This window comes from Treponema denticola (genome assembly GCF_024181405.1).
In the GTDB taxonomy this organism is placed as follows: Bacteria; Spirochaetota; Spirochaetia; order Treponematales; family Treponemataceae; genus Treponema_B; species Treponema_B denticola_D.
Genome location: NZ_CP051302.1, coordinates 749,731 through 807,104, shown reverse-complemented (window position 1 = coordinate 807,104; position 57,374 = coordinate 749,731). Strand labels below are relative to the sequence as shown.

Annotated in this window: 58 protein-coding genes and 1 pseudogene (2 of these 59 only partly in view); 23 read left to right on the top strand and 36 right to left on the bottom strand. The window is 37.5% G+C overall.

Annotated elements, in window-relative coordinates:
* The 8 genes from HGJ18_RS03690 to HGJ18_RS03655 form a co-directional block, all read right to left on the bottom strand.
* A protein-coding gene (locus HGJ18_RS03690; protein WP_253697723.1) for a DUF6056 family protein crosses the window boundary here: on the bottom strand, positions 1-688 show its beginning. 827 nt of this gene lie to the left of the window's left edge; the window shows 688 of its 1,515 coding nt (coding positions 1-688); its start codon is at positions 686-688; its stop codon lies beyond the left edge, outside the window.
* 68 nt (positions 689-756) lie between these two features.
* Positions 757-1,710: a glycosyltransferase family 2 protein gene (locus HGJ18_RS03685; protein WP_253697722.1), complete on the bottom strand. Its 954-nt coding sequence runs from the start codon at positions 1,708-1,710 to the stop codon at positions 757-759.
* Positions 1,703-2,116 carry a GtrA family protein gene (locus HGJ18_RS03680; RefSeq protein WP_253697721.1) on the bottom strand — a complete coding sequence of 138 codons (414 nt, stop codon included), beginning with the start codon at positions 2,114-2,116 and terminating at the stop codon, positions 1,703-1,705. Before HGJ18_RS03680 ends, HGJ18_RS03685 begins: the two co-directional genes overlap by 8 nt.
* A 63-nt stretch (positions 2,117-2,179) precedes the next feature.
* A complete protein-coding gene (locus tag HGJ18_RS03675; protein ID WP_253697720.1) occupies positions 2,180-2,389 on the bottom strand; it encodes a nucleotidyltransferase domain-containing protein in 210 nt (69 codons plus the stop codon).
* 29 nt (positions 2,390-2,418) lie between these two features.
* Entirely contained in the window at positions 2,419-2,838 is a 420-nt protein-coding gene (locus tag HGJ18_RS03670; RefSeq protein WP_253697719.1) for a nucleotidyltransferase substrate binding protein, read from the bottom strand.
* A 30-nt stretch (positions 2,839-2,868) separates the two neighbouring features.
* On the bottom strand, positions 2,869-3,345 hold the full coding sequence (locus HGJ18_RS03665; protein ID WP_253697718.1) for a hypothetical protein: 477 nt from the start codon (positions 3,343-3,345) through the stop codon (positions 2,869-2,871).
* The gene (locus HGJ18_RS03660) at positions 3,333-3,641 is read right to left on the bottom strand and encodes a nucleotidyltransferase domain-containing protein (RefSeq protein ID WP_253697717.1); all 309 of its coding nucleotides are present in this window, start codon (positions 3,639-3,641) and stop codon (positions 3,333-3,335) included. Before HGJ18_RS03660 ends, HGJ18_RS03665 begins: the two co-directional genes overlap by 13 nt.
* A gap of 273 nt (positions 3,642-3,914) precedes the next feature.
* Complete coding sequence (locus HGJ18_RS03655; protein ID WP_253697716.1) at positions 3,915-5,639, bottom strand: cation:proton antiporter domain-containing protein; 1,725 nt, start codon at positions 5,637-5,639, stop codon at positions 3,915-3,917.
* Between the two features lie 109 nt (positions 5,640-5,748).
* Between HGJ18_RS03655 and HGJ18_RS03650 the strand changes: the two genes are divergently transcribed.
* Together HGJ18_RS03650 and HGJ18_RS03645 are read left to right on the top strand one after the other, a co-directional pair.
* Complete coding sequence (locus HGJ18_RS03650; RefSeq protein WP_253697715.1) at positions 5,749-5,988, top strand: hypothetical protein; 240 nt, start codon at positions 5,749-5,751, stop codon at positions 5,986-5,988.
* 23 nt (positions 5,989-6,011) lie between these two features.
* On the top strand, positions 6,012-6,677 hold the full coding sequence (locus HGJ18_RS03645) for a DUF8091 domain-containing protein (RefSeq protein WP_253697714.1): 666 nt from the start codon (positions 6,012-6,014) through the stop codon (positions 6,675-6,677).
* Between the two features lie 139 nt (positions 6,678-6,816).
* On the opposite strand, the gene HGJ18_RS03640 is transcribed toward HGJ18_RS03645, so the two are convergent.
* Entirely contained in the window at positions 6,817-7,557 is a 741-nt protein-coding gene (locus HGJ18_RS03640; RefSeq protein ID WP_253697713.1) for a flagellar filament outer layer protein FlaA, read from the bottom strand.
* 21 nt (positions 7,558-7,578) lie between these two features.
* Positions 7,579-8,289: a flagellar filament outer layer protein FlaA gene (locus HGJ18_RS03635; RefSeq protein ID WP_253697712.1), complete on the bottom strand. Its 711-nt coding sequence runs from the start codon at positions 8,287-8,289 to the stop codon at positions 7,579-7,581.
* 206 nt (positions 8,290-8,495) lie between these two features.
* Between HGJ18_RS03635 and HGJ18_RS03630 the strand changes: the two genes are divergently transcribed.
* The 5 genes from HGJ18_RS03630 to HGJ18_RS03610 are packed head-to-tail and all read left to right on the top strand — an operon-like array spanning position 8,496 to position 14,623.
* Positions 8,496-9,734 carry an HD domain-containing protein gene (locus HGJ18_RS03630; RefSeq protein ID WP_253697711.1) on the top strand — a complete coding sequence of 413 codons (1,239 nt, stop codon included), beginning with the start codon at positions 8,496-8,498 and terminating at the stop codon, positions 9,732-9,734.
* Positions 9,735-9,789: 55 nt separating this feature from the next.
* Complete coding sequence (locus HGJ18_RS03625; RefSeq protein WP_253697710.1) at positions 9,790-10,491, top strand: late competence development ComFB family protein; 702 nt, start codon at positions 9,790-9,792, stop codon at positions 10,489-10,491.
* On the top strand, positions 10,491-11,306 hold the full coding sequence (gene purQ / locus HGJ18_RS03620; RefSeq protein WP_253697709.1) for a phosphoribosylformylglycinamidine synthase I: 816 nt from the start codon (positions 10,491-10,493) through the stop codon (positions 11,304-11,306). Before HGJ18_RS03625 ends, purQ begins: the two co-directional genes overlap by 1 nt.
* Positions 11,307-11,340: 34 nt before the next feature.
* The gene (locus HGJ18_RS03615) at positions 11,341-12,660 is read left to right on the top strand and encodes an SH3 domain-containing protein (RefSeq protein WP_253697708.1); all 1,320 of its coding nucleotides are present in this window, start codon (positions 11,341-11,343) and stop codon (positions 12,658-12,660) included.
* A gap of 4 nt (positions 12,661-12,664) precedes the next feature.
* Positions 12,665-14,623: an ABC-F family ATP-binding cassette domain-containing protein gene (locus tag HGJ18_RS03610; protein WP_253698312.1), complete on the top strand. Its 1,959-nt coding sequence runs from the start codon at positions 12,665-12,667 to the stop codon at positions 14,621-14,623.
* Positions 14,624-14,688: 65 nt separating this feature from the next.
* Here HGJ18_RS03610 and HGJ18_RS03605 read toward each other — a convergent pair whose 3' ends face one another.
* The 14 genes from HGJ18_RS03605 to HGJ18_RS03545 all read right to left on the bottom strand — a co-directional run bounded on the left by HGJ18_RS03605 (position 14,689) and on the right by HGJ18_RS03545 (position 29,933).
* A complete protein-coding gene (locus HGJ18_RS03605) occupies positions 14,689-15,312 on the bottom strand; it encodes a DedA family protein (RefSeq protein WP_366793397.1) in 624 nt (207 codons plus the stop codon).
* Between the two features lie 10 nt (positions 15,313-15,322).
* Positions 15,323-17,275 (bottom strand): NAD(+) synthase, encoded by a 1,953-nt coding sequence (locus tag HGJ18_RS03600; RefSeq protein ID WP_253697707.1) that lies wholly within the window; start codon positions 17,273-17,275, stop codon positions 15,323-15,325.
* On the bottom strand, positions 17,276-18,283 hold the full coding sequence (gene lgt / locus HGJ18_RS03595; protein ID WP_253697706.1) for a prolipoprotein diacylglyceryl transferase: 1,008 nt from the start codon (positions 18,281-18,283) through the stop codon (positions 17,276-17,278).
* 15 nt (positions 18,284-18,298) lie between these two features.
* Positions 18,299-20,485 (bottom strand): FapA family protein, encoded by a 2,187-nt coding sequence (locus HGJ18_RS03590; protein ID WP_253697705.1) that lies wholly within the window; start codon positions 20,483-20,485, stop codon positions 18,299-18,301.
* A gap of 11 nt (positions 20,486-20,496) precedes the next feature.
* A complete protein-coding gene (locus HGJ18_RS03585; protein WP_253697704.1) occupies positions 20,497-21,639 on the bottom strand; it encodes a nucleotide-binding protein in 1,143 nt (380 codons plus the stop codon).
* Positions 21,630-22,028 (bottom strand): hypothetical protein, encoded by a 399-nt coding sequence (locus tag HGJ18_RS12845; protein ID WP_366793394.1) that lies wholly within the window; start codon positions 22,026-22,028, stop codon positions 21,630-21,632. The genes HGJ18_RS03585 and HGJ18_RS12845 overlap by 10 nt, the downstream gene beginning before the upstream one ends.
* Positions 22,029-22,078: 50 nt before the next feature.
* Positions 22,079-23,962, bottom strand: coding sequence for an alpha-amylase/4-alpha-glucanotransferase domain-containing protein (locus tag HGJ18_RS03580; protein ID WP_253697703.1), 1,884 nt, complete (start codon positions 23,960-23,962; stop codon positions 22,079-22,081).
* A 91-nt stretch (positions 23,963-24,053) separates the two neighbouring features.
* Entirely contained in the window at positions 24,054-24,593 is a 540-nt protein-coding gene (locus HGJ18_RS03575) for a hypothetical protein (RefSeq protein ID WP_253697702.1), read from the bottom strand.
* The gene (locus HGJ18_RS03570) at positions 24,590-25,183 is read right to left on the bottom strand and encodes a hypothetical protein (protein WP_253697701.1); all 594 of its coding nucleotides are present in this window, start codon (positions 25,181-25,183) and stop codon (positions 24,590-24,592) included. The genes HGJ18_RS03575 and HGJ18_RS03570 overlap by 4 nt, the downstream gene beginning before the upstream one ends.
* Positions 25,184-25,675, bottom strand: a complete 492-nt coding sequence (locus tag HGJ18_RS03565; protein ID WP_253697700.1) for a hypothetical protein — start codon at positions 25,673-25,675, stop codon at positions 25,184-25,186. It lies immediately after the preceding gene.
* Entirely contained in the window at positions 25,668-26,702 is a 1,035-nt protein-coding gene (locus HGJ18_RS03560) for an RnfABCDGE type electron transport complex subunit D (protein ID WP_253697699.1), read from the bottom strand. Before HGJ18_RS03560 ends, HGJ18_RS03565 begins: the two co-directional genes overlap by 8 nt.
* Entirely contained in the window at positions 26,699-27,985 is a 1,287-nt protein-coding gene (locus tag HGJ18_RS03555) for an SLBB domain-containing protein (RefSeq protein WP_253697698.1), read from the bottom strand. Before HGJ18_RS03555 ends, HGJ18_RS03560 begins: the two co-directional genes overlap by 4 nt.
* Entirely contained in the window at positions 27,982-29,439 is a 1,458-nt protein-coding gene (locus HGJ18_RS03550) for a hypothetical protein (RefSeq protein ID WP_253697697.1), read from the bottom strand. Before HGJ18_RS03550 ends, HGJ18_RS03555 begins: the two co-directional genes overlap by 4 nt.
* A 5-nt stretch (positions 29,440-29,444) precedes the next feature.
* Positions 29,445-29,933 carry a divergent PAP2 family protein gene (locus tag HGJ18_RS03545; RefSeq protein ID WP_253689720.1) on the bottom strand — a complete coding sequence of 163 codons (489 nt, stop codon included), beginning with the start codon at positions 29,931-29,933 and terminating at the stop codon, positions 29,445-29,447.
* A 61-nt stretch (positions 29,934-29,994) separates the two neighbouring features.
* On the opposite strand from HGJ18_RS03545, the gene HGJ18_RS03540 reads away from it, so the two are divergent.
* Complete coding sequence (locus HGJ18_RS03540) at positions 29,995-30,897, top strand: pseudouridine synthase (RefSeq protein ID WP_253697696.1); 903 nt, start codon at positions 29,995-29,997, stop codon at positions 30,895-30,897.
* Positions 30,898-31,036: 139 nt separating this feature from the next.
* On the opposite strand, the gene HGJ18_RS03535 is transcribed toward HGJ18_RS03540, so the two are convergent.
* From HGJ18_RS03535 to HGJ18_RS03525, 3 genes are all read right to left on the bottom strand, one after another.
* A complete protein-coding gene (locus tag HGJ18_RS03535; RefSeq protein WP_253697695.1) occupies positions 31,037-32,872 on the bottom strand; it encodes a methyl-accepting chemotaxis protein in 1,836 nt (611 codons plus the stop codon).
* A gap of 231 nt (positions 32,873-33,103) precedes the next feature.
* A complete protein-coding gene (locus HGJ18_RS03530; RefSeq protein WP_253697694.1) occupies positions 33,104-35,413 on the bottom strand; it encodes a heavy metal translocating P-type ATPase in 2,310 nt (769 codons plus the stop codon).
* Complete coding sequence (locus HGJ18_RS03525) at positions 35,414-35,767, bottom strand: ArsR/SmtB family transcription factor (protein WP_002668756.1); 354 nt, start codon at positions 35,765-35,767, stop codon at positions 35,414-35,416.
* A gap of 143 nt (positions 35,768-35,910) precedes the next feature.
* On the opposite strand from HGJ18_RS03525, the gene HGJ18_RS03520 reads away from it, so the two are divergent.
* The 6 genes from HGJ18_RS03520 (at position 35,911) to HGJ18_RS03495 (ending at position 39,114) form a co-directional block, all read left to right on the top strand.
* A complete protein-coding gene (locus HGJ18_RS03520) occupies positions 35,911-36,528 on the top strand; it encodes a V-type ATP synthase subunit E (protein ID WP_010699289.1) in 618 nt (205 codons plus the stop codon).
* Positions 36,529-36,531: 3 nt separating this feature from the next.
* Positions 36,532-37,083 carry a DUF2764 domain-containing protein gene (locus HGJ18_RS03515; protein ID WP_253697693.1) on the top strand — a complete coding sequence of 184 codons (552 nt, stop codon included), beginning with the start codon at positions 36,532-36,534 and terminating at the stop codon, positions 37,081-37,083.
* Positions 37,084-37,157: 74 nt separating this feature from the next.
* The gene (locus HGJ18_RS03510) at positions 37,158-37,802 is read left to right on the top strand and encodes a YoaK family protein (RefSeq protein ID WP_253697692.1); all 645 of its coding nucleotides are present in this window, start codon (positions 37,158-37,160) and stop codon (positions 37,800-37,802) included.
* Positions 37,803-37,859: 57 nt separating this feature from the next.
* The gene (locus tag HGJ18_RS03505) at positions 37,860-37,970 is read left to right on the top strand and encodes a type II toxin-antitoxin system HicA family toxin (RefSeq protein ID WP_253697691.1); all 111 of its coding nucleotides are present in this window, start codon (positions 37,860-37,862) and stop codon (positions 37,968-37,970) included.
* Entirely contained in the window at positions 37,967-38,356 is a 390-nt protein-coding gene (locus HGJ18_RS03500) for a type II toxin-antitoxin system HicB family antitoxin (protein WP_002671421.1), read from the top strand. Before HGJ18_RS03505 ends, HGJ18_RS03500 begins: the two co-directional genes overlap by 4 nt.
* Positions 38,357-38,364: 8 nt before the next feature.
* Positions 38,365-39,114 carry an elongation factor Tu gene (locus HGJ18_RS03495; protein WP_366793575.1) on the top strand — a complete coding sequence of 250 codons (750 nt, stop codon included), beginning with the start codon at positions 38,365-38,367 and terminating at the stop codon, positions 39,112-39,114.
* 18 nt (positions 39,115-39,132) lie between these two features.
* Here the strand turns inward: HGJ18_RS03495 and HGJ18_RS03490 are convergent, their stop codons facing one another.
* The 4 genes from HGJ18_RS03490 to HGJ18_RS03475 all read right to left on the bottom strand — a co-directional run bounded on the left by HGJ18_RS03490 (position 39,133) and on the right by HGJ18_RS03475 (position 41,284).
* Positions 39,133-39,558, bottom strand: coding sequence for a hypothetical protein (locus tag HGJ18_RS03490; RefSeq protein ID WP_253697689.1), 426 nt, complete (start codon positions 39,556-39,558; stop codon positions 39,133-39,135).
* 22 nt (positions 39,559-39,580) lie between these two features.
* Positions 39,581-40,063, bottom strand: a complete 483-nt coding sequence (gene coaD / locus HGJ18_RS03485; protein WP_253697688.1) for a pantetheine-phosphate adenylyltransferase — start codon at positions 40,061-40,063, stop codon at positions 39,581-39,583.
* Between the two features lie 153 nt (positions 40,064-40,216).
* Positions 40,217-40,363 (bottom strand): hypothetical protein, encoded by a 147-nt coding sequence (locus HGJ18_RS03480; RefSeq protein WP_253697687.1) that lies wholly within the window; start codon positions 40,361-40,363, stop codon positions 40,217-40,219.
* Positions 40,364-40,378: 15 nt separating this feature from the next.
* Positions 40,379-41,284: a hypothetical protein gene (locus HGJ18_RS03475; protein ID WP_253697686.1), complete on the bottom strand. Its 906-nt coding sequence runs from the start codon at positions 41,282-41,284 to the stop codon at positions 40,379-40,381.
* A 260-nt stretch (positions 41,285-41,544) separates the two neighbouring features.
* On the opposite strand from HGJ18_RS03475, the gene HGJ18_RS03470 reads away from it, so the two are divergent.
* The 7 genes and pseudogenes from HGJ18_RS03470 (at position 41,545) to uvrB (ending at position 49,969) form a co-directional block, all read left to right on the top strand.
* Positions 41,545-41,862, top strand: a complete 318-nt coding sequence (locus HGJ18_RS03470) for a BrnT family toxin (protein ID WP_253697685.1) — start codon at positions 41,545-41,547, stop codon at positions 41,860-41,862.
* The gene (locus HGJ18_RS03465) at positions 41,834-42,106 is read left to right on the top strand and encodes a BrnA antitoxin family protein (protein WP_253697684.1); all 273 of its coding nucleotides are present in this window, start codon (positions 41,834-41,836) and stop codon (positions 42,104-42,106) included. The genes HGJ18_RS03470 and HGJ18_RS03465 overlap by 29 nt, the downstream gene beginning before the upstream one ends.
* Positions 42,107-42,122: 16 nt before the next feature.
* Positions 42,123-42,608, top strand: a pseudogene (locus tag HGJ18_RS03460) (HD domain-containing protein); the annotation flags it as partial.
* 84 nt (positions 42,609-42,692) lie between these two features.
* Positions 42,693-44,561, top strand: a complete 1,869-nt coding sequence (locus HGJ18_RS03455; protein ID WP_253697682.1) for a hypothetical protein — start codon at positions 42,693-42,695, stop codon at positions 44,559-44,561.
* Between the two features lie 63 nt (positions 44,562-44,624).
* Entirely contained in the window at positions 44,625-46,496 is a 1,872-nt protein-coding gene (locus tag HGJ18_RS03450) for a ribonuclease catalytic domain-containing protein (protein WP_253697681.1), read from the top strand.
* 13 nt (positions 46,497-46,509) lie between these two features.
* Entirely contained in the window at positions 46,510-47,979 is a 1,470-nt protein-coding gene (locus tag HGJ18_RS03445) for an NAD(P)H-hydrate dehydratase (RefSeq protein ID WP_253697680.1), read from the top strand.
* 1 nt (position 47,980) lies between these two features.
* Positions 47,981-49,969: an excinuclease ABC subunit UvrB gene (gene uvrB / locus HGJ18_RS03440; protein WP_253697679.1), complete on the top strand. Its 1,989-nt coding sequence runs from the start codon at positions 47,981-47,983 to the stop codon at positions 49,967-49,969.
* A 125-nt stretch (positions 49,970-50,094) separates the two neighbouring features.
* Here the strand turns inward: uvrB and HGJ18_RS03435 are convergent, their stop codons facing one another.
* From HGJ18_RS03435 to HGJ18_RS03420, 4 genes are all read right to left on the bottom strand, one after another.
* Entirely contained in the window at positions 50,095-50,478 is a 384-nt protein-coding gene (locus HGJ18_RS03435) for a VOC family protein (protein ID WP_253697678.1), read from the bottom strand.
* A gap of 37 nt (positions 50,479-50,515) precedes the next feature.
* Positions 50,516-51,097 carry a CDP-alcohol phosphatidyltransferase family protein gene (locus tag HGJ18_RS03430; RefSeq protein ID WP_253697677.1) on the bottom strand — a complete coding sequence of 194 codons (582 nt, stop codon included), beginning with the start codon at positions 51,095-51,097 and terminating at the stop codon, positions 50,516-50,518.
* A 24-nt stretch (positions 51,098-51,121) separates the two neighbouring features.
* Positions 51,122-51,700 (bottom strand): TetR/AcrR family transcriptional regulator, encoded by a 579-nt coding sequence (locus tag HGJ18_RS03425; protein WP_002668724.1) that lies wholly within the window; start codon positions 51,698-51,700, stop codon positions 51,122-51,124.
* A 262-nt stretch (positions 51,701-51,962) separates the two neighbouring features.
* Complete coding sequence (locus HGJ18_RS03420) at positions 51,963-54,692, bottom strand: valine--tRNA ligase (RefSeq protein WP_253697676.1); 2,730 nt, start codon at positions 54,690-54,692, stop codon at positions 51,963-51,965.
* Positions 54,693-55,038: 346 nt separating this feature from the next.
* Here HGJ18_RS03420 and HGJ18_RS03415 point away from each other — a divergent pair, with 346 nt between their 5' ends.
* On the top strand, positions 55,039-55,572 hold the full coding sequence (locus tag HGJ18_RS03415) for a nitroreductase family protein (RefSeq protein WP_366793384.1): 534 nt from the start codon (positions 55,039-55,041) through the stop codon (positions 55,570-55,572).
* Positions 55,573-55,683: 111 nt separating this feature from the next.
* Here HGJ18_RS03415 and HGJ18_RS03410 read toward each other — a convergent pair whose 3' ends face one another.
* Positions 55,684-56,988: an NCS2 family permease gene (locus HGJ18_RS03410; RefSeq protein ID WP_253697674.1), complete on the bottom strand. Its 1,305-nt coding sequence runs from the start codon at positions 56,986-56,988 to the stop codon at positions 55,684-55,686.
* A 183-nt stretch (positions 56,989-57,171) separates the two neighbouring features.
* Here HGJ18_RS03410 and HGJ18_RS03405 point away from each other — a divergent pair, with 183 nt between their 5' ends.
* Positions 57,172-57,374: the 5' end (the start) of a hypothetical protein gene (locus HGJ18_RS03405; protein WP_253697673.1), read on the top strand. It continues 1,165 nt past the right edge of the window; only the first 203 of its 1,368 coding nucleotides appear in the window; the start codon lies at positions 57,172-57,174; the stop codon falls past the right edge of the window.

Genomic DNA, 57,374 nt, shown 5'->3' with positions numbered 1-57,374 from the left:
CAGCAAACATTGCAATCACACCAACAAAATACCAAATAGGCAAAGTTTCTTTTCTTACAAAATAAGAATAAACCATTAAACAAATCTGCAAAAAAACAAATACTATACCAAATTCAGTTGACCACCCTGCAAGAAATCCTATAAAAAGCAAAAAAATAGTTTTAAAAATTTTATTAGTTTTAACATGATTGTTCTTATTTGTAATTATCCTCTGCCAATAAAATCGATAAGGTAAAATCCATAATAAAATTAATAACCACGCCCATAAATAATTAAAACTGCCAGCAGCCCAATAAAAAAAAGAACCAAAACATGAACTATTGTCAATAAGCAAAAAAGCAATCAAAATCAAAAGTACAGAAAAGTCTTTAAAGCAAAATTCCGGCTTTCGTGCAAAAATGAGCAAAAATACAAGAAAAATCACAGCCGTTCCAACAATAGCATTTATCGGTGCATAAAATGGAGTTGTTGCTAAATATGAACCTAAGGAAACTCTTAAAAGCTCCCCAAAACGGCCGTTCCAGTTATTATACACATTAACAGCAGCAGTCAAGCCGCCAAATCCGGTCCCCATATCGTCACTCTGAGTTGGAAAAATTGCATTTAAAAAATATAAAAAAAGAAAAACACCAATAAAAAAAAGGAAAATCCCATAATTTTTAAAAAAAATCTTCTCTTGTGGTAACATCAATTAATTCTCCTTAATATATCAATTAATCCAAACCAATAACAAAACTCACAAAATAAATAAACATACTACAAAACTGTCTCTATAAAATATTTAGGTCTATGCTTAGTTTCCAAATATATTTTACCTATATATTCACCAATCACGCCAATAGACATTTGGAGTAAGCCTCCTATCCCCCAAATTGAAACAGCTATGGTTGCCCATCCAACAACCGTGTGTCCGTTAAAGTATCTAACTAAAAAATAAACTGATAGCGCAATGCTTATAAAAAAAATACAAACACCTATAGTAAAAATAATCCTCATAGGCTTAATCGAAAAAGATGTTATACCTTGAAATGCAAGAGCAAGCATCTTCTTTAGCGGATATTTACTCTCACCTGCAAAACGCTCTTTTCTTTCATAGTATACAATATCCTGTTTATAACCTATTGTAGGAATTATACCTCTTAAAAATAAATTAACCTCTCCATATTCATTTAAAGCCTCAAGAGCTGTTTTACTCATCAAGCGATAATCAGCATGATTAAATATAATTGATTTAGGATCATCCGAAAATAATCTTAATATTTTATAAAAACCTTCAGCAGTAAATCTTTTAAAAAACGAATCTTTTTTTCTTGAAGATCTCACACCAAAAACTATATGAGCTCCATCTAAATACTTTTCAACCATCTTATCAATTGCGTCTACATCATCCTGTAAATCTGCATCAAGAGAAATTACGGCATCAGAATATTCCTTAGCAGACATCAACCCTGCAAGAACAGCATTTTGATGACCTCTATTCTTCGAAAGCTTTACCCCTTTAAATATAGCATTTGTTTCATTCAACCTTTTTATAATATCCCATGTATCATCTGTAGAGCCATCATCTACAAAAACAATATAACTTTTTGAAGATATTTTTCCACATGAAACAAGATATTCTATTTTATTCCTTAAAATATCGGCAGTAATTGGAAGAACATCATGTTCATTATAACAAGGAACCACAAGAGAAAGAATCGGACTATTCATCATTGCCTCCGGATTTAAAAACCAATAGTCTTTGTCCTAGATAGTTTAAAACCGTATAAAGACATACACCGCAAAACATTGCAATATTATCCTTAATATTTTCACTCTGACTTATAAAAATCTTATATATAATCCATTTTGCAAAAACATAAGCTAAAACATAACAGATTGCAAGATTTAAAATGAAAACTAAAACTTGTATAAGAGATCTGTCTTTATTTTTAAAAGTGAAATATTTATTTAAAAAGAAGCTGACTATTCCTCCGGCAATGTAATTGCAGGCAGATGAAACCCAGTAAGACCAATGTGCAAGGTTATACAATATAAACATAAGTCCCGCCCCCACAAGGGTATTTACCATTCCTACAATAAGGAATTTACCAAGTTTAATATCAATCAATTTCATAAACTTAATTTTCTTTACTTTAACACCACACCGTACTTATCAATATACTCTTTCAAATCAGGGTTAGTAATATCCGCATAAATTATGACATCGGCTAAATAGTGAATAAGGCGAAAAAAATTCAACATTCTTCAATGCTATATCTATATCGCTTCTTTCGGTATTGGTACCCATTGCGCGGGAACCGAAAACTATTCCCTCTCCACTTTTAATGTATTTTTGTAAAATACCTATCAATATTTTTTCTTGAGCTTCCGTTAATCCAAACTTCATACAAGATACCGATCTTTATAGCAGCCCTACTATATTTCAGTCTTAAAATAATTGTACATTTTCAACATTTCAGGATAAAACGTTTCTTTTATATTTTTTAATATTTCAGGAAGTTTTAAAGAATCGTAGGTATGACTCATAAGATTTCTGCTGTTTGTCATCTCAATCCAAACATCAATATCATCTATATATTTACTCTTATAAGCGTCCTTAAAAACATACTTAGGCGATATTCTTTCAAAACTAATGCCATCAAACTCCATCTTATCCCTTAGAGTTTTCCATGCAAGTTCAAAAGTATATTCAAACCGCTGTACAATTCCCTCCTGAATAATAGCCTCATATTCGGATAAATTATCTTTCGACTCAACAATTTCTTTTAAGAGCAAAAAAGCTTTTTCAAAATTTTGAAACCGCTGTTTCCAGCGTATATTTTCGGTATTGGTCATTATATATTATTATAAATCTTCCTTACAAATTCAACTTCCAATTAAATCGCCGGCTGCTTTTATAAGAGGCTGATACAAGGTATAAAAACGTTCCCAAGAAAAAAAAAGGAGGTTTATAGCTTCAACAAAATCTTCTTCCCGCTCGGGATACTCGTGGGCAAGATTATTCCTAAGAGTCCTAAAAAACTGCCAATCATTTACGGAAGACAATAAGCCTAATTTTTCAAGTCTATTAAGTATATCAATAAATGCTAGGGCTCTATCATCGTTTTCTAAGGCCTCGTAGAGAGCAGGAATTAATCTCAGTCCGATACAATCTTGTAATTTTGCAAACCTGTATAAAAATTGATCTAAAACGGCAACCCTATCATCACCAAAAGAATTTATACTGTTTTTGGTAAGGGGAAAAGAAGGTTTTAAAATTTCTAAAGCTTTTAAAATTCTCGCTTCGTGTTTTTCACACTCGTGTTTTGCAGAAATAAGCTTTAATCTCTCTACTTCTCCCATAAAATAATTCCATCCCGATAGGCGTTTTTTACGATAAGCCTTTTATCCTCTACCCCGCATGAAGTGATAAGATCAATCCGCTGTTCTCCTAGCTTGGCTTGAATTTCGGCTAATGCATTAATCTTTTCAGTAAACGCCAAAGAAGCGGCGGAAGGAGTTTCAACCAAGATGTCTATATCTCCGCCTTTTTTACCGTCATCAGCACGGGAACCGAAAAGAATTATCTTAAAAACTTCAGAAAAATTATTACAAATAGTATTTACTATAATATCTTTCGACCTTTCATCTAAACGCATAACGGCCCTATACTATTTACTTAAAAAATATCCTTTACAGTCAGCTTGAAAGAGTTCTGCACATAAAAAAGCTTTTTTTTCAAAAGAGCATAAAAAACCTTTGCTTTTTTATATTTTTTATAAAAAAGCTCATCTTAAAAAAATGACCAGCCGCCTGCAAAAGATCGCCGAAACAGATTCCAATGCCGGAAAAACTTCAATACTTCGTGATAATACAACAAAAAACAAATATTTTCAATAGGTTACAAGCTATTTAAAACAAAATGCCTACATTTAGTCCAAACCATAGGCATTTTTATGCAGTTCTATTATTTTTCCGTGTAAAAAATGATCTACAGCATCTTTTTCAGCCATACCTAAAGGCTCGCCATTATCCCCGATTATAGGAATAGCGTAGGTATCTTTTTCGGTATAAAGTTCATATAGATCTTTTAGACCTGTTTTTTGAGAGCAGACAATATCGGCAGGCTGCATTATGTCCATGGCAAAAACACAGTCATAGATAGCAGTCATTGTCAAGGCTTCTTTTAAATGTTCCAAACTTATTACACCTGTAAGCCTTCCGTCATCACCTTTGACCGCATAATTTAGGTTCGGACTATGGCTAAAAGAATTTATTATCACATTTAAGGGCATATTTTCAGAAATGATGGCAGGAGATTCGGGAGAACATATAGCCTTGCCGTTCAACATAACATCCCCAAGAGATAATGTAGTAATCAAATCCTCTTCGGTAACATCAAGCCCGCATTCTCCCGATTTTTTTACCCCGTATTTTACAAAAATAGGTCCGGCCAGTTGAACTATAAAGGTTGTGGCCGTAACTATAAGCAGGATTGTAGGCCCTATGGTATCCGAAAAATCCTGACCTGCCGAAATTGAAAGGCCGATGGCAACACCGGCCTGACTTAACAGGCAAAACGGCAAGTATTTCTTTACGGTTTCAGGCGCTTTTGTAAGAATGGAACCTAAAATAGCACCTATTGTCTTTCCGCATGTGCGTAAAATAACATATAAAAGAGCCAAAAGGCCTACAAAGGGCGTTACATTCCAAATGTTCAATTTTGCCCCAACCAAAACGAAAAAAAGCACATAGATGGGAGGGGTAAAATTTTCTACTAAAGTAAAAGTGGAACGGGTTTTTGCAGGAGCAAAATTAACCATAAAAAAGCCTAAGGCCATTGCAGCTAAGATAGTATCCAGACCAAGAAGATAAGCAATACCGGTAGAAAGAAGGAGGCTGCCCAATGAAAAGCCCAAAATTCTGCCTGAATCCGTCATCATATTTCTGATAATCAAACTTAGCAAAAAGCCTATCAGGCTTCCCAAACAGATAGATCCGAAAATATTATAAAGAAGTAAAAGGATTTGTTTTCCGAAACTTGCCGTTTGAGCTCCCAAAAGAGAAGCAGCTATTGAAGAAGCAAGGGCATATAACACAAGGGCAACGGCATCATCCATTGCAACAATACCTAGAACAGTAGTTGTTAAGGGGCCTTTTGTTCTGTTTTCGCGTAAAACATCCGTAGTTGCCGCAGGAGCCGTCGCAGAAGATATGGAGCCCAAGATTAAGCCTAAAGAAATGGAAGCGGCAAAATTCTTTGTAACAAAATATGCAACAAGGGAAATTACGATAGATACAGTTATAAAAGGAACTATGGACTCAAAAATCAATATACCGACAAACTGGGTTCCATATTTTTTGATTACCTTGGTTTTTAACTCCCCTCCTATTAAAAAGCCGATAAGAGCTAAAGCGATACTCGATAAGGGATCCAAGGCAGTAATTATTTGAGCCGATAAAATCTGAAAACCGGACTGCCCTATTATTATGCCGATTACAATATAACCTACAACCTGAGGAATTTTTAGTTTTTTAAAAACAGTTCCTCCAAGAGCACCTAAAAGCAATATTATGCCTAAAAGTAAAATAAGATTTGTATTTTCAAGCCGTGAAAAGTGCATAAAAGCGGGAAGGAATTCAGCCAATTTATTCATATCCGTAAATACTACCCCTTTCAAAAAAAAATGTAAATAAGATAACGGAAGAAAAAGTAAAATTTTCAACTAAATTGACAAGGACTTAAAAAGAGTGTAAACTCCTCCTATGACCCTGTATGAATATTATATCGTTTACCCTGACGGAGAAAAGCAAGAAATAGGAGGCCCCATATCCATAGGAGCCTTTTTAGACATCAACGGAAACGAGCTGCCTCATCAGCTTCCTACAAATAAAATGATAGTTTATCAAGTCCAAGGAAAGCAGACAATAGAAGAAAGAGGAATAGTACAAACCGTATATATCCTTGAGCAACTTGATGCTGAAGAGCTTTTAGACTATGTTTAAAAACTGAAAACTCTTTACAACAAATGATAAATACCTATAACGAAAGCGATTTGCACAAAAGTCTAAAAGAACATTTTTGCCCAAAAAACGGAAAAACAGAACAGCCGCTTTTAGGAAGCATTTGTGATATTCTGTGCAATGGGGAACAAGTAATAGAAATACAAACTTCAAATCTAAGTGCCCTAAGAGTAAAGTTAGAAAAATTTTTACCTTCTCACAAGGTTTTAATAATCTACCCTATAGCTGTCGATGCCTATATACAGGTCTTAAATGAAGACGGCTCAACAAGACACAGGAGAAAAAGCCCTAAACACGGCTCATTTTTTCAAATTTTTAGAGAGCTTTCCGGCCTTTATCATCTGATAGATAATAAAAACTTGAGTTTTAAACTTGTATATATAAGCTGCGAGATTATAAAAGCTGATACAGGGCCTAAAAAAAGAAGGGCTTACCGCCCCGGAATCATAAATAAAAAACTCATCGAAATACACAGCACTGAAGATTATAAGAATATGAAGGCTATATGCAAAAAGGTCTTAGACCTTCTTCCCGAAGAATTTACAAACCAAGACATAAAAAATATCGGAGCAAAAAAATATACTTCTTATACAAGCCGGTTTTTATGCAAGGCAGGACTGACAAGCTCTGAAGACAAAAAAGGAAGGTTTAAACTTTATAAAAAGATTTAGATTAAAGGATACCTATAAAACTCTTTTACCGACTTGCAGCCTTTAGTAAAAATAAAAAAAGGTTAAAAACATCCGAAGGAGTTTTTAACCTTTTTATGATAAAACTTAAAGTTTCAAGGTAAAATTATCAGGTATAATTTTACCAGTTATCAGACATATCGTCCTTATCGCGCATATCAACTTCGTATAAGTCGCTTACAACGCGAAGGTCATCAAAGTAGATGTAATAATGACCATAGGCCTCTTCAGGATCACATTCAATTCGGAAACCTACAATCTTAAGCCCCATGCTTGTGCCGTAGTGATAATCCTTTTGGATGATACCTGTCTTTCCGGCAGAGTTCTGCGGGGGAATAGCGACAGTCATAAGCTTCCAACCGGAATGATTTAGTTTTCCAACATAAAGCTCAAATCTTTTTCCCCAAAAATCTTCTACTATTAATTTCATTGTGTGGGGATAACTTCGGCCTACAACCCAAACACTTGCAGTTTTTGCGATTCCTTCTACAGGGAGAGCCTTTGTTGCATGAACTTCAAAGGAGTTATAACCGCGTCGATAAAAAGAAACCTTTACACCAAGAACTTTTTCATCTGGAAGTTCAAGTCCTTCCTCTGCAGGAATAGGCTTCTTATTCAGAGGATTACCGTTAAAAAGTCTGGCGCGTATTACACCTTCATCGGCAGACATCATTGCGTACCAAGTACCTTCACTTTCAAATTTTTCAATAGAAACTTCTTTAATTCTCTGCTCTGCAGTATCAACGCCGACTTTATTAGGATCGGCAGCATCTATTGTAGAAAAATCATTATTATTTTGCTGGGCAAAAGAAAATGCAACAAAACCTACCAAAAACAAAATTATAGCTATACTCTTTTTCATTATCTAACCTCCACGCTGAACCTATTCGGTTTTTTCACCGTCAAAAGATTGATCAGCCAATTCGTAGCCGTCATAAGAATCGACATAGACATCCGTCAGGGCTTTAAATTCATCAAAAAATATCTTAAATGAATCAACTCTTTCAAAAGGAGCAGTTCTGATTCTAAAAGCTACAAAAGTCATCTTATTTTTATTTCCAATATATCTGGATGCCTGAGGTATATTTGTAGGAACAGTCACATGCATATTTTTCCAACCTTTAAAGTTAACATAACCTAGGGGGAGAACATGAGTCCTTCCTTCACAATCCCGAACGAGAATTTCTATGTTATAATAATATCCGGCACCCCAAACCCACATATCCAATCGGTGAACATTTCCTTTAAAGGGAATTTCATAGGGTTTACCGTCTTTGGAGGGAACAACATCTACCCAGTTATCACCTTTTCGGTTAAATTTAAACTCAAGCCCAATAAATTTAGCTTTTTCAGCATCATCATGCATTACCTTTACTGCATGAGGCATTCCGTTAAGATATTGAACCTTGGGATATCCCTCAGTAATAAATTTACTTCCAACAGCCTGATAAGCCCAATCTTGGCCGTCAGGATTATCAAATGTATCGACCATATAAGTTTGATAATTAATCGAACCTTGCTGCGCCGTTAAAGGTGCAAAAGCGAACAACAACATTAAAGCAATGCCCGCAAAAACTAAACCGCCATGTTTCATTTATAACTCCTTTTGTTTCGTTTCAAACTCTGTGTTGTATTATATTGTAAAAAACATTATTTGTCAAACAAAAAACAATATTTTCTACAAAAAATAAGAACACATAGTGAGTATCGGCAAATTCAATCCGTTTCTACAGGGGTATTAAATATAAAATCCCTGTTATCGACATTATACCAAATTTATGTTAGAATATCAATTACCTTATGACCGAATTAACCGATTTTTCAAAGCCTATCCGCGATCCCATATGGAAGCACATATGGATGAATGATGAGTTATATGCCGTAACAAAGACAGACTCTTTTATGCGTTTATACAATATAAAGCAGCTGGGCCCTGCAGAACTTGTTTACCCCGGTGCAAGTCATACGAGAGCAGGACACAGCATAGGAGTTTACAACATAGCCCTAAAAATGCTCAATATTTTGTTAAAAAAAGGAGCGGATTCTTGGGTTTCAAAAGAAGGAGCTATGTCTTTTTTAACGGCAGCCCTACTCCATGACCTAGGCCACTTTCCTTTTACTCATTCTCTTAAAGAATTAAAGCTAAAAGAGCATGAGGAACTTACCGGAGAGCTTATCTTAAAAGAGCCTTTACGTTCTGCAGCAGCCAAAACAGGTGCAGACCCTGAGCAGACGGCCGCTATAATAACAGGCAAAGGCAAAGAGGACTCGGAAACCGTTTTTTTTCAAAAACTTCTTTCAGGCGTATTAGACCCGGATAAATTAGACTACCTTAATAGGGATGCCTTTTATTGCGGGGTTCCTTACGGGATTCAGGATACCGATTTTATCCTTTCACAGCTTCTCCCCGATAAAAAAAACGGAACAAAAATAGAATCTAAGGCAATCTTAAGCGTTGAGAGCATCTTATTTTCAAAATATCTTATGTATAAATCGGTTTACTGGCACAAAGATGTGCGGATTGCAACGGCTATGATGAAAAAAGCCATATTTGCGGGACTGGAAAGGTCGGAATTCTCGCCTCAAGACCTGTACCACCAAGATGATGATGGCATTTTCAGGCTTTTAGAAAAAAGCAATTACCCCGAAAAAAAATTAGCAGAAGACTTAAAACTGGGTAAAATATATCGCATAATAGCCGAGGAAGCCTTTCAAAGCGATAATCCCGGACACCGAAACTTGGAAGACCTGCATAAACGCCGAGCAGCAGAAGAAACCTTGGCTGAATATTTTTCAAATAAAACGGGGAGCAAAATAGGCAGTGAAGACATTATTATAGATATACCTGAACGTATTTCTTTTGAATCCGATCTTTTTATAGAAGATGAAAAAAAGATATTCAGTGAAAGCTCCACCGTTTTCTCAAAAGAATTTATAAAAACTCTCGTACCTTCTTTAAGAAAAATAAGGATAGCAGTTTCTGATAAAATTTATAAAAAAACCGCAAATCTTCATCAAACAACCTTGCCGATTTTTTAAATATAGGGTAAAATAGGTTGGTACCGATATGCCGATTAACCTAAGGAGAGTATTTATGATCATTCATAACGTTATGGAAGACTTGGTATATACCGAAGTCAACAAACTATTTGATGAAGCCGAAGAAAAAAAAGAAAGCTGGCTTACATGCAGCTGTATGCAATGCAGAGTTGACACCATGTGCTATGTACTCAACCGGGTTAAACCCCGATATATAAAATCGGGAAGAGGTCTCGCCCACTTTTTAAAATTCGAAAAAACCGAAAAGATCCAGATTATGGCCGATATTACAAGTTTGGTAATTGAAGGTATGCACAGGGTTCTTTCTACAAAAAGGCCTCATGACCATGAACCCATATTCGAAACCGAAAACATACCCGTTTTTAATTTTCCTGCCATAACAGGCAATATTTTAAACGGAAGCAATTTTAGACCGATGGAAGATGCTACGGTAAGCCTTAAAATGAACGGAGAGCTGGTACCTCAGATGAACATCCTTTGGGACAATCCTTATACAATATCGGAAAAGACACCCGGAGCTTATACATTTTGTCCCATAGCGATTCCCGCAAAGAATGCAGGAGATACGGAAAAGTTTATTTTTGTCCTTAAAGCCGAAAAAGAAGGCTTTGATCCGACTAATTTTTCATTCGATATTGAGTTAACGGCAGAAGACATGGTAAAATCTCCTTTGGACACTTCAAATTTTTATCAAATTAAAAATTTATTTTTATTCGAACACGGTGAGGAAGAATGATGATGAAACCCAGAGCCCTAGTATTACACGCAACAGGCACCAATAGAGACGGAGATGCGGCAAGAGCCTTAGAACTTGCCGGAGCAGAACCCGAGATTGTACATATAAACAAACTTAAAGCAAAAGAAAAAAATTGGAAGGATTATTCAATTCTTGTAATTCCCGGCGGCTTTTCATATGCAGACGCTCTTGGTGCAGGCAAACTTTTTGCCCTTGATTTAAGCAATTACTTTTTTGACGAGGTAAGCGAATTCGTAGCGGCAGGAAAGCCGGTCATAGGTATTTGCAACGGTTTTCAGGTTTTGGTAAAATCAGGCATCCTCCCCGGAAAAGAAAAAGAAGGAAAGGTAATTTTAGATAAAGACGGCTATAAAAACAGGCAGGCCACCCTAACCTACAATAAACAAGGCAGATTTGAGTGCCGGTTTACAACTATGATTCCCCAAAAATCAAACTGTATCTGGACAAAGGACCTAAAGGGCAATATACACTGTCCCATAGCCCACGGTGAAGGACGGTTTTTGACCGACTCTCAAAAAACTCTCGATGACTTGTTCGAAAAAGGACAGATTGCTCTGGTTTACGGAGGAAAAGATGCCGAAAAAAGTATTCCCGCAAACGGAGAGTATCCTTTTAATCCTAACGGATCTCTTGCCGATATAGCCGGCATATGCAATACTAAGGGAAATGTGCTTGGCCTCATGCCGCATCCCGAAAATAATGTAGTTATAAGAGAAAGGGATTCGGAAGAAGAAAAAGAACGCACAAGACTATGCCTCGATATGTGGAAGGCCGGAGTCAACTATGTTCTATAAAAAAATATTTTAAGAAATATTTTGAGGTATTTGCATGAATAATTTTTTTCAAAAACGAAAGCTTTTTATTTTTATCGCAGTGATTGCTGCGTCGTCAGCTCTTTTTTTTAGCTCATGTTCAAAAAGACTGGGTTACGGTGTAGTAAACTGGTCAATTCCCGAATATAACCTTACTGCAGGAGATATAATTCCGGTTTATGTAAAATCGAATATTGAAAAGGTTTACATTGTAGGCCTCAACGAAAAAACGGCAGTCAGGGTCGAGATTCCTCTTTGGCAGATTACCTTTTTTGAGTCAAAAAAAGATGCCGCCGGATTTCAGGCAAGGTTAAGCGAACATAAACACGCTTATGCAAGGGTTAAGTTGGATGGTCTTCCGATGCGGTCAAACCCCGACAATACCTCAAATCAGGTTTACCGATTAAAATTAGGACAACTTGTAAAGATTCTTTGGTTCGGAGAAGGAGTTCCCGTTTTAAAGGGCGGAAAGCCGATGGATGGCCAGTGGTATGAGGTTATAACCGAGGACGGCGTAAGAGGTTGGTGCTTTTCATATAATCTAAGCATCTATGATGAAAGAGAAAGCGAATCCTCCGAAAACACAAATTTAGCACAAGAAAAAGATGAAGAGCTTGAGGCGGTTCTAAACGAATTTTGGTATCCCGAAAATTACCGAAAGATGATAAACAACAGGCAGGTTGATCTCGATAAAATAAGCCTTACTTGGGGCTTCTTCCCCGGTCTACGGTCAGGTATTGCAAGGGTCGAACTTCAAAACACAAGGCTTTCTTTTCCATATACGAAGGTTGTCAAAATCGGAAACAAATACCTCTTTGAGGGCACCAACCTTTCGATGCAGATAAGGGGTAAGGATATCATCACTCTCGAATTTTCCGATAATAACGGAAAACTCAGGCAGGAAAACTTTATCACCCTAAATGCCACACCGGAAAATATTATCAATAACGAAATAAAAAGAAGAGAGGCAGTCATACAAAAGATAGCCAAAACTTCATCCGAATTTACATCGGAAAATTTCGGGTCGTTGAAAATACTGCCTGAAGGTCAATTTATTTGGAGCGGTTATAACCTTCTTTCCCCCTCCATTATACCTTCGGGAGCAGGATCTTCAGGAAAAGTAAGCTTAAAACATTTTTTGGACAAAAAACTTTTATCCGACTATGAAGGTGTTTTAAGTTTTAAATTTGAAAAAAATCCTGAGCCGGTTGTATTTATGTACAGTATTTCGTCCAAGGGACTCCGCCTTGAAGCTGTAGAGTCTTCAAGTATAAAGGATAATATTGTAACACGCCGAAGTTTAGATCCGGTAATCGTATTCTTTGCAGCAAACTAAAGCCATGCCCTTTATACAGCTTTCAAAGATTTCCCTCGCCTTTGGGGACAGGGACATTTTAAAAGATATAACCCTCATCTTAACAGCCGGAACAAAGGCGGCTCTTACCGGAGCAAACGGCTGCGGAAAGTCTACCTTAATGAAGATTGTTGCCGGTCAAATAAAGGCGGATTCAGGGGATATAGCCTCAGAAAAAGATACGTCAATAGCCTATCTTCCTCAATCGGGAATCGTCCACAAGGGCAAAACCTTGGCGGAAGAGGCCGAAACAGCCTTTGCCTACGGCTACGATATTATCAAGGCCATGGATGAGATCGGCGAAAAAATGAAAACCGAAAAAGATGAGCAAAAACTCCTCACATTGGCAAACGATTATCATGCCTTGCAGACAAGGCTTGACAATTCCGGCTGGAATTCAAAAAAGGGGCTTATTGACGAAACCTTACGAGGCTTGGGCTTTTCTTCAGCGGATTTTAATAAGAACACGGAAGAATTTTCGGGCGGCTGGCAAATGCGTATAGCCCTTGCAAAGGTTCTTTTACAAAATGCCGACATAATTGTGCTTGACGAACCCACAAACTACCTCGATATCGAAGCCCGATCTTGGCTTGAGCTTTGGCTTAAAAAATTTAAGGGAGGCTTTTTGCTTGTAAGCCATGACCGATACTTTTTGGATCAAACTGTAACCGAAACTTACGAGCTTTTTAAAGGAACCTTAAAAAAATATAAGGGAACCTACAGCGATTATGAGAGGATAAGAACTATTGAAGTCGAAGGCCTCATAAAGGCTTATGAACAGCAGCAGGAAGAAATAGCCAAAACCGAAGACTTTATCCGTAAATTCAGATATACCGAAAGCCGCGCAGCCTTGGTGCAGGACAGAATAAGGCGGCTCGAAAAAATGGAAAGAATAGAGCTTCCCGAACACCTAAAAAAAATCCGCTTCAGCTTTCCTCCGGCACCCCATTCGGGAAAGATAGTCCTTCAGGCAGAAGGAATAAGCAAGGCGTATAGTCAAACCGGCGGCCTTCATAGGGTAATCGAAAATTTGGATTTAATCGTCGAAAAGGGAGAACGCCTTGTTTTGGCAGGAAAAAACGGAGCAGGAAAATCGACCCTTCTGCGTATTCTTGCAGGAGAGGATAAAAACTTTACAGGGAGCTTAAAAGAAGGGGCCGGAGTTAAAATGGGCTATTTTTCGCAAGATGAATCCGAGACCATTACGGGGAACGAAAGCATAATAGACCTTCTCGAACGCTCGGCTCCGACCGATCTTGTTCCTAAGCTTTACGATATGCTTGCAGCCTTTTTATTCCGAGGGGACGATATTTATAAAAGCCTTTCGGTCCTATCGGGAGGAGAAAAATCGAGGCTTGCCCTCCTCCTTCTTCTTTTAAAGCCCTTGAACCTTTTAATCTTGGATGAGCCCACAAACCATTTGGATTTACATTCAAAGGATGTGCTCTTGGATGCCTTAAAACGATTTGACGGAACCGTAGTCTTTGTATCTCACGATAAGGGCTTCATACAGGACCTTGCAACAAGGGTATTGGAACTAAAGGCTGATGAAGAAGGCTTAAATCCCTCAAGAATCAGAAATTTTCCGGGAAGCTACGATTATTATCTTTATCGGATCGAACAAGAGGAGGCCGAAAACAAAAACGAGGCTATAAGAAAAACCGATACGCCAAATACTTCTGCCAACCTATCTTACGAGGAACAAAAACGGCTCCGCTCGGAAAGAAGAAAATTAGAAAAAGAAGAAGAAAGACTTTTAAACGAAATAGAAAAATGCGAAACGGAGATAGCAGAAAATGAAGCCCTCCTCGCCGAGCCCGAAGTATACTCCAACGGCGAAAAAAGCAGGGCTGTTCAGAAAAAAATAGAAGAGCTAAGGGCAAGGGCTGAGGAACTTTCGGAAATCTGGGCAGAGGCAGCTTCCAAATTGGAAGCGAGTGTTTAAATCGGAATAATTTTTAATTAACATCAAGGAAAACCTCAAAAAACTGAAGTTTTTCGAGGTCCCCTTTATTTTTTTTCTTGGTCGAGTTTTTTATCGGCAAATGTAAAAAGCTTTCCCGAAGTTACAAGATAGGCACCGGCAGCCAAGAAAAGGACAAACATTACGATTCCGAATATCTTCATAAAATCGCCTCCTCTCCTGCCGAAACAGTAAACAAGGCTGTATAATACGGTAATATTACATATTGCAGCGATTGAATCATAGATAAAAAATTTATAAAAGGGATATTTTACGAAGCCGCTAGTCATTGATACCGCATTTCGGACTCCAAAGGGGATAAAGCGGCAAACGATGTAGGTAAAAATCCCATGTTTTTGCAGGGCCTTTAAAAGGCGGTAGGTATTTTCTTTTGTGATAATCTTAGAAAAAAGCCGGATAGATATAGTCCCTTTTGCAATAAGTCTTCCCCACAAGTAAACCATACAATCACTTATTATCGCCCCTGCATAAAGGGCCGACAAAAAATGCGGGATGGAAGCTTTTTTATCGTGAGAAAGAAAAGCAGACATTGCAACAAGTACATCTTCAGAAATAGGTAGATTAAAGCCTCCGAGGAGCAGACCTATAAAAGCCACAAGTGGGAAATAAGTTATATAGTTACCTATCCAGTTCAAAAACGCCATCAACATGTTGTTTATGTTACATAATTTTGAGTAAAAATTCAAGCTCTGTCAGCCATATTTTTGCAGATATTTCGGACGGCATAAGCCATTCACCTCGGGGAGAAAGGGAAAAACCGGTAACCGAAGCCCCCTCGGGACTGCAGGATCTTTTAAACTGCTGGGAGAAAAATCTTTTGTAAAAAAGGCTCAGCCATTTTAAAATATCGGCCTTGGAATAAGAGGAATTCTTAAAGGCTTCACAAGCAAGAAAATAAACCTTTTTAGGCGAAAAACCGTTTCCTATTGCATGATAAATAAAGAAATCGTGAAGTTCATAGGGACCTAGTATATCCTCGGTTTTTTGAGAAATTTCTCCGTTTTCAGGCGGAAGAAGTTCCGGACTTACAGGCGTATTTATTATATTTGATAGAAGCTCAAAAAATGCGGAATTTTTCTTTTCATCTTCAAAAAAAATCTTATTTTCGGCAAAGGCAAGTATACAATCTTTTAGAAGAGTCTTTGGAATTGAGGAGTTGACCTCGTACATCGACATCTGATCCCCTCCGTAGGTCATCCATCCCAAGGCCGACTCAGAGAGGTCTCCCGAGCCCACCATTATACCGCCGATTTGGTTTGCCTTATCCATCAAAATTTGAGTTCTTTCACGGGCTTGGGCATTTTCATAAGCAATATCATGATTATCGATATCCTGACCTATGTCGGAAAAGTGCTGCATCATAGCCTTTTCAATAGGGATTTCCAAAAGCGTACAGCCCAAGGTCTTTGCAAGAACCGAAGCATTGTTCTTTGTTTTTTCGGTCGTGCCGAAACCCGGCATAGTAACGGCATAAAGATTTTTAAAATCAATATTTAAAAGTTTAAGGGCATAGGCACTTGCAAGGAGGGCCAAAGAAGAATCCAAGCCTCCGGAAATACCTACAAGGCACTTTGAACACCCTATACACTGAAGCCGCCTTGCAAGGGCAGAGCTTTGAAAGAAAATAAGCTCCGAAAAGAAATTCTTATAGATAAACTTTTTATGAAGTTCATCACAATCAGGTAAAAAAGGATTTTTTTGTACATGATAGTTTAAGGTCTTCTTGGTATTAAAGCGTTCTTTTTCGATTACAATTTCCCAATCGGAATCAGAAGTTTTCGAAAGCCTTGAGCTTAATTTTTGCCCTTTTAAAAATTCCGTATCAATGTCGGAAGCTATGTAAAAATCTTTTGCAAATGATGTAAACTCAAGTTCTTTTCCGTTTTCAAAAATCCCGCATTCACCTGCAAAAACATAATCCGAAACCGACTCCCCCATTCCGCAGTTTGCAAAAGCAATGGCCGATTTTTTTGCGGCTGAAAGAGCCTTATACCCCTGCCGCATAGCAGAAGAACCAAGAGGCTTTGAAGGCTCTGCAAGAGGATTTAAAATAAGGTCGGCACAAGAAGAAGAATCAAACGAAAATGAAAAGCCTGTGTTAAAACCGCAAGAATCCTTATAGCTTACAATAAATTTAAATTCCTTTCCAAAGGGAATATTTTCTCCGCAAAGCGGAATCAGGCATGGAGCATCTTCAAAATCGCAAAAATAGGAACTTAAAAATCCGTAAGGAAGATGCGGAACAAGAGCTATAAGTTTTCCGTTTTCGATTACGGCCGAACAAGCATAAAGATTTTGCCCATATAAAAAAGGAAAACCGATAACAGACACAATAGAAAACTGCTTAGTTTTTTCGGCTAATATCTTTACCGCGTCAAGGGCTTTTTCGATTAAAAGAGACTGTTTAAAAACGGAACCTAAGGAAGCCCCCGTAATTGAAAGCCGAGGAAAAAGAATAAGGTTTGCACCATCTTTTTCGGCTCTTTTTATCTCTTGAAGATGAAGATTTACATTTTCTTCTATGTCTGCAAGAGAAATTTTAGGAGATGAAACCGCAATACGGTAAAAGCCGAGTTCTTCAATACAAAAATTAAAGTCCTTTTTTTTATCCATCTATTTTCCTTTTTTTTCTTTTAACTTTTTTTCTTGCAAATAAAGAATTAACATCGCAGCAAGAGAGGCTAAGATCATCAAACTACATAGAATTTGTCCGGTAGATATGTTTTTCCATGATTCATAAACATAAATATTGGCGGCCCCTGTCCCAAACGAAATGGGATAGCCCTTATTGGCATCCGGCTGGCGGAAATATTCGATAAAAAATCTAAAAAAGCCGTAGCCCAATGTATAAACACAAACCAAAAAGCCGTCAAAGGGCTTCTTCTTGCGAAGCAGCCATAAGATAAGCCAAAGAATAATCCCTTCAAAAAAGGCCTCATAGAGCTGGCTCGGATGGCGGGGCAGATTTATCATAGAGGCTCCATCCTGTACAAGCAAACCTGCTTGTTCTGCAAAATCCCTGACCCAACTTTCGGCCAGATAAAATCGGTCGGAAATTGGAGTTTGAGGAAAAATCATTCCTATCTTGCTCGTCGTTATGCGGCCGTAAAGCTCACCGTTTGCAAAGTTACCGAGACGTCCGAAGGTGTAGCCTAGAGGAATTGAAACGGCCATAAGGTCTGCAACTGCCGCAAATTTAAATTTAGATTTTTTTGTCCAGAGGACGACCCCAAAAAAACCGCCTATAAAGCCTCCGTGATAGGACATACCTTGAAAGCCCGTAAAGGTTAGATTTCCGGCTCCATCCCTTGCAAATGGCCAAAAAATAAGCCAAGGCGCTTTTAAGTAAGTTTCAGGGTTATAGACCAAGGTTCCGAAAATTCGCGCACCCAAAATAAGCCCTAAAATTCCCCAGATAAAAAGGTCTGCAATATCATCTTGTGTCATAGCTTTTTGACAGCCGGAATATCGCTCAAATTCGCCATTCCTTACCTGATAAGAAAACAAAAAATAGGCTATTCCAAAGGCAACAAGATACATAAGACCGTACCATCTTAAAAAAGGCAGCCCCGGAATAATTTCGGGATGAAGCCATGAAGGATATTGTATAGCTAAAAGCATCGCCAACCACCTTTATTATTCTAATTCTACTTCAATTTCTTTAATAGGTGAACATATAATTTGTCCGTTTTTTTCATCAAACTCAAAAAATACGTTATGATGAGTTTCCATAACTTCAAAATAACGGCCGTGACTTTCAAGTACAACGCCCGGATAAACCGAGCCTGTAACCTTTATTTTTGAAGGAATGTGAAATTCAAAATTTTCTTTTAGATTAAATATGCGGACCGTAAGAGCACTGTTTCTTTTTAAAAGCTTAACCTTTTTCTGTCTTAAAGCATCGACATCAGGGGGATTTGCCTGCAAGTCTTTTTCGATTTTTGAAAGCTCGGCATTATTATCTTCTATTTCTTTTTCACGGACTTCAATTTCATCTTTTATCAAGTAATCCTGTCCGAACGAGATAATTGTCCTTATGGTTTTTTCGGCCCCCAAGTCATGAACCGAAACACCCTTTGCAGCATGGATGCTTCCGCCGAGCAGTACCCCGGGGTTGCCTGTCAAATGAACGGTACCGTTTGTTTTTACCAAACACTTAAAACAGTAAGAAGCTATACTTATATCGCTGCCCGAAAAAACTCTGGCATTTTCCGCATATTGTAAATCGGTTTTATCCTTAGCCCAAACGGTTCCCCTTCCCTTTCCATTTATACCGCCGTTCAAAATAAGAGAATCCTCAGAATAAATCAGAGCTTTTTCTACAGTTCCGGTAATTGTCAATTTTCCCTTTGATTTTACCTTTACGTCATCTTTAATATCTCCGGTAATAATCAGGTTGCCGGGAAAACTTATATCGCCGAATTTGGTATCTATATCGCTTTGAATGGTTTTAAGCGATGAGATTGAAAGGGCATTGTTAAAAAAAGAAAGCTCTCCCGATTCTGCAGCAAAAAACTTAATAACATGCTTTTCTTCGGTAACTTTTATTGTTTCATCATTAGCAGGCAAATCTGTGGGCTCTGCATTTTTGGGGTCAATAGACTCACCAAAAACATTTTTACCCTTTTCTCCCTTAGGTAAAAGACGGGCCGTTAAAATCAGGGCATCCTTTTCTACAGTTGCCGTACTAAGCTCTTCATTAAATTTAACCGACCATTCAAGCCTATAAGAGCCGGGAGCAATCGGAGGAGTTCCGCTTAATATTACAAACTCGCATTCATCGTTTAACTTTCTTGCAGATTCTATAATTTCGTTTATTTTTGCGTCCGAAATTGAGTCGAGAAGGTTGACCTCGTTTAATGCCGTTTTTACGCCTATTACCGAAAGTCTTTCTCCTGCACCCAGTCCCGACTGCAAAATAAGAGAAACTTCCATCTTATCGCGGCTTATTACCGCTCTTACCTTTGCATCCCTATATGGAACTATGCGAATCTTTAAGCCTCTTTCGGTATTTGCTATTAAAAGAAGGCCGGTTTCTCCTGCACGCAACTCTGAATGGTTTTGTACTATGTTTCGTAAATCCAAGAAAAAAGGGTCATTGCCCGGAAGCCCGGGAATAGACTGACCGTATACATCAACACCGGCCTCTCCCAATCCTGCATCTTCAACCTCATAGATAAGATCGCCTTTTTCGACAACCGTAAGGGTTTCAGCTTCGGAAAGAGGATAATCTTTGTCTGTCGTGGGATTTTCCACATCAGGGGTACGTAAATCGGACCTCTTTAAACGGTCTGCCAAACGATGTACCTCATGGTCAGGTATTTGCTCAAAATGAGTGATAAGTTTTTTATCGGGCCCTCTTTTTGGGGGAGAACCTTCAGCAATCAGCATGGAAAACTCCATCTCTGAAGAATTTATAAAATCGTTTAAACCTTCTTTTACCTTTTCCGTATCGATATTTGCAATATTACTTCTCTGGAGAAGTCTGTTTATAGTAGACATGTCCACTTCGTTAGCGGAATCGGCAGCCTTTCTTACATAAAGATAGGCCGCCGTTTTGTCGTTATTTGTCGTAATTCTTGCATCAAAGTTGGGATCAAGCTCAAGCGGCAATGAAACAGGTTCTATACCTGAGCCGGTATGTTTTTTTAAATAGTCCTCAATAGTTTTTTTACTTACCAGAGATGAGCTTTTTATTCCCTTTCTTTTTGCCTCAAGAAGAATCTCATCGGCTGAGGGGCAATTTTCAGGCTCAAGTAAGGCTGTAAAGGTTAAAAACCACTTTCCACTGTTATTTTTCTTTAATGTCCACGCCTTTTCCATAAACTTTTTTCCTATACTTTCAAGCCCTGCTTAAGAGCCTTTGCTATTTTTGTTTTTAATAATAAATTTTCATTCCTAAGCACATTTATCTCGAATTGCTGAGATTTTATAATTTCGCTCATTTCACCCGAAGACAAGACCTCTCCTCCTATCAAATCATCCAAATATTCCATTTTAGACTTAAAGTCCGTTTCGGCTTCGGCTTCAGCCGACATAAAAGAATAATCGGAAAATTCTTGAAAGTCTTCTCCACTATAATTTTCGGCTTCAGATTGAATAAGTTTATCGGCTATGCGGTATATAGCCTGAGAGATCATAGACTGAGGTTTATACCTGATTACCGGAAGCCTTGACGCAAGAGCCTTATCCTGAACGGCATCCGTGTATATTACACCCAGATGCTCAAGATCAATATTTAGGTACTGCTTTGCAGAACGGCGTATCTTCATAGCCTTTTCCGCATCCTTTGGATCATCCATCATGTTCATTATAATGCGGGGTTTAAAATGTGAAAATTTGCTTAAAAACTTTTTGGTATTGTCAGGGTCAATATTCATTAACTCTTGAGTTATTGTCGGGATATAAAGACGCTGCATTCCGGGAACATCATTTTTTAATTTTTCAAAAAATATACCGCCATTAGACTTTGCAGGAAATGAAGAGCACATCATCCTAAACACAATGTTTTTTAAAAACACATAGGCATCAAGAGTAGAGGTTACCGAAGGGGATGTAATTATTATTCCTTGAGAGGAAAGTAAAAAAAAGTCTAAGATGCCTAAGTGAGTTCCGGCACCTAAATCCAAAATCAAAAAATCGGCATCGAGTTTTAAAAGCTCTTTTACCAAAGAGTTACGCTGATATATTTTTAAAGCTGCAAAGCCGGGAATTTCGGAATCTCCCGGGACAAATCTTACATTTTCATAATCCGTGTCGATTATTATATCTTTAAATTCGGCTGCCTTTGTTAAAAAAGTGCCTATGCCGTTTTTGCGTCCTTGAACACCTAAAACTAAGTGCAGGTTTGAAGCTCCCAAATCAAGGTCGGCCAAGGCTACCCTCTTACCGGCCTGCCCCAATGCAATTGCAAGATTTGCAGCTATAAGACTTTTACCCACACCGCCCTTTCCGCTGGCAATAGGAATTATTTGCATAAAGACCTCTCCCTTTTTAAGCATAAAATTAATATCAAAGTATCAATATACAAAAATAACCTTGTTACCCGAGTTTGGAAAATAAACGCATCGGCAGTCCACTCCGTCAGGCTTACAAAACGTGCAGTTTTTATCAAAAAAAACCATGCCGCAATAATAGACAAAAATTTAATACCGGCAATAATCCTTAAAAGCTGGTGAAAATCTTTTTCTTGATGTAATAATAAAAAGAAAAACACGGCCGGCATACATAAAAAAACGAAGGCAATCCAATCAACAATACTTAAGGGCCAAGGCTGAGCCTTTTCAATATAAGTAAACAAGAGAACTCTGAGTATTTCTATTGCCAATGCCAATATATAAAGCATATAAGCCAAAACGCGTCCCATACTTACAGTTTACGTAAGTAAAGCCTTGCGGTCAAGAGGGATAGAGGGCTTTATTTTTCTTTTCCCGCTTTTTTTGCATCTACCTTAAAGAAAAGAAGCTTTTCCGTTTCAAATCCGGAATTTAAATCGACCTTCCAAAAAAACAGATTTCTTATTCCCATAATAGGATTTTTTGCCTCAGGAATTTTTTCGTATATGGGAAGAATAATACACTCTGCAGCCTCATTAGATTCTATGGTAAAGACGGTCTTCCCTTCAGGTTCCGTTATCTGAACCCAAGAAACCTTTGAAAAGGTGTTTTTTTCTTGAGAAGCCTCATACTTTTGATCATCCGCATAAACTGAAACGCTTGCAAGTTTTTTTTCAATAGGGCTTACGGACAGGTCTATTTCCACCATAAAATAAGCCGAAAGATTAAAGGGACTTTCATTTTTTAAAATATATTGAACTTGGACGCCCTGATCATTGAAGCTGTATTGTTTGCGCAAGGATACTAATTGATTAAAACTGCGGAAGCTTCCTTCGGTTTTCATTAGAAGCTCAAATTTGACCCTGTCGAATTTTACATCCTGATAAAGATTTTCGCAAAAAACCGGCTTGGCAACAGCAAACTTAAAGTCCCCTTTTTTAATTGTTTCAAGCTCATCTGAAGATATAAGATGGTCTACAAATAAGCCGGTCTCTTCGGAACAGATATCTGCATAGTTTTTATAGGCAGAAAATACATCCATCTCAAAAATCTTTCCGCCAAGAGCGTGAATATACATATTGAGATGTTCCCTCTGGGATATAAACTCCTTAACACCATCCAAATCAAAATCCAAACTGGTTAAAGAATCTGCAAAAACTCCGGGGATTCGAGTCTGCTTTTCGGCTAAAAGCAGATTTCTGTAGCAGTATTGCCTTAAATCTCTGTTATATTTTTTATTTTTACAATCCAAATTAAAAAGTATTCCGCTTTCAGCCTTCCACAAATCCAATGAGGAATTATTTTTGCGGGCCTTATCACCACGCACCTGGTTTACAAGACTATGAACATAGATCATCTTTGCATACATGGCATAGACATTGGGTTTATTGGCTAGAAGCTGTTTTACGGAGCTGTTTACAAGTTGATTTGAAAATATTGCATTTGAGGATATAAAGCCCTTTTGATATATTCTTTTATTTTTAATTATTTGTCCGGTATGAGTGAGCGAAATAACGGAGTCGGGAGACGAAATACGTTCAAGAAATTCCTCCATCCACGATTTTTTACCCTTTGATTTATCTAAAAATCGAACTGCTGTTTCTCCGGATAAGAAGACGACAACGCTTGTTTCGGTAACTACACTTGCATAATTGCATAATAAGTCATAAAAGGCTGCCGGCTGCAAATCGGTATTTTCAAATTCATAAGTAGAAGGAATACCGAATAATATTTTTCCGCCGTCTTCCATACAAACCGGGGCAAATGCATTTAAGCCGGCCTTAATAAAAAAACGGAAATCAAGAAGGCAATACTCCATTCCGCATTTTTGTAAATTGGGAAGGATATTGGGATTCCATGCAAAATAGGGCAGATACATACCGCGGGGTCTTTTATAAGAATGTTTACGCAAAGTATCCGTCATGTACTCTATCTGCCCTATGAGGTCGGATGAAGGAATCATCGAGATAAACGGCTCATAAAAGGCATTTCCCAAAATCTCGACTTGTTTTCTATTGTGCATTTCGTAAATAACATCAAAAAAGGAGGGGTTTTTACGCTGTATCCATTCTAAAAATCTGCCGCTAAAGACAAGAGTAAAGGGAATAGAAGGAGAAGCATATAAGCTTGAAAAAAAATCTTTGTAGTCTTGAGTATAATCTTCTTTTGAAAACTCATCAATTACATTATAGTCTGCATGAACGGCAAAACATATCTCCAGTTTTTTTTTACTGTTCTTTTCCACAAAAACCCCTTTACATTTTTACAATGGTTCAATTATAAATTATAAACAAAGCCTTGTCAATCCTGCAATGCTTTTCAAAAACGGTTAAAAATTAAAAAAAGGGCGATAGATCAGTAAGATAAAAAGCCGACAACATCAGCCCCATGCTTATCAAAAATAGAGACGCTTTTTTCCATTCGGTAAAAGATTCTTTATCCGCTGTTTTTTGCTTTATTGCATTTAGAACAAACAAAAACACAAAAAGACTAAAAAAACCCGAAAAAATCAAAGCAAGACATTCTCGATATGTAGAGGACTGATAAAGGCAAAAAAATACGAGTCCCCAGCTAAAAATCTTTTCTTCAGGTTTTAAACCGTTAAACTTAGGCCATACAAGCTTAAAAATCAAATTCAATGTCTCTAAAAAACTTATAGTCAAAACAGGGAGAAGAAAACCGGCACCAAGAGGGTTTAAAATATAACGGCATAAAGCCCAAACCGGACTAACCGATATCAAAACTACTATGACATTTTTAATAAAAAATGCATATACTTTTTTGGGGTTTTCAAGATAGATATAGAGGCATTCCAAACCTATTCCATATACAAAAACAATCGAAGATACAAAGGTATAAAAGATAATCAGACTCATTCTTCCTCTCCCATCTTAACAGTCGGCAATTCTTTTGTAACGGAAAAATAAATCCATATTATAAGCCCGAGGATAATAAAGGCTCCGGCAGTGGTCCCTAAAAAACGGAATAGAGGATGATTTGAAAAATAAGGCAGCCGAAGCGATAAAAAACCCGATGAAACAGGAAAAGAAAGTGAGCCGAAAGCAAAAAATTCCCTTAAAGCAGATAAACTCAAAATCAAGACGGAATACCATATAGGTAAATCCAATGATTCAGAGTCTTTATAATATTGTTTTAGGCCCAAAAAAATAATGTAGGAAAAGGTTAATATATACGTATATACTTGAAGGGGGCCGTGTATTATAGGTAATATACCTTCCAGCAAGGCATTGACCAAAGCCGCACCGGTAATCATAAATATACTTACAAACACATAGTTAAAACGGTTAATATCTATCAGCTTCCCTACATAATTTCCTAAAATCCCCAAAAAAAAGATAACCCACAATGAAACGGTTAAGACAATTCCGTATGCAAAATTTGAGGCAGCAGGAATTATGGGACATAAACCGAAAAGAAAGACGATCAACTTCTTATTTGCAGCCATTTATTTTTTCTCCTTATTGTTTATCTCAAGCCGTTCAAAGGCAGAAGCTAATTTTTGCTCGGAAATGCTTATAGTCAGAGGAATTATGCCGTAATATATAGCCGGTCTATCGGCAATACCTCCTCCTAAACCGCAAAAAAAGCATTGTCTTTCCTCCTTAAAGTAGAGAAACATCCCTTGATATATTCCGTATTTTCCGCTCATATTTATAAAAGCGGCATAGCCTTTTTTCTCCTTCATCTTGACTTCAAAAACCGCATTACAAAAATTCATATTTAGCGAAGAAGGCTTTAAGGCTTTTATAAATTCTACACCTTGATATTTCGAACAAAGCGGAGAGTTTTTTAAAATATAGTCTGCATCCTGTAAATAGGCATCATTTTTAAGTCCTGAAATTATATAACCGCTTCCCCACAATATAAGTCCCGATACAATAAAAAAAGCAAAAAGGAGGAGGTGTTTTTTTATTTTTTCTACATTCGAATTATTCATAGCGGCTCCTTTTTTTAGCCTGTATTTTTATCTCAAGTCTTTCGATAAGAGGAGAAATTATATTGCCGAGTATTATGGCAAAGAAGATTCCTGCAGGCGATGCTCCATGGGCACATATAAAAAAGGCAAAAATCCCTGTAAAAAATCCGCTCATAGCCTTTCCGTATTTGGTTTTGGGAGAAGATGCAGGCTCCGTCATAACAAAAAAGGCAGCAAATAAAACGCCGCCCGTTAAAACAGCCGACAGTATGTCTCCCGTAAAATAAATATTTGAAACAGGGACCATTCCGAAAATCCAAACTAAAACAGCATAGGTTGCCAAAAAAAACGCAGGAAGAATATAATCCACAGCCCTGATAGAAAACAATATTATCGACGACACCAATGTAACTATATTGTAACGGAAAGCAGGTATTGATGATGTAGAATTTAAAAAGAGGCTTATATAGCCTTCAGGAAGGGTTACGCCTACACCGTGTAATAAAATGGAATTAAGAGCAGAGGTAACGGTAAAATCCGTTTTAAGTTTTAAAAGGCCGTTTGCCTCCATCACGGCAAAAAAACTGCCTTTTTCAGCTAAGAGTGAAAAATCTGAAATCAGCGGCGGAAAGGCCTCCGGCCGGGAAATATATGCAGCACAGACTGCAAAAGCAACAGGGTTCAGCCAATTTCGCCCTGTTCCGCCGAACACGGTTTTTACAATAAATACCGAAAAAGCACTTAAAATAAAAACAAAAACAAATCCTATATCGGTCGGCATAAAGAAACCTATCAGCAAACCTGAAATTATCATTTCGAGGGATAAACCGAATTTTGAGGAAGCTAAATATCTAAGTAAATTTTCTACAAATAATACGCCCATAACCGCAATGACAATATTTAACAGGGCATAAAGGTCGGCACTCAGCGCCAAAATCAAAATTTGGATACCTAAAAGAGATAAAACGGCAATATTAATTTTAAAAATGGGAAGGCGTGTATACACAAATGGAGCAGCCGTCAAAGACAAGTTAGAATAAGATTTCATAAAAGATTTCCTTTTTTAAATTTTTTTGACATCTCTAAAATAATGGAACACAGGGGAATCCTTGAAGGACAACAGGCGGAACAACAAGCACAACCGCTGCAAATATTTATTTGTTTTAAAATGTCCTCGTTTAAGTCATCAGCTTCAATGGATTCAACTATTTTTTTAGGCTCCAAATAGAGAGGACAAGAATTAAAACATAAACCGCAATTTATACACTCTTCTATAGAGTGTTTTTTTATACTATCCTTCCCCGGAATATGAATCGATTTTAAGGTACTCGTTACAGGTATATCCAAAGTATCGGCGGATATCCCGCCGATAAGCCCGTTCAATATAATTTGTGCCGGCACGGTTTTAAAGCCTCCGCACTCTTCTATAAGATTTCCTATAGGTGTCCCTATCTTAACCTTTAAAACCTTGGGTTCATTGATAGCCTTACCGGTTACAAGAACATAAACAGAGGTAATAGGATTATTTGTTCTTACAACCTCATATGTATACATAGCAGTAGGAATATCTATTAAAAAAGGATTTTCCTTATTTGCAAAATAATTTTTTTGAACAAAGGGATAATCATTTGATGCATTTATAAATTTTACCTTACAAAAAGGCTCACAAGTTTCTGAAATTTGCTCTAACTTGTAAAGATCTTTTTTTGCCAACTTATGAATACAGGTTACAGAAGCAGCATTGAGGATTTTCGCCATTATACCAAGACCCTCTGCAACATCTTCAAAAAAATGATCAAACAAGATTGAATCAATACCTGAAGAAGGGTCCTTATCGAAAAGGTTTATATAGATATCGGCCTCTTCCTTTTTTAAAGCATTTCTTACCTGATAAATAAGGGGCACTGTTGAAAAATCAGCCGTATTTAAAATTCCGGAATAACCTATTGCTCTAACAATTTCGGAATTAGAAGAAGTCCTCCATGGATAATCGGCAGATGGGCGGCCTAGAATATCAAAAGCCCCTTCAAGTTTTACGGCTGCAGCATGGATATGCTTCCCGTCCGGAAGGGTAAAATCAATAAAATCATATAAAATTCCGGGAATAGAAGAGTATATGCCGACCGAAAAAGGTTCCTCAGTACGGGCTATAATTTGACCTTCTTTTACGGTCTCTCCTTTCATAACAAGGGTTTCCGGACGCTTTTTAGAATCAAAAGCTATAGGTATAAAGGCCTTTTGAGGTAAAAAGGCATTGCCCTCAAACGAGGCAGGAAGCTTAGGGTATTCTAAAACCTCTTTACCCCGTTTAAATCTTAAAAATTCCGTCATTTTTCTAACACTCTCAATAATATAATCATTAACGGCATTATAGCCGAAACAAGGGCAACAAGCAATGCTGCACTATTATAACGGTTAAGCGGAAATTTCTTAGGAGCATAAGAAGCCGTAATAAACCTTCCCTGACTGTAAAGCAGGTCTTCGATAGAAGGGCTGGTCCTAAAAGAAATAACGCTTTTTATAAACTCATCATCAAAATTGAATACAAGGCCGTCTTGTTCCGTAACTACACCGTTTTCATCTACGGAAAAATCGTTAAAACTGACCCTGTCATTTTCTTGAGGAGAAAGACCCAGGCGGGTAAAGGGAATAACCTTTGCATTCCATGTATCCGAGATAAGGTTTCCAAGATCAGGAAGGTCATCTCCTGTCCTTATTTTTTTTAATTCATCAAAGGCCTTTTTTGAAAAGCCGGGAATTCCGACAGAGGCCTCAGGCATAGGCAGATATAGGGTATTTTGATATGCCTTTATGGTTTTATTAAAACCGAAATATAAAAACAAGGCTGAAAAAGCAATAGAAAAAATAGCACAAGAAGAGACGACAAACAAATGCCTTGTATACCAAAATTTTGCAACCGATTCCGGGTTCATCACATAGGCCCGTATTGTTTTATGAATTTTTTGCGTATCCATCTTCTCTTCAGCAAAAAAACTAAACCTTTCAATGATGTATGTAAAAGAGGCTGAAGCCGATATTGCAAAGACAAAAAGAACAAGAGAAATATTACTGTTGAATTTTGCAATTATCAGAGCAACAAAGGGGAAAAAAACTAAAAGAGGATTTTTTTTGATTCTGGACACAAGCTGTTCTCTTGTAAATTTTAAAGAAGAACCTATGGCTTCCATCCAAAACGCAAGAGTATACATAATTATAATTGAGGAAGAAAGAGCTAAAATTCCCCGCTGAAAGGCTGCGTAAATAACAAAGGGAAAGGCGGCAGAGAAATAATTTTTTTTACGGCTTGTATAAAAAAAAGATACTGCAAAAAATATTAAAGCAATAAAAAACTGGAACACCGAAAAAGAAGAATCGTTTTCTATAAAAAAATATCCGGTATTTTTCTTTAAAAATTTAAAAAAGTCCTTAGTTATATGCTTATCGGATGGAATATACATATATCTTATATTTTCCTGATCATTTACGAACCACTGAGTGTAACGCTCCTTATCGGTAAAGGGATAGCCGGTATAACCTTGTTCTTCCAAATCCGAAAAACGGTTTTCTATGGTTTGAGAAGAAATTATCCCCGTAATACCGTGTTCTTCGGCTGCCTGTAAAATTGCAGGTTCATCTACTTCCATAGGTAAAAAAAGGACAAGGTAGTCCTTCCACAATGTAGACATTGAGCTCATCGGAACAAATATTAACAAGAAAAAAGAGAAAATCAATAAAAAACCTGCAATAATATCAAAACAGAAGATGTATTTTTTAGGTTGATTCATAGCTCTTATCCAAAATAAGCAAATAATATTGATGTGATTATACCAAGAATAATGCCGGCAACAGCTTCAACGGGCTTGTGTCCTTGGATTTCCCTTACGGCCCTAAAATGATATCCTTCATTCTTTTCGGCAAACTTTGCACCGAGGTCATTTAGAGCCTTAGCCTGCAAACCGCTGGACCTTCTTACGCCTACAGCATCCCTTATAACTATAAGTGCCATAAAACAGGCAAAAATAAAAAGATCCGAATCAAACCCCTGCCTTATACCTATGCTGACGGTTAAAGATGCTACAAGAGCGGAGTGACTTGAAGGCATTCCGCCGGTACGCCAAAACACCAGCTCAAAAAAATCTATAGGGGTCTTTATTGAGGCATTAAATAATGCAAAAATAGTCTTTATAACCTGACTCATCATCCAGCTTGTTATAGCGGATAAAAAAATCGGATTAGAAAAAAACATAATCCACTGCATTTTATACATCGCTTCCAACATATCTTTAATTCTCTACAAAATAGCTCTTTTGTCAAGTCTGTAAATGGTATATAATGTATAAATGAGTAAAGAAAATAAGATTTTTTATATAGGCGAAGATGATTCAGGCAGGAGACTGGACCGTGTAATACGAAAATTTTTAGGAAAGATGCCCCTTTCCGGCGTATATTCGGCAATACGCAGAGGGAAGATAAGGGTCAACGGTAAAAAAGAAAACGGAGCCTACTTAACCCAAAAAGGCGATGAAATTTCAATGGATTTGAGCCTATTCGGCCTAACTGCACCCGCATCAGAAGCTCAAACAAATTATTCAATTTCAAAACCTGACGTTCTATTAAAAACCGATGATTTACTCTTTATAAACAAAAGGCCCGGAGAGCTTGTACATGGAGAAAAAAGTCTTTGTGAGGCTGTTTTAAAATATTTTCCGTCAAAAGAAAAAAGTCTTTCCTTTAAAGTAGGCGCCCTGCATAGACTGGATAAGGATACAAGCGGAATTCTAGCCTTTTCTCAAAGTTTAAAAGGAGCCCAAGAATTTTCAAAGGCCCTGCAGGAAGGAAAGATAGGTAAATTTTACATAGGAATAACTGAGGGGCGTCCTTCTTTAAACGAATTTAAAAGCTCAATCGACGGAAAAGAATGTCTTTGTCTTATAAGAGTTCTTGATTTTTCAAAAAAAGAAAATTTAAGCCTTGTTCTTTTTAATCTTATAACCGGAAGGAAGCACCAAATAAGAATACAATGCTCTCAGTTCGGCACTCCCCTTTTAAACGATAAAAAATACGGCTCAAAACAAAAAAAAGCATTTTCTGAAGATTTATCAAAAAAAACTACATATTTTTTACATGCCTATAAGTTAATATTTTCGGAACCGTTTTTAGACGACTTACCAAAGGAGATTACCGCCCCCCTTCCCGAAAACTTTAAGAGAGCGGTCAAAAGTTTATTCGTGCGGAGGGTTTAATACCCCGACGCTCTGTGTCGTAATAAAGGGTATTAAACCCGACTGCAACTACCTTATGAGAACATACAGTGCGAAACATTGAGCACTGTACCCCGATGCTCTGCGTCGGGGTTGTTGATTTGGTATAGATTTGGCAAGCTTAAAAACTTAGTTGAGACAGGTACTTCATAACCCTAGCGACAGCCTCTTTGTTTTTTCCGCTTACTCTGCTTACCTGGGTTATAATTTCATTTATTTGTCCGGTATCGTTTCCTATACCATCCATACCTTGGTTTATCAGTTTAGAAATTTCTACCAGTTTTGAAATTTCTTTGCTGACCTCAGTATTTCCTTTAAGTATTTCCGAGGAACCGCTTTTTACATCATAAGTTATATCGCTTATTTCTTTTATGGCATCCAAAACTTGACTGCTTCCGGAGCTTTGCTCTGTCATAGCATGCATTATAGAGCTGCTTCCGTCATTTACCGTCGAAAGAATTTTCATTATTTCGGCAAATTGCACTTCCGTAGTCTCGGCGGCAGAATTAAGCTCTTCAATCTTAGTTTTGAGATTATTTAATACGGTTGTAATTGTTTTTCCTTGAGTACTTGATTCTTCAGCCAGTTTTCTGATTTCGTCAGCAACTACGGCAAAGCCCTTCCCGGACTCTCCCGCATGAGCAGCCTCAATAGCCGCATTCATTGCAAGAAGGTTTGTTTGACTTGCAATATGCTGAATAACATTAGAAGCTTCCAAAAGTCCATCCGAATCATCGGTAATATTTTTTGCTATAGTGTGTGCGGTCGAAACGGCTTGATTGCCTGATTCGGCAGAAGCGTTTAGTTTTTCGATGGAGTCGACATTTTCTTTTACGGTTTTTGTTACGGACTGAATATTGGAAACCATTTCTTCTATAGTTGCAACGGATTCCGTAACGGCTGCAGACTGACTTTCAATATTCTTTCCTAATTTTTCTATACCTGAGGCCATTTGATTTAAGGTCCCCTGCATCTTTACAACACCTGAAGATTGATCTTGGATATGATTTCTGGCTGAAGAAATATTATCGGTTATTTTTCTGACTGACTCGGATGTTTTATCCATATTTGACGAAAGAAATTCGGCCGTGTCTCCTGAAAGGCCTACACTTTCATTAAGCTCCTTTATAAAAGTTTTGTTAAAAGTCAAAAGCTTACCGATATCCACCAGTAAAAGAGCTATCTCATCCCTGTTCCAGCTTGCAACAGGTTCTCTCTTATAATTTCCATCAGCCAAATCCTTTATTATTCTTTGAATCAAAAAAATTCTAACTTCGATAGATTTGACAATAATCCCTAAACTTAGCACCGATAAAATCAAACCGTAAATGAACAAAGGTAAAACGGAATTTACAAGTCTTTCATAAATATTTTGATTTTCAAAACGGACAATAGGAGCAAGTACAAGAAGAATAACGGCTATAATACAAGTAATACTTGCAATAGTAACTTTTTTTATCATCGAAAAAGATAGGTATTTTTCTTCGACAGGAATAAATGAAACCCATTTTTCGAAAGCTCTAATAGTACTTGAAGAAAATATAGTACCCAACAAGAATATATTCCCTATAGTACTAAAAAGAGAAGATAAAAATAAACCGGTTTTATCAATAATTCCAATTTCCAAAGATATAAGGGGAACGATAGCGGTAAACAGCAACGGTATGACCAATAAAAAAGTTTCATATCTTAATATATTTTTCTTTGCTTTTTCGGGATTTTCTTCCCAGTTTATAATTGCAGGAAAAAAAACTTTTTGTTTGATGATAGGACTTAAAATGGCAATCAGAATACCTATTATAAAGACCTTTGAGCTCACAACAGCCTTCAAATTGGTAGAACTTCCGACAAAAATAGAGGTAAAAAAATTACCGGCAATCCAACCAAGATTGGTAAATAGATCAAAAACTAAAATCTTTTTTGGCGGAGTGGGAACAATCACATTAACTTTTTCCATAAAACTTTCTCCTTTATTTATTATATTGATTTTAAACTTTTTCTTTAAATTCTTCAAGCTTAAAAATTTGATTTATTATTAATTAAAATATGTGAGCGATTGGATTATTTACACGAAAATGGAAATGATAACACCCGATGATGTCTATCTTTTATAGTAATAAAAACCGGCCCTTAGCCAAGTAAAAAGCTGAGCCGGTTTTTTTTAATTTTGTAATTTATCAATATTGACCTATCTTTTTGCTCTTAAAGAATTAAATACAGCCAATAAGGCAACTCCGACATCGGCAAAAACAGCTGCCCAAAGGTTTGCAAGACCGAGAGCTCCCAAGGTTAAAAAGCCGATTTTTATACCAAAGGCCAAGGCTATATTTTGCCAAACTATTTTTCGGGTAAACCTTGCATGTTTTACGGCCGCAGCTACAAGACGGGGATTATCGTTCATAAGAACAACATCAGCCGCCTCAATGGCAGCATCGCTTCCTATGCCTCCCATAGCTATACCTGCATCCGAGCGTGCCAATACGGGGGCATCGTTTATACCGTCTCCTACAAAGATAACAGAAGCTTTTTTATTCTTTGCTTTTACTTCATCGGAAATTTCCTCAAACCTTGAAACCTTTTCATGGGGTAAAAGCATTGAGGTGTAATTTTTTATACCCAAATCTTCTGCAATCTTTTTGGCCGATTTTTCATTATCGCCTGTAAGTATTTCTACCCTTGAAAGCCCCAATTTATTTAAATCGGATATAGCTTCTCTTGCTTCATTTTTAAGCGTATCGGTTAAAATCAAGCAGCCGATGTACTTGCCATCATAAGCGGCATAAACTTGAGTTCCGCCTATCTCATCTCCATATAAAGGAATTTCCTTTCCTATGCTTTCGCTTATAAAGGAATTTTTTCCGGCTAAAAGGCTCTTTCCCTTGTAATTTACCGAGATACCTTTTCCTGCCTTTTCGTAATAGTCTGTAAGCTCGGCATTTGGAAAAGTCTTTGTTACCTCTTCGGACAAATTAACTAGAGCACAATCTTGAATAGCTTTAGCTATAGGATGATGAGAATTGAATTCGGCAAGGGCAGCCAATTTTAGAAACTCATATTTTTCTACATTTTCCGCAGGCATTAAGGTCATAACCTTTAGAACTCCCTTGGTAAGAGTTCCCGTTTTGTCGAAGACGACGGCATCGGCCTTTGAAAGAGCGTCTATGTAATCGGCACCTTTAATCAGTATACCCCGTTTTGCAGCTCCTCCTATTCCGCCGAAATAACCCAGCGGAACCGAAATAACAAAGGCACAAGGACAGGAAATTACCAAAAATACAAGACCACGTGAAATCCACGGAGCAAAACTTTCCCAGCCGTTAATAGGCGATGAAAAAATAAGCGCACTTAAAAGAGGCGGTAAAACCGAAAGAAGAACCGCTCCTATCGTAACTATCGGAGTGTAAACTTTTGCAAAGGAGGTAATGAACCGTTCTACCCTGGCCTTTCTGTTTTGTGCAGACTCAATCAGCTCAAGCATCTTTGAGGCAGCGGTATTTTCTAAGGAAGCGGTTGTCTTTACCGTTATAACCCCCGTTAAGTTTACAAAACCTGCAAGTACGGGGCTGCCTTTTTCTGCAGTACGCGGAAGGCTTTCACCCGTCATAGATGAGGTATCAAGTTCGGCACTTCCTTCATAAATTACGCCGTCCAAGGGGATTTTTTCACCGGCTTTTACAAGAACCAAGGAACCGATTTTTACGCTTGCAGGATCTACAAGTTTTTCTTTAGAATCGGAATCATAAAGGCGGGCAAAGTCCGGGCGGAGGTCCATAAGATCTATGATTGAACGCCTAGATTTTTCGACGGCCGAGTGCTGTACCACCTCTCCTAAATTGTAAAAGAGCATAACCGCAGCACCCTCAGTCCAGTCGCCTAAAATAAAGGCTCCGATTGTTGCAACAGACATCAAAAAATTTTCATCAAAAACTTGACCCTTTAAAATATTTTTTACTGAAGTCAACAAGACCTTGTAGCCTGCTGTCAGCCAAGCTATGACAAATAAAACCGTCGAAAAAGCTGCATAAAAATTCTTAATTTGTATTCCGGCTTCGTCAAAAAAAATCCGGGCAAAAATACCTCCGGCAAAAAACAAGGCCGAAATACCGAATTGCACTACCATCTCTTTTAAAGAGCCGTGATGATGTTCGCAGCCGCAGCCTGAATGATCGTGTCCGTGGTGGTCGTGCCCACAAGAGCAATGTTCATCGTGGGTATGCTCGTGATGGCCGTGTCCATGATGATCATGTTCATGGTGGTCGTGGTGTTCATGCCCACAAGAGCAGTGCTCATGGTGGTCATGTTTGTGATGATCGAGATCATGCTCGTGATGATCGTGTCCACGCATGTGGCAATTTTTTTCTTCTTTATGCCCACAGCCGCAATGTTCATCGTGGCTATGTTTGTGATGATCGTGATGGCTGTGTCCATGGTGTTCATGTTCATGATGTTCTTCATGACTGTGTCCATGCTTGTGTTCGTTTTCTTTTTTTAAATCCATTTACCTGCCCTCCCTAATGTGTTCCAAACCGACGGAATATAGGATTCCGACATGGTTGTCATCTATTGTATAATAAACCTGTTTTCCGTTTCGGCGGCTTTTTACTATTTTAGCCTGCCTTAAAATTCTAAGCTGGTGAGAAACGGCCGAAGCAGACATTTCCAAAACTTCTGCAAGGTCGGCTACACAGAGTTCCCCTGAAATAAGAGCGGAAACAATCTTAATCCTCGTAGAATCTCCGAAGTTTTTAAAAAAATCGCCCAAATCGCTCATTGTCTGCTCATCGGGCATCTTAGCCCTTGCATGAGCCACAGTTTCTTCATTAGAAACACCTATTTCATCATCTTCTATCATATTCATCACCTATTCATATGAACAAATGCTCATATATTCATTTATCATTATAATAAATTTAAAAAAATTGTCAAGTCCTATCTTGCTAAGAATTAAATTTTCTGTTACAATGTTGAAAGCATAACTTTGTTAAGGAGACATATATGGAAGTTCAATTGCAAGAGCTTGTTGATAAGATAAAAAAAGACGGAGTTGCCGCTGCCGATGAAAAAGCAGCTGAAATTATCAGAGCAGCAGAGGAAAAAGCAAAAAATATTATCGAAAAGGCCGAAGCTGAAGCTCAGGAAAGCGTAAAAAAAGCTGAAGCTGAAGCTCTCAGATTCCAAAAAGCTGCCGAATCTTCAATAGACCAAGCCGGCAGAAATACTCTTATTTCATTCAGACAAGGTCTTTTAAACGAACTTAATGCCATTATAAAGGCTGAAACAGCCAAAAATTACGATTCCGCAGTTCTAAAAAATCTGATTCCCGAAGCAGTCAAGGGCTGGGTAAAAACAGGCAATACCGAGAATTTATCCGTAATTCTTGCAGACAAGGATCTTAAAGAGCTTGAATCCTCTTTAAGCGCAGCCTTAAAAGATCATATTGCTAAAGGACTGGAGCTTAAAGCCGACAGCAAGATAGCAGGTGGATTTAGAATCGGTACTAAGGACGGATCTGCCTATTATGACTTCTCGGCAGAAGCCGTTGCAGATTTGTTCTCATCATATCTAAGCCCTAAAACAGCCGAAATTTTAAAGAATGCGGCAAAGGAGCTTTAAAAGGTGGCATCCTACTATTATTTGACGGCTCAACTGCCTTCAATTTTTCCTAATCTACAGCCTCCTATGAGCTTTAAAGCCTTTAAAGAACTGGCTTTGCGTTCTCTTTCAAAAAAAGATGCTCAAATTTTGGAAAACCTATCCCTTGAGCCTCCAAGAGAAGAAAAAAGCACAGGTTCCGCCTATTTGGATAAGTGGTATGAGTTTGAGCGTTCTCTTAGAATAGCCCTTGAACAAGTACGCTCGGCAAAGCTAAAATGGGAAGCGCCTATTTCCTATGACGAAAGAGTTTTGCTTTCTTCGGCTTTTACACCGGTACAAATTGCAAGAACAGCAGCTTCAATTCAAAATCCTCTTGAGGCCGAAACGTTTTTGGACAATGCAAGGTTTCAGGCTGCCGATACGGTAAGAGGGTCCGAAAATTTCTCTTCTGATGGAATTTTTGCCTATGCTGTTAAGCTCCTTTTGAGGGAAAGAGCCTCCAAATTCGAAATGGAAAAAGGGAAAGAAGAATATTCTTCAATATATAACACTATCCTCGATGAAGAAAAATAAGCCGCGTATTTATAAGCTGATTATAAAACCGGTTCTTAAAACAAGCTGCCGGATTTTAGGCCGATAGGTTAATTATGACCGACACCTTAAAAGACCTGAGATTTAAAATCTGGATAGCCTTTTTAACCTTCTTGTCAGGTTTTATAAATGTAGAAGCAATCCGCAGCTTTTCTTTGCCTGTAAGCCACCATACGGGAAACGTAAGTCATCTTGCCCTTTCAATAGTACACAAAAATATAACGGAAGTTTTTATAATCTGCTCGGCTATTCTTGCCTTTTTTGCAGGAGCTTTTTTTTCGGGACTTTTATTCCACCAAAGAAAATTCGGATTAAAGAAAAGATACGGCATTTTGCTGATGGGCCTGGCTATGATATTTTTAAGTTTGGCATTGTTTAAAACACCCCAAATCCTCAAAGTATCTGCCCTAAGCTTCGCAGCAGGAGTTCAAAACGCCATGTTTATCTTCTATGGAGACATCCTTGTAAGAACCACCCACATAACAGGCTACCTTACAGATGCAGCCTTTGCCCTGGCTATGTGCCTTAGGGGCAAAAAAGACAAATTCCGATTTTTTTTGTTTTACAGCCTCAATATTCTTTTTTTCTTAGCCGGAGGAATTACAGCGGGCCTTATCAAAACCGATTCATTTTTTATAAGTTCGGCCTGTCTTTATCTTATTGCGGGTCTTTACTATTTTATGATGAGGAAAAAACAGTAAGATTGAAAATAAATTTCAACCATTGACATACGCATTTTTTATACATATAATTTACATATGACAGCAAAGGAAGTGTTAAAGCTCTTAAAACAAAACGGATGGTATATTTGTGAAACTAAAGGTTCACATTATCAATTAAAACATTTGAAAATAAGAGGTATAAAATGAGAAATAAAACATATTTGGCTGTTTTTGAACCGGCAGAAGGTGGTGCATATAGTGTATATTTTCCGCATGTTTTAGGTTGTGTAAGCTATGGAAAAGACTTTATTGATGCACAAAAAATGGCAAAAGAAGCTTTAGAACTTCATATATATGGAATGGAAAAAGACGGAGAAAAACTGCCTGTTGAGGAGTTTTCAGGCATACAGACAAACGATGGAGATATAGTTTGTGCCATTACTATTTACCCTGACCTCGTAAAAAATGAAATAGATAGCAGGCGTGTTAGGACAAACTGTACTATCCCCTATGGTTTAAAGCTAAAAGCAGAACAACAAGGCATAAATTTTTCTCAAGTCTTGGAAACATCATTAAAAGAATTGGTATTATGATAAAACATATGGAATATGCATATTCAATTAGGAGCATCGATAAACTTAAAGAATATAATTTATTTTTAGAAACTCATAAAAGTAAAATAGCGGCTTATATTGATTTTATTCAAAATTCCTACAGTGTAAAAGATCTGCCTGAATATATAGTTTTTGCAGATTTTGATATGGCAACAAGGGTACACCGCAGCATAAGTATTCCGGCATATACCAATGAAATTAGAATGGTTATCACACCTGAACTTAATATTTGGAAATCCATATATTTAAAACAACTCGAAGTCTACGAACTCAAGGCTGTGGAAAATATTCAAAGTTACTATTCAAATGACATAAATGAAAATAGTATTTTGCAAATAATAGGACATGAATTAATGCATCAAAGCGAACTCTTTCTTGACGATTTCGAAGATGAAAAAAAATTGACAGAAGGCATTTGGTTTGAAGAAGGGATGGTCGAATATATAAGCAAAAAATTTTTTCTTACAACCGAAGAATTTGAAAAAGAAAAACAAATTAATACTAGTCTGGTCAAACTTTTTGAAGAAAAATACGGCATTTCATCTATAGAAAGTTTCGGACAAGAAACCTATGATGAGAATTATACTTCAATTTTTTATAATTACTGGCGTAGTTTTTTGGCAATCGATATCTTGGTTCAAAAATTCCATATAGTATCCAAGGTTTTTGAACACTACCATAATTGGAACAAGGCAGGACGGACCATGCCCTTATCAAAATGGTTTCAAATAGAATAATCATAAATTGAAACCGTCTTAAATTATCTTAAATCCGTTTGATTTTCCTGTATTATAAGAAGTCCAAAACCACCCTTTTGAGCAAAAAGACTTGTGTATTTTTATTCCCTTTATTATAAATATAAGCATAAAAATGAGAAAAAACAGGCCTCCGGCTATCGAGATATATAAGCGGAAGGATTTAAGGAAGAGCCAAAGACTATCAATACTAAGGCTTATAGGTGCAAAGATACAAAAAAATTTTAACCACAAGCCGGAAAGCAGGGTAAAAGAGCCTTCCCAAACCTGTTTTGAGCTCCATTGATATTTTTGGGCATTAATACGGCATCCGGGTAAGACGGCCCTATCGTATTTATCTAAATAACGGGTGTATAAATACCCTAAAAAAGATGAAATAGACCACACCAAAAGGAAAATGGGAACTAAAATTTCTATAATAAACATCTATACCCCTACGCAAAGGGTTTTATATTTCCTCTATTTTTTCCTTTAAGGCCTTTTCGACTATGGGAGGAACCATGCCGGAAAGATTGCCCTTGAAGGCTGCCAATTCTTTTATGGAACTTGAACGCAACACAAAGTACTTTGTGTCGGGAACCATAAAAACGGTTTCTATCTTCTGATTTAAGCCTTTATTCATAACAGCCAGATCGAATTCGTAGGAAAAATCGGAAACATTCCGTACTCCGCGGATTAAAACATTGGCACCGATTTTTTCGGCATAGTTTACTATCAGCGAATTCCAAGTATTTACAAAAACATTATCCCATTTTTGGGTCAGTTCTTCCATCATATGTTTACGTTCTTCACCCGAAAACAAATAGTTTTTATTGTTATTTACTGCGATTACTACATGTACCTCGGTGAATATCTTTTGAGCTCTTTCAATTACATTTAAATGCCCGAAGGTGGGCGGATCAAAGGACCCTGCAAAAACAGCTTTTACCATTTGCCTACTCTAACATATTATAGCACCTTTAATCAAGCAGACAAAAGAATATTTTAATCGTACTTATGCGAAAAAATCAAGGTATATTTATTTGTTAAGAGTGTTTAATGCCCCAATGCTATGCATCGGGGCTAAACTTATCATTATGATAAATTACTTCCCTTTTTTATTTGGATTCAGTTGTTTACCGCGATTGCCTTGATTTTGGTCATACTGACGATTTGTACCGGCTGTACCCTTATTGGGATTTTGCATATTCGCTTGATTATCAGCCGGTTTTATCGGTTTATTTTTATTCATCGTATTTCCCCCTGTCTACTTAAAAACAACGCTAATTTTAATTTTCCCGCTTTTAAAGTCGGAAGCCTTTACCGTGTATCTCATCACTGAACGGGTTTCATATTTCTTTTTAACATCATTGATATACCAATTTTCAACAACTTTACCTGCAGGCAAAATCGCTTCAAACTGCAATTTATCATTTTCCTGTATCGGAGCTCCGGTATTTATATTAGTATAAGGGTATGAATTTGTGTTTTGGCATTTTACACTTGAATCAAATTCTACAGTTCCTTGTACAGGGTCTTTAGTGTCAAATCGGACTTTAAGCTTTCCGCCTGCAATGTCGGATGCCTTTACCGTGTACAGCATTGTTGAATCGGTTTTATCTTCCTGTTTAACATCATTGATATACCAATTTTTAACAATTTTACCTTCAGGTAAAATCGCTTTAAACAGCAATTCATCATTTTCCTGTATCGGATCCCCGTTATTTATATTCGTATAAGGATCTGTATTTGTTTTTGTGCATGTTACACGCGTAGAATCAAATTCGATAGGTTTTTGTACAACATCTTTAGTGTCAAATCGGACTTTAAGCCTTCCGCCTGCAATGTCGGATGCCTTTACCGTGTAGCTCATCAATGAACGGGTTTGATCTTCCTGTTTAACATCATTGATATACCAATTTTTAACAATTTTACCTGAAAGCCAAATCGCTTGAAACAGCAATTCATCGTTTTCCTGTATCTGATCCCCGTTATTTATATCCGTATAAGAGTATGAATTTGTTTTTGTACATTTTACACGCGCAGAATCAAATTCTACTATATTTTTTGTTATTGTTCCGCCATTCGGCTGCAGACAACCGGTAATTAATGCAACCGCACTAATTATTAAAATTAATGTTCCGATTATCGAAACTCTCTTTTTCTGTTTCACTTCTACCTTCCTTTTTGCAATGTTCTTTTTCATTGCAACTTCGTATTTTTATCGAAAGAATGTCAAATTGTTTGTTACCTGAATGCTTTAAGGTATGTCAACCCAACATATTTTCACACATTTTTCATTATACCCCCCCCATTTTTTTGTCAACCCTATTGACAATTTTTTTTAAAATGCAGAATAACTGCCAAAAACTGTCAAAGACGCAAAGATACAATATACTTGACAATATATCCTCATTAATATATATTATACTTATGGGGAAAACAATTATAAGTAATGATAATCGTTTTGAATGGGATGAAGAGAAAAATCTTGCTAATATTGAAAAGCATGGAATAGACTTTGAAGAAATATTAGAAGTATTTGATGACCCAGCCTTTTTAATAGGATATGATTTTGAACATTCCGAAAAAGAAGATAGATATTATGGAATTGGAAATTTGAATGGAATATTGATAGTATTGGTCTTTTTTACCGAGAAGAAAAATAGAATACGGTTAATATCTGCACGGCAAGCAGATAAAGACTTGAGGGAGGAATATTATGATTACTTCAAAAAAATTAACAGCTGAAAGATTGGAAGAAATAAAAAATTATCCTATATCGTATGATGGGGATAGTCCAAAACTGACAAAAGAACAAATTGCAAGACTAAGGCCGGCTCATGAAGAATATTGGAATGTAACACCTATTAAAAAAACAATTTCTATAAAAATAGATGCAGATATTCTTGCCGTGCTTCAGTCTCTAGGTAAAGGCTATCAGACAAGAATAAACAGTATTTTAAGGAAAGCTATTACTACAGGAGATTATTAATCTAACACTTACATGAACGGAAATGATAATTGCCTGTCTTCTCCATGATGTTTCTTACTGCGAAGAATTCTGCGGTAAAGAGGATTGGCTTAACCATGGACGTAATGCGGCAAAAATCTCCTATCCTTTTCTTAAAGAATTGGGATTGCCTGAAGATAGGATTAACGATATATGTTACGGAATAGCGATTCATGTAGACGACAAAGCCGATTTTGAGGGAGAGCGCACCCCATTTGCTCTAACTGTAGGAGATGCGGATAATATTGACAGGTTTGATGTGTATCGAATTTATGAAACTCTGCATAACAATAATTTTAAAGATATGAATATTTCGCTTAAAAAAGATTATGTTGAAAAGAGACTCAATGAGCTTTACAAATTGTTAAACATAGAACTGGGAACAAAATCTGCGGAAGATCTATGGAAAGAGAGACTGGTATTTTACATTGAGTTTTACGAAAAACTAGAGGAGCAATTAAAAATAAGCGAGGAAGTGTTTTAATCGATATGTATTGCCATTGATAAAACCATATTATAGCAGTTACAAAATCTTGCTAAAAATCCGATATTGTGCTATTATATGCAAATGATGAAAAGAAAATTTATAAGGAAACTTTGTTGTTTTACTCTCATTTTAACGCTTTTTCAAGGCTATACTCAAGGTTTTGCCCAAGAAAAAGATAAGTCAATTAAAGAAATACGAACCGAAGCCATGGATTTTTATCGAAACGAAATCTCGGCGGCCTCAATAAACGAAATATCCGGCGAAAATTTAGGAGTTTGGCAGGATGTGCTTAATGCCTCCCTTTTTATGCTCATAAGAAATAACGAGCTTTACCGAGGCAGAATGCGCCTTATAATTGAAGAAAATCAAATAATCAAATGCGGAATTTATCCTGATGGAACTATCTTGATAAGTACGGGACTTTTCGATTACATAGAAGCTCGAATTGCCGAAAATTTAACAGCTTCTCCGCGAAGAATAAAAAACTTAAACATTGAAAGAGAAAAAATGCTTTCAGCTTTTTTAGCCCATGCAGCGGCATCTTTTGCCCTTGACAATAAGCTCGTCTATTTTTCGGACCCAAGAAGAAGCGGAGAAAAAAACAGCGAACTTTTAAAATCATACAATTTGACTGCCGACAGCTTTACCCTAATTCTTTTAAAACTTGCAGGTTACGATTCAAACCTTTTTTACAGTCATCTTGAAGACCTAAAAAGAATCCAAGCCGATCCTAATTACGCAAAAAAATTTGAAAGCTTTTTTACCGATAACTTTTCACCGCAACAGCGTATAAGCAATTTACTTAAACACAAGGATGAAGCAGAAGCCGTCGCCGATGAAATTTTCTATGTGCTTGATGCAGTCAGAAGTGATGATGAAAATGCTATCGAAGATGCAAAGCAAAGAGTTTCGGCCCTTCGTACAGCCTTTCCCAACAATATGTATTTTAAAAGATTGGCAGCTATAACAGCACATAAAAAATGGGCATCAGGTATTTCAAATAAAGGACTTTTAACAGCCTATCCTGCAGCGGCACAAGATTCAAAAACAGCAAAACAAAATTATGAGATTTTAAATTTCGATCCCAAAAGTCTTTTGATAGATCAAAAAAACGAAGAAACGGAATCAATTCCGGGAAACATAAACGATTATGATGAAGCCGTAAGAGCTTATAAAAGCTACCTAAATTCAATTCAAGAATCCGGGATGGAGTCCTCCTATGCAATGCTCCTATTTTATTCTCCCAATATCAATGATAGGGCTCAAGCTCTTTCCCTTGCCGAAAAAGCATATTTGAGCGAGAGCGGAACGGAAAGTCTCATTGCAAATACAAATTATGCATCCCTCCTCTACCTTTCACAAAAAGATTATACTAAGGCAAAACTACTTTTGGAGTCGATGATAAAAAATACAACTGCAAGCACTGACAGCCTTTTTTTAATTACAGGAAGCATAATAGATAAAAGAATTATTATCTTTAATTATGCAAGAATGCTTTTCGGTTTAGGTGAATCGGAAAAAGCCTTAAAGGTGCGGGATCAATTACGTAATTTAATTTTCTCCATGGAAAAATATAATCCTATAATTTTAAAAAAGATTAAGCTTGAAGATACCACAGATGATTTAATCGAATATTGGGGTAAACCTTCAGGAATAAAATATAATTATTTTTCTGAAAAGTGGTATTACGATTTTTTAAATGCCGAGGTTTCAATTTCAACTGCAACAAACAATAACATAGAAAAGATTTCGATTTTTGCAGATTCCAATTTATCATTGCCCAACGATTTACGGGTAGGAGAAACAAAAAAATCTTTTGAAAGTTTTTTCGGTAAACCGATTTATACGGCAGGAGATTGTGAAAACTATTTTTATAAATCGAATAAAATTCAGGTTTTATATTTAAACGGATTTATAAGGCAAATATCCATAACAAAACTTGAATTGTAAAATTATTGTAAGCGGCTTATTTTAAACATGCTTATTCTAAGCGGCTTATTTTGAGGAACAAAAATGAATACTAATGCAATCGTCTTATATAAAAACCGTCCGGCTCTTATAAAAGGACAGTCTGACGGGAAATTTGAAATAGAAACGGAAACGGGCATCAAAAAGGTGCGCGAAAAAGATTTTTCCGTTTTGGCTCCAAATAATTCCTCATCGCTAAAAAACATTTTGACCGCAGCTTGTCCCGAACCTGACTTTAATGAAGCCGCCGACTTTTTTGAAGAAGGAACAGCCCTCTTCTCTGAAATAAGCGAATTGGTTTGGGAAAATTTAAAACCCGAACAAATGTGGGCGGCTTGGCTTTTGGTTTCGGCCTCCCCTCTTTTTATTGCAGAAAGCCCTGACCTTCCGATTAAGATAAGAACAAAAGAAGAAGCTGAGGCCATAGCTGCTGCAGCACTAAAAAAAGAAACCGAAAAACAAGCGGAAGAGCAAGAACGGAAAGAATTTATAAGCAGCCTATCAAAATTTATAAAAGAAAAAAAGGAAGAAAATTTCGACTTAAAAAAATATTCTCACTTTTTGCAGGAAATAGAAGCCCTTGCCTTAGAAAAAACCGACAAGTCAAAACTCTTAAATGAAGCTCACTTAAAAGAAACTCCTGAATCGGCCCATAAGATTTTAATTAGTACGGGCTATTGGAAGATAGAAAAAAATCCCTACCCCACCCGCTTTAAGCATCCGTTAAATTCGCCTAAGCTGGAATTGCCGCCTATCGAACATAACGAAAAATACGAAGACCTGACTCATCTTACCTCCTATGCAATCGACAACGAAGGCAGCACCGATCCCGACGATGCCGTATGCTTTGACGGAGAAAACTTATGGATTCACATTGCAAACCCTGCCGACATAATTACACCCGATTCCAAAAGCGATATGGATGCAAGAAAGCGGGGAGCAACCCTTTACATTCCTGAAGGCGTATCCCGAATGTTGGGAGAATCGGCAGTCGATGCCTTTGCCCTCGGCCTGCATGATGACTCTTATGCCCTGTCGTTTAAGCTTAAGCTAAATGACTCCGCTGAAATTCTCGATGTAGATATTTTGCGTACCAAGATAAAAGTAAGCTGTATAAGTTTTGAAAAGGCCGATGAAGAAAAGACGAATGCAAACCTAAAACCTCTTTTTGAAATAGCAGAAAGAAACAGAAAAAAACGGGAAGCGGCAGGAGCGGTTTCGATAGACATGCCGGAAGTTCAAATCAAGGTAGAAACCGAAAATGACAACCAAAAAGTTTTTATAAGCCCGTATAATTTTACGGAATCTTTTTTGATGATAAAGGAAATGATGCTCCTTGCAGGAGAGGCCGCCGCCCGCTTTGCTTTTAAAAATAATATTCCGTTTCAGTATGTAAGTCAGGAAGCTCCCGAATTACCGAAAAAACTTCCCGAAGGACTTGCGGGCGAATACCGAAAAAGAAAAGCTATGAGGCCGAGAAATGTGGGTACAATTCCTGCAATGCATTCAGCCCTCGGAATTGCAATGTACAGTCAAATTACAAGCCCCCTCCGCCGCTATGGAGACTTGGTTGCCCATCAACAGCTTTTAAAATTTATCGACGGAAACGAGGTAATGAAAACCGATGACCTTCTTATGCGAATAGCGGCGGGAGACATTGCAGGCAAAAATTGTTCCTATGCTGAAAGAGCCTCGCGTCAACATTGGACTCTGATCTATCTATTACAAAACCCTGACTGGCAAGGAGAAGCCGTAATTTTGGAAACAATAAAAAACACGGCTCGCATTTCCATTCCGTCCATCGGCTATGAAACCGAGATGAGGTTAAAAAAAGAATTATCGATTAACGAACGCATAAATGTAAAAGCAGAGGATATAGATATTCCGAATCTGACTGTAAGATTTGTGCAGGTGTAAAGGGAAAGGACTTATGCAAAATGTTTTTTATTCTTTAAGGGAATTGGATAAAAGGGCCGAAGAAGATTTTAATTTAAAAAACGGAATCTTAATGGAAAACGCAGCCCGCGGTTCAGCGGAAAAAATTAAAAATCTTTTTCCTTTTAAAAAAGGCGATGCAAAAAAAACTCTACAGATTGTCTGCGGTTCGGGCGACAACGGCGGAGACGGGCTCGCCCTTGCAAGAATCTTAGCCGATGATTTTAATCTTCATGTCATAATTTTAAAAGAGCCGAAGTCTGAATTATGTAAACTACAATACGAAAGGTTAAAGGCCTTAAATATAAGGACGGCTAAAAACATCTTGCCCGAATCCGATATTCTTTTTGATGCATTTTTGGGCACCGGCTTAAAAGGACTTTTAAAAGCCGAAGATAAAAAAACAATAGAGAAGATAAATAAGGTCAAGGCCTTTAAGATAGCCTGCGATATACCGAGCGGCTTAAACCTTGACGGAGAAGCAAGCCCCAATGCAATTCTATGTAACATGACCTTTTCGATGGGAGCCTTAAAGCAGGCCTTTTATTCGGATGAGGCAAAAGATATTACGGGAAAAATCGAGGTGATAGACCTAGGCCTCCCCCGCTCATCCTACGAGCAAAACGAAAAGCCAAATGTTTTTTTACTCGAAAAAGAAGATATGCTTCTCCCTTCAAGAAAAAAACAAAACACCCATAAGGGAAGCTTCGGTCATGCAGGAATAATTGTAGGAGAAAAAAACGGGGCAGCACTTTTGGCAGCTTCTGCCGCCTTGGAATTCGGTGCAGGCCTTGTAACATTGATAGGAGAAAATCGGGAAAGGCCTAAAAACCTAAAAGCCGATTTTATGTATGACGGCAAATTCGAAGCCGGCAAATTCAATGTTAAAAAATTTACAAGCATCGCAATAGGTCAAGGACTTGGAAGAAAAAACGATGAACTTTTTTCTATTCTAAAAATAAAGGAAACACAATCAATACCCATGGTCTTAGATGCGGATGTCTTTTATTATGCCGAACTAAAAAAAATCTTACCCGAATTAAGTGCTGCCGTTTTAACTCCTCACCCAAAAGAATTTTCTTCACTTTTAAATATCACCGGTTTGGGAAATTTAAGCATTGAAGAAATACAAAAAAAACGCTTTCCATCGGCCTTAAGTTTTTCAAAAAAATTTCCTAAGCTTGTACTTGTACTAAAGGGAGCTAATACCTTAATAGCCCATAACGGAAAAATATTTATCAACACTCTGGGTTCTCCCTCTCTTTCAAAGGCGGGTTCAGGCGATGTGCTTACAGGTCTTATATGCTCCCTCTTGGCCCAAGGCTATAAGCCTCTTGATGCTGCAATTACGGGGAGTCTCGCCCACAGCCTTGCTTCTCAAAATGCAGGAGCAAGCTATAGCTTAACGGCAAGCAAGCTCATTAAAAATTTGGAAAAATTAGAAGCGGCACGACAGGTAAAATAATATGAAGCAGTTTAAACTTATTTCGGATTATAAACCTTCAGGAGATCAGGGAGAAGCTATCAAGGCTCTTTCAGACGGAATAATTGCAGGCGACAAATTTCAAACGCTCAAAGGTGTTACGGGATCGGGAAAAACTTTTACAATGGCAAATATTATTCAAGCCGTACAAAAGCCGACCCTAATCATAAGCCACAACAAAACCCTTGCCGCCCAGCTTTACAGGGAATTTAAAACCTTTTTTCCTGAAAATGCCGTCGAATACTTTGTTTCATATTACGACTACTATCAGCCTGAAGCCTATGTTCCCGCACGCGACCTTTATATAGAAAAAGACGCTTCAATAAATGACGAGATCGACCGCCTCCGCCTATCTGCAACATTCAGCCTTATGGAACGCCGAGATGTAATCGTCGTTTCCACCGTTTCATGCATTTACGGTTTAGGACTTCCCGAATCGTGGCGAGACTTGCGCATAACCATAGAAAAGGGAGTAAACATCGAAATCGAAAAATTAAAAAAACAGTTGATAAGTTTACAATACGAAAGAAACGATGCAGTTCTTGAAAGAGGCCGCTTCCGCGTCAAAGGCGATGTTATGGAAATTTTTCCGGCCTACATGGAAGATGCCTACCGCCTTGAATTCGATTGGGAAGAAATTGTACGCATCAGAAAATTCAATCCGATTTCGGGTGAGGTAATACAGGAATACGAAGAGCTTTCCATTTATCCTGCAAAACACTTTGTAATGCCCGAAGATGCAATCCCCAATGCTCTTGAAAGAATAAAAAATGAATTGGAAGAAAGGCTGAATGTTTTAGATAAGGAAGGAAAACTCCTTGAAGCAGAAAGGCTAAAAACCCGCACCGAATACGATATCGAAATGCTTTCCGAAATGGGTTATTGCCCCGGCATCGAAAACTACTCGGCCCCAATCGCAAACCGGAAACCCGGAGAGCCTCCCGCTACCCTCTTTCATTATTTTCCCGATGACTTTTTATTGTTCATGGATGAAAGCCATGTAACATTTCCTCAAGTGGGAGCAATGTACGAAGGCGACCGCAGCCGCAAACAAAATCTTGTAGACTTCGGTTTCCGTCTTCCGTGTGCCTTAGATAACCGCCCCTTAAAAATCGACGAATTTGAAAAGATGCTCAATCAAGCCGTTTTTGTTTCCGCAACCCCCGGCCCTAAAGAAATAAAATACTCAACCCGCATTGTCGAACAAGTAATACGCCCTACAGGCCTTTTGGATCCGATAATCGAGATTCATAAAAGCGAGGGCCAGATGGAGCATATTTACGGGGAGGTAAAAAAACGTATTGCCCTAAACGAACGCAGTCTCATTTTAACTCTTACAAAAAAAATGGCGGAAGACTTAACCGATTATCTTACAGGGCTCGGCCTCAAAGTAAAATATATCCACAGCGAAGTTGAAACGATTGAGCGCGTCGAAATTCTAAAGGGCTTGCGTGCAGGGGAATTTGATGTGCTTATAGGAATCAACCTTTTAAGAGAAGGCATCGACTTACCCGAGGTTTCTTTTATCGGAATTCTCGATGCAGATAAGATAGGTTTTTTGCGTTCTACTACAAGTCTTATTCAGATTGTAGGACGGGCAGCCAGAAACGAAAACGGTAAGGTAGTTATGTATGCCGACAGGATAAGCGATGCCATGAAAGAAACCATCGAAGAAACAAACCGCCGCCGTGCTATTCAGGAAGCCTATAACAAGGAACACGGTATAACACCCAAGACAATCAAAAAAGCGATTGAAGATATTTTAACGCGGGAAAATGAAATTAAAAAAGAAGCAGCCCTTGCAGAAGCCGGCCCCCTTATCAACAGCCTAAACATTTTAAACCCTGCCGACAGAAAAAAACTTATCAAAAAACTTGAAGCTCAAATGGCCGAATATGCCGACATGCTCATGTTTGAAGAAGCCGCAGTCATAAGAGACAAGATAGAAGAAGTAAAGCGGATAGGAAGTTAAGGAGAAAATTGAAGACGATAAGATTATTTCAATGGATGAATATTGGGGCGATGACGGCAAGCCTCCGCAATGGAGACTTGATATGAAAATAGGAACCGAGAGTAGATAAGTTATCATTTTAAAAATTAAACAGTTATCTCGATTTGGTTGCCTTCGGGACCGATGATACAGCTTTCATAATATCCGTCTCCGGTTGTTCTTGGACCCGATAAAACTTTGTATCCGTCATTTTGTAAAATTTGTGTTAATTCATCTACCATTTTTTTTGAACCCACACTAAATGCAACATGACTTAAGCCTGTCCTTCGAATTTCCTTATTCGGATCCTGCATATCATGATGATTCATAAGTTCAAGCCTTGCTCCATCATCGAAAGTCAAAAAATAAGAACGAAAATTCGTCGTTTTATTGTGATAACCGTCACTGGAATTTGCTTTAAAATATTTAATAAAAAAATTCTTTGCATTTTCAATATCATTTACATACATTGCTATATGCTCTATTCGCATTATTTACCTCTCTTATTTTGTTGGTTCCATTTGAAACTTATATCTTAATTTTATATCGAATTATTTTACTTACTCTTGCATAAAATGAAAGAATAGATAAAAATCCTATCGTTATATATACGCAAAGCAAAATAACATTAAACAGATATTTGTTCAATAATGCATGTAATATTAATATTATAATCGGAATTGAATATAATATAACGGCAACAAAACGGCCTATTTTATCGAAAAATAATAATTTATTCTTTTTTAGTTTTTTATCAAATAAATATGATGTTATACAAAATTCTGTAAATTTAATTAAAATTATTATGATCATACCTACAGGTAACAAACCTTGTTTATACATAACACAAGCTGTAGTAAAAATAAAGAAAAAGTCGGTTGTAACATCTAATACAGCGCCTAGCCTACTTTGTACATTATAATAACGGGCAAGTTTTCCATCAAAAAAATCCGTTAAAGCTATTACCAAAAATAATATGCCGTAAAGAAAGAGTCTGCGTTCTTCATATAACAACATGACATTAAACATAATAGAAAGAGGTATTCTTAATAAAGTCAAGGTATTGATAAAAATCTTTTTTTGTATATCAAAAGTTTTATTATATATCATAGAACATCCCATTAAATACAAATATTATCTAGCGGAATTTTCATATACCAAACCTTTTACAAAATATACTGTAAGAAGTTTAATTACTTCACTGCAGCCTTCAAAATCAGAATCCGTTACATGGCAATCAATATAATATAAAAACTCATATACCCTCTTTAACTGAACGGCTAATTGAGGCTTAATTTTTAATTCTTTCATTTTTTTATCAATCACAGTCATCAAAAAATTGTGAAATTGATTATCCTTTTTTCCTTGTTCTGAAAAATAGTATTTACGTAGAATCTTTGATATTTTGGGATTACTCCATTCCGCCATTATCTTATTCCCAAATAAATGTTTTGAAGTTACGAAAAACAATGATTCAATAATCGATTCGATCGGCAGCTGCCAATCAACATGTTCCATAACTAATTGCCTCACTCTCGTATTTTCAAGTTTGTAAACCTCTAAAAATATATCTTCTTTGGAAGAATAATATTTGTAGAAAGAACCTGTTGCAACATTTATTGATTTTGTAATATCCGAAATATTTGTTTCCTTATATCCCTTTTTTGTAAAAATGGCATGTGCACTAGCCAAAAGTTCTTCTTTTTTATCCATTTCAACCTCTTTATGAATGAATATTTATAATTATTCATTCATAATTTACCATATAATTTTATTTATGTCAAGCCGAAAGATTAAATTTATAAAACTATGTTGATTTTTATGGATCCTATCCACATAAAGAGGTGTTTCGAGAACCGATAATATTTAAGGGAGCCCATAAAAACTGATGCTTTTATAAACTCCCTTAAATCACCTTATAAGAAATTTTTAAACCAAACTGCACATTCCTTGAGTCGCTTGCAGTTAAAAATCTCTACCTCATTCCTTCCAAATAACCTTTTAATTTTTCGATACGCCTTAAAAATTCGGCGTGTTTTTCTTTTTCGCCTTCGATGACCTCGAGAGGAGCGTTTTTAACGAAGTTTTCGTTTTTGAGCTTAGAGTCTATCTTTGAAGCATTTTGTTCATTTTTTTCAAGCTCTTTTTCAAAACGCTTTTTTAATTGATCGATGTCTATTGAATCTCCCGTTATCAAAAAGGCCTCAAAGCCCGCTCCTACTACACCGATTGAAGAGGCAGGTTTTTCTTTAAGAGAATCGATAAAGTCTAAACCGGAAAGGCCTGAAAGCATTTCTACTATTTCGGAATTTTCACGGGCAGCTTCCGCAGGAGAGTTTTTCTCAATATAAAGAGAAACCTTAAGCTTTAACTGAGGGTCTATGCCGCATTCGGCCCGTAAGGCTCTAATGTTGCGGACAATTTCCTGCAAGGTCCTAAAACGGATAGAGGCGGCCTCATCTATGCGTTCTTTTTTTTCTTCGGGGTAATCGGAAGTCATTAAAATCTTGGCACGAGGCAAGGCGCCTTCAGCACAATTGCCGGGCAGCTTTGAATAAATCTCTTCGGTAACAAAGGCTAAAAACGGATGAAGCAGGCGTAAGGATTCTTCCAAAACGGCAAGGAGTACCGAAGCCGCCCTATCCTTCTCTTTTTCGTCCCCATACTTAAAAGAAAGTTTAGTACCTTCAACATACCAATCACAAAAATTATTCCAAAAGAATTCGTAAACCTTTTGAGCGGCCTCATTATAACGGTAAGAATCAAGGCTTGAGCGAACCGTTTGAGCCGCCTCGTTTAGTTCATGATAAATCCAGCGGTCAAGTTCTTTTAAGCTGTTTTGGCTGCCGTCCCGTACGACGGGCACAATTGTTCTGCCTGCAAGGTTTCCTAAAATATATCGGGAAGCGTTCCAAACCTTGTTTGCAAATTTTGAGCCGAGCTTAAAACTTTCCATGTCGATTAAAAAGTCCTGACTTTGAGAACCGCACATAAAGGTAAGGGTGAACTTCATGGCGTCAGACCCAAACTCTTCGATAGCTACAAGGGGGTCAATACCGTTTCCCAAGCTCTTACTCATCTTGCGGCCTTGTTTATCCCGAACCAAACCGTGAATAAAAATATCTTTAAAAGGAGCCTTGCCCGTAAACTGCAAGGAAGCCATTATCATTCTTGCTACCCAAAAGAAAATTATATCGTGTCCCGTAACAAGGGCCGATGTCGGGAAAAACCGTGCAAGGTCTTCGGTTTTTTCGGGCCAGCCGAGGGTTGAAAAAGGCCAAAGCCAGCTTGAAAACCAAGTGTCCAAAACGTCCTCATCCTGCTTTATGTTTTTTGACTTACAGTGAGGACATTCCGTAATATCCGTTCGGCTTACGATAGTTTTTCCGCAATCGGCACAATACCAAACAGGAATACGATGCCCCCACCAAAGCTGACGGGAAATACACCAGTCACGGATATTGTTCATCCAGTGAGCATAGGTGTTCTCCCATTTTTGAGGATAAAAAACAACATCGCCTTTTTTCCATGCATCTAAGGCTTTTTGAGCCAAGGGCTGCATTTTTACAAACCATTGTTTTGAAACATAGGGCTCTATACTTGTATGGCAGCGGTAACAGCAGCCTACTGCATGCTTTATTTTTTCTTCATTTTTAAAAAGGCCCAGAGCTTCCAAATCTTCGATAACGGCCTTGCGTGCTTTTTCCGTTGAAAGGCCTCGGTATTTTTCGGGAACGGCATCGTTTAATGTTCCGTCGGGGTTTAAGATATTTAGAACGGGAAGATTATGCCTTTTACCTACCTCCCAGTCATTGGGGTCATGGGCAGGAGTTATCTTTACAACCCCCGTTCCGAATTCTTTATCGACATAGGAATCGGCAATTACAGGAATTTTCCTATTTGCGAGAGGGATAATTACTTCTTTTCCTATGATGGATGCATAGCGTGGGTCTTCGGGATGAACGGCTATGGCGGTATCACCCAAAAGGGTTTCAGGGCGGGTAGTTGCAATTTCTATTTCTTGTATTTTTTCGCCGGCTTCATTTTGTAAAACTGCCCCGTCTGCCAATTTATAATAAATATGGTACATGCCGCCCTTTCGGTCTTCATGTTCGACCTCATCATCGGAAATTGCGGTACCGCATGAAGGGCACCAGTTTACAAGGTAATTTCCCTGATAGATTAGCCCCTGTTCATATAAAGAAACAAAGACCTCTCTTACAGCCTGAGAAAGTCCCTCATCTAAGGTAAAGCGTTCCCTATCCCAATCAACCGAAACTCCCATTTTGCGGAGCTGCTTTGTTATAATCGAGTGATGTTCATTTTTAACTTCCCATACCTTTTCGATAAAAGCTTCCCGTCCGAGGTCGCGGCGGTTTTTGCCTTCGGCCTTCAGTTTTTTTTCTACAACGGATTGAGTGGCAATACCTGCATGATCGGTTCCGGGAATCCAAAGGGTTTCGTCCCCTTTCATGCGGTGGTAACGGACAATTACGTCCTGCAAGGTTTCATCAAGGGCATGGCCTACATGGAGAACGCCCGTAACATTGGGCGGAGGAATGACGACAGTAAAGTTACTTTTTGTGTTTTTCTTTTTTATCGGGCTAAAGCACTTATTGGCTTCCCAAAAGGAATAAATACGCTCTTCAAATTCTTTAGGATTATAAGATTTTTCCAATTCAATCGCCTGCAATTTTTCGCTCATTGTTTTCTCCAATCGTTTTAAAATACGAAAGAGAATTATAATATGAAAAGGCTAAGTTTTCAAGTGGGACAGATTAGGGGAAGGGAGGAACCCCCGTTCAGAGCAGGGGTTACCTCCCTTCCCCTATGACCCCATCCCTCTTCCCCGCGCTGCTTAGGGCTCTGCCCTAAGAACCCGTAAGTTATGGCAAATTTACAATAAACTCTTTAGTTGAGATAAAAACAGAGGAAGATGTTTAAATCAAAGGTTGGGAAATTCATTAAACTTATAAGTTAAGTCTGTATATTGAAAAAATTTAATAATCCCGACGATTGACTTTATTTTATGATTATTACATAATAGCAATATGAATTTTAATGATTTTTTATCGCTTATGAAAAAAAGGCAAAGCTGCAGAAGCTTTGATTATTCTAAACCGGTTTCAAAAGAGGACTTGGTTTCCATTTTGGAAGCAGGGAGGCTTTCGCCGTCGGCCTGTAATTCTCAGCCCTACGAGGTCTTTGTAGCTCAAGGCGAAAAGGCCAAGGTAATTGCAGATGCTAAGATGGGTTCTTTTAACAAGTTTATTGACGACTGTAATACTTTTTTGGTAATAGCCGAAGACAATTACAGCCTGCCTGCAAAGATAGGTTCGCTGATAAAGAAGGTAGACTTTAAGGCCATCGACATAGGCATTTTAACGGCCAACCTTGTAAATGCAGCATCAGCCCTAAATTTGGAAACCTGCATCCTCGGTGTCTTTGACGAAAAACGAATCCAAAAGCTCATAGAGCGAAAAAAGAGAATCCGCCTTGTAATAGCCCTAGGCTATCCTAAAGAAGGATACTCTTTGAGGGAAAAGACAAGAAAAGATTTTGACGATAATATGCACTTTTTATAATTTTATAGAAAAAAATAAATAAGCCGCAATACAGAAAACATAATCTAAAAACAAAGGGCAACCCTATCAAAAATTAGCGAGCTGCCCTTAAAAAAAACATATTAGATATTGTTAAAATTTAACAAAAAATCTTAACATAAAGATAACAAAAAGTATCCATGTAACAACAGGGATTTCCTTGAATTTTCCTTTAATACATTTTAAGATAACATAGGCCAAGACTCCGTATACGATACCTTCGGCAACACTGTAGGTAAAGGGCATCATAATCATTGTCAAGAATGCGGGGATACCCTCTGTAGGATCTTTATAGTTTATTTCGCCTGCTTGGGTCATCATCAAAAAGCCTACTATTATCAAGGCAGGGGCGGTGGCCGCAGCAGGAATCAATAAGAAAATCGGAGAAAACAGCAAGGCAATAATGAACATACCGGCTGTAACCACAGATGTTAATCCGGTTCTTCCTCCGGCAGCAACACCGGCCGTACTTTCTACATAACTTGTTACCGTTGATGTTCCGAGAGCTGCACCTACCACTGTTCCGATAGCGTCCGATAAAAAGGCCTGCTTAATTTTGGGAATATTTCCATCCTTATCTACAAGGTTTGCCTGAGTTGCAACACCTACAAGGGTTCCTACCGTATCAAAAATATCGACAAAGAGGAATGAAAAAAATACAATAAAAAACTTAAAAGAAATAATATTCGAAAAGTCAAAATTGAGTACGGCAGGAGCCGAGGGGAGACTTATAGGAGACCAGCCTTCCCAGCCTCCGAAGGGAACCGTAATCTTTAAGGGAATACCTATGATGGTTGTAATTAAAATACCTATTAAGATTGCTCCCGGTACTCTTAAAATAAAAAGAGCACAGGTTATAATTAAACCTATCATGGCTAAAACGGCAGGCGAGCCCCAAGTGAATTCGCCAAGCCCTACGAGGGTTGCAGGATTATCGACAATTATGCCCGAATTTTGAAAAGCAATAAAGGTAATAAAGATACCTATACCTGCGGCTACAGCTTTTTTAAGATTAAGAGGTATGGATTTTACGATAGCTTCACGGATGTTTACAAGTGAAAGCAAAATAAAAAGAACACCCTCTAAAAATACTGCTGTTAATGCCGTAGAGGGGGAATAACCTAAGCCGATAACAACGCTATACGTAAAAAAAGCATTTAATCCCATTCCTGAAGCAAGAGCAACAGGCAGGTTAGCCAAAAGCCCCATAGCGAGGGTTGCAATAGCGGCTGACAGAGCGGTTGCAGTAAAAACGGCACCTCTATCCATTCCGGCTTCACTTAAAATGCCGGGATTTACGGCCAAAATATAAGCCATTGCCAAAAAGGTAGTAATACCCGCAATAACTTCGGTGCGCACGGTAGTATTGTGCTCTTTAAGTTTAAAAAATCTTTCCATAACTAAGAAATTCTCCTTGGCGCATTCTAACACAATTTTTTATTTACAGCAATAGATAAATTTTAGATATTTTTAAATAAAAATCAAATTTCCATTAAAAAAATTAGTCTTCAATACAAAAAAAAACTATATATAAGTATGAAGACAAAAAATATTTTTATTAAATCCTTTAGGATTTGCTCAATGATGTTGCTATGCAGCATCTTTTTAAATGCGGAAGTACCTGTAGAAAAAGCAAATTTTTCTCTTACACAGAGTATTGATCTTAACTTTAACTATAACTTAAAAGCGGAAGCAAAAAATCCTTTTTTTGAGCTTTATGCGGAAGCAAAAATGCGGGACCACAGGCCTAAATTTGCTCTTATACCGCAAGGTTTTAGCTTAAA

Excerpts from the sequence above, each read along its gene's own strand:
- HGJ18_RS12845 (WP_366793394.1), bottom strand. The coding sequence starts at position 22,028 with ATGGGACGCGTTTTGGCTTATATGCTTTATATATTGGCATTGGCAATA.
- HGJ18_RS03545 (WP_253689720.1), bottom strand. The coding sequence starts at position 29,933 with ATGTTGGAAGCGATGTATAAAATGCAGTGGATTATGTTTTTTTCTAAT.
- purQ (WP_253697709.1), top strand. The coding sequence starts at position 10,491 with ATGATGAAACCCAGAGCCCTAGTATTACACGCAACAGGCACCAATAGA.
- HGJ18_RS03450 (WP_253697681.1), top strand. The coding sequence starts at position 44,625 with ATGAATACTAATGCAATCGTCTTATATAAAAACCGTCCGGCTCTTATA.
- HGJ18_RS03445 (WP_253697680.1), top strand. The coding sequence starts at position 46,510 with ATGCAAAATGTTTTTTATTCTTTAAGGGAATTGGATAAAAGGGCCGAA.
- HGJ18_RS03480 (WP_253697687.1), bottom strand. The coding sequence starts at position 40,363 with ATGAATAAAAATAAACCGATAAAACCGGCTGATAATCAAGCGAATATG.
- HGJ18_RS03535 (WP_253697695.1), bottom strand. The coding sequence starts at position 32,872 with ATGGAAAAAGTTAATGTGATTGTTCCCACTCCGCCAAAAAAGATTTTA.
- HGJ18_RS03575 (WP_253697702.1), bottom strand. The coding sequence starts at position 24,593 with ATGAGTCTGATTATCTTTTATACCTTTGTATCTTCGATTGTTTTTGTA.
- HGJ18_RS03585 (WP_253697704.1), bottom strand. The coding sequence starts at position 21,639 with ATGCAAATAATTCCTATTGCCAGCGGAAAGGGCGGTGTGGGTAAAAGT.
- coaD (WP_253697688.1), bottom strand. The coding sequence starts at position 40,063 with ATGGTAAAAGCTGTTTTTGCAGGGTCCTTTGATCCGCCCACCTTCGGG.
- HGJ18_RS03465 (WP_253697684.1), top strand. The coding sequence starts at position 41,834 with ATGATTACTTCAAAAAAATTAACAGCTGAAAGATTGGAAGAAATAAAA.
- HGJ18_RS03655 (WP_253697716.1), bottom strand. The coding sequence starts at position 5,639 with ATGAATAAATTGGCTGAATTCCTTCCCGCTTTTATGCACTTTTCACGG.
- HGJ18_RS03540 (WP_253697696.1), top strand. The coding sequence starts at position 29,995 with ATGAGTAAAGAAAATAAGATTTTTTATATAGGCGAAGATGATTCAGGC.
- uvrB (WP_253697679.1), top strand. The coding sequence starts at position 47,981 with ATGAAGCAGTTTAAACTTATTTCGGATTATAAACCTTCAGGAGATCAG.
- HGJ18_RS03660 (WP_253697717.1), bottom strand. The coding sequence starts at position 3,641 with ATGCGTTTAGATGAAAGGTCGAAAGATATTATAGTAAATACTATTTGT.
- HGJ18_RS03550 (WP_253697697.1), bottom strand. The coding sequence starts at position 29,439 with ATGAATCAACCTAAAAAATACATCTTCTGTTTTGATATTATTGCAGGT.
- HGJ18_RS03555 (WP_253697698.1), bottom strand. The coding sequence starts at position 27,985 with ATGACGGAATTTTTAAGATTTAAACGGGGTAAAGAGGTTTTAGAATAC.
- HGJ18_RS03640 (WP_253697713.1), bottom strand. The coding sequence starts at position 7,557 with ATGAAAAAGAGTATAGCTATAATTTTGTTTTTGGTAGGTTTTGTTGCA.
- HGJ18_RS03670 (WP_253697719.1), bottom strand. The coding sequence starts at position 2,838 with ATGACCAATACCGAAAATATACGCTGGAAACAGCGGTTTCAAAATTTT.
- HGJ18_RS03495 (WP_366793575.1), top strand. The coding sequence starts at position 38,365 with ATGGAATATGCATATTCAATTAGGAGCATCGATAAACTTAAAGAATAT.
- HGJ18_RS03455 (WP_253697682.1), top strand. The coding sequence starts at position 42,693 with ATGATGAAAAGAAAATTTATAAGGAAACTTTGTTGTTTTACTCTCATT.
- HGJ18_RS03600 (WP_253697707.1), bottom strand. The coding sequence starts at position 17,275 with ATGGATAAAAAAAAGGACTTTAATTTTTGTATTGAAGAACTCGGCTTT.
- HGJ18_RS03425 (WP_002668724.1), bottom strand. The coding sequence starts at position 51,700 with ATGGATAAAAAAGAAGAACTTTTGGCTAGTGCACATGCCATTTTTACA.
- HGJ18_RS03510 (WP_253697692.1), top strand. The coding sequence starts at position 37,158 with ATGACCGACACCTTAAAAGACCTGAGATTTAAAATCTGGATAGCCTTT.
- HGJ18_RS03530 (WP_253697694.1), bottom strand. The coding sequence starts at position 35,413 with ATGGATTTAAAAAAAGAAAACGAACACAAGCATGGACACAGTCATGAA.
- HGJ18_RS03675 (WP_253697720.1), bottom strand. The coding sequence starts at position 2,389 with ATGAAGTTTGGATTAACGGAAGCTCAAGAAAAAATATTGATAGGTATT.
- HGJ18_RS03490 (WP_253697689.1), bottom strand. The coding sequence starts at position 39,558 with ATGTTTATTATAGAAATTTTAGTTCCCATTTTCCTTTTGGTGTGGTCT.
- lgt (WP_253697706.1), bottom strand. The coding sequence starts at position 18,283 with ATGCTTTTAGCTATACAATATCCTTCATGGCTTCATCCCGAAATTATT.
- HGJ18_RS03665 (WP_253697718.1), bottom strand. The coding sequence starts at position 3,345 with ATGGGAGAAGTAGAGAGATTAAAGCTTATTTCTGCAAAACACGAGTGT.
- HGJ18_RS03500 (WP_002671421.1), top strand. The coding sequence starts at position 37,967 with ATGAGAAATAAAACATATTTGGCTGTTTTTGAACCGGCAGAAGGTGGT.
- HGJ18_RS03505 (WP_253697691.1), top strand. The coding sequence starts at position 37,860 with ATGACAGCAAAGGAAGTGTTAAAGCTCTTAAAACAAAACGGATGGTAT.
- HGJ18_RS03685 (WP_253697722.1), bottom strand. The coding sequence starts at position 1,710 with ATGAATAGTCCGATTCTTTCTCTTGTGGTTCCTTGTTATAATGAACAT.
- HGJ18_RS03420 (WP_253697676.1), bottom strand. The coding sequence starts at position 54,692 with ATGAGCGAAAAATTGCAGGCGATTGAATTGGAAAAATCTTATAATCCT.
- HGJ18_RS03560 (WP_253697699.1), bottom strand. The coding sequence starts at position 26,702 with ATGAAATCTTATTCTAACTTGTCTTTGACGGCTGCTCCATTTGTGTAT.
- HGJ18_RS03525 (WP_002668756.1), bottom strand. The coding sequence starts at position 35,767 with ATGATAGAAGATGATGAAATAGGTGTTTCTAATGAAGAAACTGTGGCT.
- HGJ18_RS03645 (WP_253697714.1), top strand. The coding sequence starts at position 6,012 with ATGATAAATACCTATAACGAAAGCGATTTGCACAAAAGTCTAAAAGAA.
- HGJ18_RS03430 (WP_253697677.1), bottom strand. The coding sequence starts at position 51,097 with ATGATATATAATAAAACTTTTGATATACAAAAAAAGATTTTTATCAAT.
- HGJ18_RS03590 (WP_253697705.1), bottom strand. The coding sequence starts at position 20,485 with ATGGAAAAGGCGTGGACATTAAAGAAAAATAACAGTGGAAAGTGGTTT.
- HGJ18_RS03650 (WP_253697715.1), top strand. The coding sequence starts at position 5,749 with ATGACCCTGTATGAATATTATATCGTTTACCCTGACGGAGAAAAGCAA.
- HGJ18_RS03630 (WP_253697711.1), top strand. The coding sequence starts at position 8,496 with ATGACCGAATTAACCGATTTTTCAAAGCCTATCCGCGATCCCATATGG.
- HGJ18_RS03635 (WP_253697712.1), bottom strand. The coding sequence starts at position 8,289 with ATGAAACATGGCGGTTTAGTTTTTGCGGGCATTGCTTTAATGTTGTTG.
- HGJ18_RS03410 (WP_253697674.1), bottom strand. The coding sequence starts at position 56,988 with ATGGAAAGATTTTTTAAACTTAAAGAGCACAATACTACCGTGCGCACC.
- HGJ18_RS03615 (WP_253697708.1), top strand. The coding sequence starts at position 11,341 with ATGAATAATTTTTTTCAAAAACGAAAGCTTTTTATTTTTATCGCAGTG.
- HGJ18_RS03680 (WP_253697721.1), bottom strand. The coding sequence starts at position 2,116 with ATGAAATTGATTGATATTAAACTTGGTAAATTCCTTATTGTAGGAATG.
- HGJ18_RS03610 (WP_253698312.1), top strand. The coding sequence starts at position 12,665 with ATGCCCTTTATACAGCTTTCAAAGATTTCCCTCGCCTTTGGGGACAGG.
- HGJ18_RS03415 (WP_366793384.1), top strand. The coding sequence starts at position 55,039 with ATGAATTTTAATGATTTTTTATCGCTTATGAAAAAAAGGCAAAGCTGC.
- HGJ18_RS03570 (WP_253697701.1), bottom strand. The coding sequence starts at position 25,183 with ATGGCTGCAAATAAGAAGTTGATCGTCTTTCTTTTCGGTTTATGTCCC.
- HGJ18_RS03565 (WP_253697700.1), bottom strand. The coding sequence starts at position 25,675 with ATGAATAATTCGAATGTAGAAAAAATAAAAAAACACCTCCTCCTTTTT.
- HGJ18_RS03625 (WP_253697710.1), top strand. The coding sequence starts at position 9,790 with ATGATCATTCATAACGTTATGGAAGACTTGGTATATACCGAAGTCAAC.
- HGJ18_RS03435 (WP_253697678.1), bottom strand. The coding sequence starts at position 50,478 with ATGCGAATAGAGCATATAGCAATGTATGTAAATGATATTGAAAATGCA.
- HGJ18_RS03470 (WP_253697685.1), top strand. The coding sequence starts at position 41,545 with ATGGGGAAAACAATTATAAGTAATGATAATCGTTTTGAATGGGATGAA.
- HGJ18_RS03520 (WP_010699289.1), top strand. The coding sequence starts at position 35,911 with ATGGAAGTTCAATTGCAAGAGCTTGTTGATAAGATAAAAAAAGACGGA.
- HGJ18_RS03605 (WP_366793397.1), bottom strand. The coding sequence starts at position 15,312 with ATGTTGATGGCGTTTTTGAACTGGATAGGTAACTATATAACTTATTTC.